We start from the raw sequence: 57,671 nt of genomic DNA, 5'->3' as shown, positions 1-57,671 counted from the left end.
CAATATCAGCGCGCGGCTGGATGACGGCTGGCTGATCACGCCGACCGACGCGTGCCTGGGCATGATGGACCCGGCCACGGTCGCAAAGGTCGCCACCGACGGCACCTGGGTGTCGGGCGACAAGCCGTCCAAGACGCTCACGCTGCATCGCGCGATCTACGACAACAACCCCGGGGCGCATGCCGTGGTGCACTCGCACTCGACGCACCTCGTGGCCCTCACGCTGGCCGGTGCCTGGCAACCGGACGACGTACTGCCGCCGCTCACGCCCTACTACGTGATGAAGGTCGGCCATATCCCGCTGATTCCCTATCACCGGCCCGGCGATCCCGCGGTCGCCGCGCGCGTGGCCACGCTGGCCGCGCAGGTACGCGGCGTGCTGCTGGAGCGCCTCGGGCCGGTGGTATGGGAGTCCAGCGTCTCGCGCGCCGCGTTTGCGCTGGAAGAACTGGAGGAGACCGCCAAGCTATGGATGATGATGAAGGACACGCCGGGCTTCACCGCCCGCGCGGCGCTGCCCGACGGCGCACTGGCTGAGTTGCGCGACGCCTTCCAGGCGCGCTGGTAGCACAGCCACCCGCTTTTTCAGACTGACCACGGCCATACGGATTTCACCGGCGCGGTTGCCTTGCGGCCACCGTGCGGGGCACACGCATGCCTGCGATTCGCGTGGCCTCAAGCTCATTACTAGACCAGACTGACTCTACCCGGAGACCACCGATGCCATCCAACCAACCGGCGGCCAACGTGCCCGCCTTCGACAGCCTGGGCGGCAACGCCCGGCTCGACACTGACACCCAGATCGAGAAACGCGCCTACAGCAAGGTGTTCTGGCGCATCATGCCGTTCCTGATGCTGTGCTACGTGATCGCCTACCTCGATCGCGTCAACGTCGGCTTCGCCAAGCTGCAGATGGGCCAGGACCTGGCCTTTTCCGAGACCGTATTCGGCCTGGGTGCCGGCCTGTTCTTTATCGGCTACTTCCTGTTCGAGGTGCCCAGCAACCTGCTGATGCACAAGATCGGCGCGCGCATCTGGATCGCGCGGATCATGATCACCTGGGGCATCATCTCGGCGCTGTTCCTGTTCGTGAAGACGCCGACGCAGTTCTACGTGATGCGCTTCCTGCTCGGCCTGGCCGAGGCGGGCTTCTACCCCGGCGTGATCCTGTACCTGACCTACTGGTACCCCGCCAACCGCCGCGCCAAGATGATCGCGCTGTTCATGTCCGGCATTCCGGTCGCCGGCATGTTCGGCAACCCGCTGTCGGGCTGGATCATGGATGCCTTCAACGGCACGCATGGCATGAGCGGCTGGCAATGGATGTTCCTGCTGGAAGCCTTGCCCGCACTGGTCATCGGCGTGGTGACGATCTTCGTGCTGCGCGACAGCATCGACAAGGCACCGTGGCTCAGCGCCGATGAAAAGCGCGTGCTTAAGCGCAATGTCGAGGAAGACCAGCAAAAGGCCGGCGCGGCCGCCGGCCAGGCGCATGGCCACTCGCTGCGCGCCGTGTTCAGCGACCGCCGCGTGTGGTGGATGTGCCTGATCTACTTCTGCTTCGTCACCGGCCAGTATGCGCTGACGTTCTGGATGCCCACGCTGGTCAAGGCCAGTGGCGTCACCGGCAACCTGAAGATCGGCCTGCTGTCGGCAATCCCGTTCATCTGCGCCATCGTCGTCATGAACATCCTCGGCCACAGCGCCGATGCGCGCCAGGAACGCCGCTGGCACCTGATCGTGCCGGCGCTGATGGGTGCGGTCGGCTTTGCCATTGCCGCCTCGTTCACCAACAATACGACCGTGTCCATCGCCGCGCTGTCGCTGGCTGCCGCCGGGGTGCTGACCTGCGCGCCGCTGTTCTGGTCGCTGCCCACCGCATTCCTGTCCGGCATTGCCGCCGCTTCCGGCATCGCCGTGGTGAACTCGGTCGGCAACCTGGCCGGTTTCGTGTCGCCGTACATGGTCGGCGCGCTGAAGGACCTGACGCACAGCACGCAGCTGCCGATGTACGTGCTGTCCGCGATCCTGGTGGTCGGCGCCGTGCTGGTGTGGCTGACGCCGGCTAAACTGGTCAACCGCTGAAATCCGGCCGCCCGGTCGCGCTGACTGCGACCGGGCAGGCTTCGTCCTACGCTCTGGAGTTCCCATGCCGCGCTTCGCCGCAAATCTCTCGATGATGTACAACGAGCACGCTTTCCTGGATCGCTTCGCCGCTGCCGCGGCGGACGGCTTCCAGGCGGTGGAGTACCTGTTCCCGTACGAGCATCCCGCCGCCGAGTTGCGGGCACGCCTGGACCAAAACGGTCTCACCCAGGCGCTGTTCAACGCCCCGCCGGGCGACTGGGCAGCGGGCGAGCGTGGCCTGGCATCGCTGCCGGGGCGTGAGGCGGAATTCCGTGACGCCGTCGGCCGCGCGCTGGAATACGCCGGTGTGATTGGCAATGACCGCGTGCATGTGATGGCAGGCCTGGTGCCGGCCGATGCCGACCGCGCGCGCTACCGTGCCACCTACCTGGAAAACGTCGCGTTCGCCGCCAAGGCGGCCGCCGCGCAGGGCGTGACCATCGTGCTGGAGCCGATCAACACACGCGACATGCCGGGCTATTTCCTGAATCGCCAGGACGCCGCGCAGGCGATCTGCAAGGAAGTCGGCGCGGCCAATCTGAAGGTGCAGTTCGACTGCTACCACTGCCAGATCGTCGAAGGCGATATCGCGATGAAGCTCAAGCGCGACATGCCCGGCATCGGCCATATCCAGATCGCCGGCGTGCCCGAGCGCCATGAGCCGGACCTTGGCGAACTGAACTACCCGTACCTGTTCGACCTGATCGATTCGCTTGGCTACCAAGGCTGGATCGGTTGCGAATACCGTCCGCGCGCCGGCACGTCGGAAGGTCTGGGCTGGCTCAAGCCCTACCTCGGCCGCTGATTACAGAACAATCACTGATCTCTCGCCATGAACGTACTGATTACCGGCGGCGCCGGCTTCCTCGGTCTGCAACTCGCCCGCGTGCTGCTGCAACGCGGCACCCTCGACCTCGACGGCCAGGCCGTTGCCTTCGAACGCCTGACGCTGCTCGACGTGGTGGCGCCGCAAGGTGTTGACGATGCGCGCGTGCGCGTGGTGACCGGCGACCTGTCCGATCCCGCGGTACTGCGCCAAGCCATCGACCAGGACACCGCCGCGGTGTTCCACCTCGCCGCCGTGGTCAGTGGCCAGGCCGAGGCGGATTTCGAACTGGGCATGCGCGTCAACCTCGACGCCTCGCGCGCGCTGCTCGAAACCTGCCGCGAACTCGGCCACAAGCCGCGCGTGCTGTTCACCAGCTCGGTCGCAGTCTATGGTGGCGAATTGCCGCCGGTGGTGCAGGACGACACCGCGCTGAACCCGCAGTCGTCGTACGGCGTGCAGAAGGCGATCGGCGAACTGCTACTGTCCGACTACAGCCGCCGCGGCTTCGTCGACGGCCGCGTGCTGCGCCTGCCGACCATCAGCGTGCGTCCGGGCAAGCCCAATGCGGCGGCCTCGTCGTTCGCCAGCGGCATCATCCGGGAGCCGCTGGCGGGCGTGGCGGCCAACTGCCCGGTGGCGCCGGAGACCAGGCTGTGGCTGCTGTCGCCGCGTGCGGCGGTGGCGGCGCTGGTCAATGGCATCGAACTGGCTGGCGAACGGCTGGGCAACCGACGCGTGGTCAACCTGCCGGGGCTGTCGGTAACGGCGGCGGGCATGATCGACGCGCTGCGCCGCGTGGCTGGCGATGCGGTGGCGGATCTTGTGACGTGGGAACGTGAAGAGCGCGTCGAGAAGATCGTCGGCACGTGGCCTGCGGCGTGGAATGCCGAGCGGGCGCTGGAGCTGGGGTTCGAGAGCGATGCCAGCTTTGATGCGGTGATCCGGGCTTATATGGAAGATGCGGGGGTGGGGAAGTAAGCTGGCGCCGCGGCAAGCTAGTTGTACGCAAAGACGCGGGAGCTTGCCATCACCCCTTGCAATCGCTCCCCTCTCCCGCGAAGTGGGAGAGGGGTGGGGGTGAGGGCCGGAGCTTCCACGAAGTCAAGCGCGTCGGTATGCCAGCGCCTGCCCTCACCCCCTGCCCCTCTCCCGCAAGCGGGAGAGGGGAGCAAACAAGCGGGATTTGAAGCCTCGTCGGGGCGGGCTACCCCGCCGGCTTCACCACCTCATACCCCTCGATAATCTCCCGCACCCCCCCCGGGATCGCCGCCGACTTCTGCGTCGCCGGATCGGCGCACACATAGACGATTTCACCGGTAATCAGGTGCTCGTCGCCCCGGTACATCTCCACCCGGAACAACATGCTGGATCGCCCCAGCCGCGCCATGCGCCCGCGCAGTTCCAGCTCATCGTCAAAGCGCGCCGATGCGTGATACTCCAGCGTGGACTTGACCACGAAGATATCAACGCCGTGCGCGTGCAGCACGTCCTCCGGATAGCGGATCCCCAGTGCACGCCAGTACTCGGTCACGCAGATATCGCAATAGGTCAGGTAGTGCGCATTGAAGACGATCGATTGCGGATCGACTTCGGACCAGCGCACGCGCAGCGGGATGGTGTGGCGGAACTCTTCTTTGGCCATTGACGTCGTCTCCTTGGTTGTTTGTCGGCGCAATGCAAAGCATCAGGCCGCCAGCCCGCCGGCACAGGACCGGCAGGCGCGGCGGCCTGGTTGAACGCAATCGGCGTTGGCTTACTGCGGCTTGGCCAGGCCCAGCTTCTCGATGATCGCCTTTTCCTTCTTGACGGTATCGGCGGCGAACTGCGCGTACTGCTGGGTGTTCATGTAGAACGGCTCCATGTCGAACTTGGCCAGCGATTCGCGGTAGTTGGGCATTTCCATCGCCTTCTTGAAGGCGTCATGCAGCTTCTGCACGATCTTCGGGTCCGTGCCCTTGGGTGCGACCAGGCCGAACGGCGAGGTCTGCACGATGCCCATGCCCAGTTCCTTCAGCGTCGGCACGTTGGGGAAGCGCGCCGAGCGCTTCTCGCCCCAGGTCGACAGCAGGCGCAGCTTGCCCTGCTCCACGTACGGCGCCCAGGCCGGCGTATCGGCCACCGACATCACGTGGCCGCCCAGCAGCGCCTGCATCGATTCCGCATTGCCCTTGTACGGGATGTGCGAGAACTGCACGCCCTGCTGCAGCGCCAGCTCTTCCATGGTCAGGTGCAGCGTGGTCATGCTGCCCGGCGAGCCGTAGGTCAGCTTGCCCGGATTGGCCTTGGCATACGCGACGTACTCCTGCATGGTCTTGATCGGCGAATCGGCCGGCACCACCAGGCCGAACGAATAGCCGGCCAGGTTGATGATGTAGCTCAGGTCCTTGACAGGATCCCAGTTGATCTTGGTGGTGTACGGCAGGCGATAGACCGGCATGGCGACCTGCGCCAGGGTGTAGCCGTCGGGCGCCGTGGTCTGCATCATCTGCGCGGGCAGCACGCCGCCGGCGCCGGGCTTGTTCTCGACGATCACCGGCTGGCCGAGGATCTTGGAGGCGTTGTCGGCCAGGACGCGGAACGGGATGTCGGTGGAGCCGCCGGCGGTATAGCCGATCACCAGGCGGATCGGGCGCTGCGGGAACTTGTCGGCCTGTGCCTGGGCAGGCATGGCGGCCAGGCCGATGGCTGCGGTGGCAGCGGCGAGGCCCGCGCGGGCGATAAATTGGCGGCGTTGCATTTGACTAGGTCTCCTTGTGCTGCAAGTCACTGCTGAAAAGGTCGGTGCTGCGTGTTGTCAGGATTGGCCGAAGGCGGTACGCAGCGCGGCGACGGCATCGGCATGCGCCTGCGCCACCGCCGGCACGAACCGGCCCAGCTTGAAGAAATCATGGATCATGCCGGGGTAGTCCGCCAGCGTGGCCGGCACGCCCGCGGCGCGCAGCTTGGCTGCGTAGGCGACGCCTTCGTCATGCAGCGGGTCGTACCCGGCTACTGCGATCCAGGCCGGGCACACATTGCGCACGTCGGCGCCGGTGCCGCCGCCGTCCAGCGGGGCGAAGCGCCAGTCGTCGCGGCTGGCTTCCTGGTCCAGGTACTGCGCGAAAAACCAGCGGATCATTTCGGCGGTCAGCAGGTACCCTTCGGCCAGTGCGCGGTGCGATGGCGTGTCCTGGCGCGCGCAGGTGCCGGGGTACAACAGCATCTGCAGCACGGGGGCGAGCCCCGCGTTGCGCGCCTCCACGGCGCTGGCCGCGGCCAGCGTGCCGCCCGCGCTGTCGCCGCCCAGCGCGATGCGGGCCGGGTCGGCACCCAGCCGCTCGGCTTCGGCAAAGATCCAGTGCAGCGCGTCGAACGCGTCGTTCACCGCGGTCGGAAAGCGCCATTGCGGCCCGAGGCGGTAATCTACCGACAGCACCATGCAATCGGCCTGGCCGCACAGCAGCCGGCACAGCGCATCGTGCGAATTGACGCTGCCGACTGTAAAGCCGCCGCCGTGGAAGTACACCAGCAGCGGCAGCGGCTCGGCCCAGCTGGCCTCACGCGGCGTGTACAGCCGCGCCGGGATGGCATGGCCGTCACGCGCGGGCACCTGGAGGTCTTCGGTCGCGTGCACGGCGGGCGGGCTGATGTCGAGAATTGGCGCGCTCTTCTCGTAAGCGATCTTGGCGTCCTCCGGATCCAGTGCATTGATCGGCGGCCGCTTGGCGCGGGCGATCAGTTCCAGCAGTTGCGACACCTGCGGGTCAAGCGGCGCCAGCGGCAGGCCAGGCGTTGGTTGGTCGGAAGACGGTACGGCGGACATGAAGAAATCAGTGAAATCCGAACCCCGACTATCACGGCCAGCGCGTCGTGGACGCCGCCCGCATCGGTGGAAGTTCGAATAGTGAACGATCGTTCGATTTTAGTATGATGCCAGATGTTTCTGAAACGAGGCAGTACGAGATAACCCCGAAAGCCTCACGCCTGCCTGCCACGCGAGCCAGTTTTTGCGCGATGATCGGCTGGCGCGCGGCGCGGGCCACAACAACCCATTGAAACCGAAGGCGGCGCGCCTGGCCAGTGCCTTACCAGGACCCCGGTTCGCGGCAGATCCCTGCAGGAGACAAGCAAATATGGCGTTTATCTACTATCTGACCCACATCCACCTGGATTTCGGCGCGGTCAACCTGCTCAAGTCGGAATGCGAGCGCATCGGCATCCGCCGCCCGCTGCTGGTCACCGACAAAGGCGTGGTCGCGGCCGGCGTGGCGCAACGGGCCATCGACGCGATGCAGGGGTTGCCGGTCGCGGTTTTCGACGAAACCCCGTCGAACCCGACCGAGGCGATGGTCCGCAAGGCCGCCGAACAATACCGCGATGCCGGCTGTGACGGGCTGGTGGCGGTGGGCGGCGGATCGTCGATCGACCTCGCCAAGGGCATCGCCATCCTCGCCACGCACCCGGGCGAGCTGACCACGTACGCCACGATCGAAGGCGGCAGCACCAGGATTACCGACCAGGCCGCGCCGCTGATCGCCGTGCCGACCACCTCTGGCACCGGCAGCGAAGTGGCGCGCGGCGCGATCATCATTCTCGACGACGGGCGCAAGCTGGGCTTCCACTCGTGGCATCTGCTGCCCAAGTCGGCCATCTGCGATCCGGAGCTGACGCTGGGCCTGCCGGCCGGATTGACCGCGGCCACCGGCATGGACGCGATCGCCCACTGCATCGAGACCTTCCTGGCCCCCGCCTTCAACCCGCCCGCCGACGGCATCGCGCTGGACGGCCTGGAACGCGGCTGGACCCATATCGAGCGCGCCACCCGCGACGGCCAGGACCGCGACGCGCGGCTGAACATGATGAGCGCATCCATGCAGGGCGCGATGGCCTTCCAGAAGGGGCTGGGCTGCGTGCATTCGCTGTCGCACCCGCTGGGCGGGCTGAAGATCGACGGCCGCACCGGCCTGCATCACGGCACGCTCAACGCGGTGGTGATGCCGGCGGTGCTGCGCTTCAACGCCGACGCGCCCACGGTGGTGCGCGACGACCGCTACGCACGGCTGCGCCGCGCCATGCATCTGCCCGACGGCGCCGATATCGCGCAGGCCGTGCACGACATGACGGCACGCCTGGGCCTGCCCACCGGGCTGCGCCAGATGGGCGTCACGGAGGAGATGTTTGACAAGGTGATCGCCGGCGCGCTGGCCGACCATTGCCACAAGACCAACCCGAAAGAAGCCAGCGCGGCGGATTATCGGCGTATGCTTGAGCAATCCATGTAGTGCATAGCAGCAAGGTGGCCCGCCGGCACCGCGGCGGGTGCGCTCTCAAACCAGGAGACCACATGACCGGCGAGCACCTGCAGGTAGTCCATGGCGACATCACCCGGATGGAAGTCGATGCCATCGTCAACGCGGCCAACAGCGGGCTGCTGGGCGGCGGCGGCGTCGACGGCGCCATCCACGGGGCCGGCGGCCCCGCCATCATGGAGGCCTGCCGCGCGATCCGCGATGCGCAGGGCGGCTGCCCCACCGGCGAGGCGGTCATCACCACGGGCGGGCGCCTGCCCGCGCCGTACGTGATCCACGCCGTCGGCCCGGTCTGGCATGGCGGCAGCCAGGGCGAGGACGAACAGCTTGCCGACGCCTACCGCAACAGCATCCGCGTGGCCGCGCAGCACCACCTGCGCACGCTCGCCTTCCCCAACATCAGCACGGGCATCTACGGCTTCCCGCGCGAGCGCGCGGCGGATATCGCCATCGCCGCGGTGCGCGAAGCGCTGGCGGCTGCGCCCGAGATCGAGCAGGTGACCTTCGTCTGCTTCGACGACGAGAACTACCGCCTGTACCGCGAGCGCCTGTCCTGACGCCGGCCGTCGGGGCCTGCGTCTGAACTTGTGGCGCAGGCCCCGGCGCGCGGCACGGTCCGGCTGCCGTCGGCCGGGCGGCAGCACGCCGTTGAACGCGGCAACGGTGGCGCCAGCGCCCCGGTGCGACCTGTCCGAGGAACCGGCAGGGCGCGGCTAGCCCGCTGGCAATGCGCTGCGGATCAACAGGTTGACGTGCTCAGGCTGCTCGTGGATGACCCAGTGGGTGCCGTCCGGGATGCGCTCCAGGCGCAGGTCCGTGACAAAGTCCTCCAGGCCGTTGAGCAGGGATTTCGGCAAGGCGCGGTCGCGTTCGCCCCAGATCACCAGCGTCGGCACGCGGATAACGAACCTGTCCGGATCGAGCTGCGACAGATCCGGCCCCGCCTCGCCGTCGCCCGGCGGCCGCATCGGCGAGGCGCGGTAGAAGTTGACGCCGCCGGTCAGCGGATGCACGCCCTCTTCGCCAGGCTGCGACCACGCGGCGTGGTAGCGCTCGCGTGTCTCCGGCGTGTACCACGCCGCCGGCTTGCCCTCGGCGTCGGCCAGCATGCGGTCCAGCAGCGCAAAGTCGTTGGCGGCCAACGCCTTTTCCGAACCGGACTTGCGCAGCCAGTTCATGTAGGCGGAGGCGGCCTGCTGCTCCGGATCGGTGGCCAGCGCGCGCGCGAACAGGTACGGATGCGGCGAGTTGATAATGACAAGCTGGCGCACGAGTTGCGGAAACTGGATCGCCAGGTTCCAGCAGATCGCGCCGCCCCAGTCGTGCGCCACCACGATTGCCTGGTCATAGCCCAGTGCCCCGATGAACTGCACCAGGTCCTCGACGATATGGCGCGGCCGGTAGGACTCTACGTCGCCCGGTTTGCTCGACAGGTTGTAGCCGCGCAGGTCGGGCGCGACGGCGAAGTGCGTGTGCCCGAACTCTGCCAGCTGCGCTTCCCATTCGTACCAGAACTCGGGGAATCCGTGCACGAACAGCATCAGCGGCTTGCCGCGCTCGCCGGCGCTGGCGTAGTGCAGCCGGGTGCCATTGGACAGGCTGGCGTATTGCAGGTGCCGGATCACGGCGGGGGTGGCCATGGTGGTCTCCATGTGCGTGGCTCCTCGTTGGTGGCGTTGGCGTGTCAGCCGCGCAGCGCGGCCACGAGGCCCGCACGGACTTCGGGCTTGTCGGCAAAGGGATCGCCGGGGTTGCGCGGCCCGACGATGTCCTCGAAGCGCTGGCGCACCGGCGCCAGTGCCTGCGGATGCGAATAAATATAGAAGCTATCGGCGACGATGGCATCGAAGGTCTTCTGCGCCACCTCGGCGGCGGTCAACTTGCCGGAGCCGACGGCCTTGTCCGACAGCGCCTGCGACACCAGCTGCGAACGCGTCGGCGGCACCTGGTTGGCCAGCTCCGCGGGCCGGTTGCGCTGCGACTGGTTGATGCCGGTGGGCACGAAGTACGGACACAGTACCGAGCAACGCACCTGCTCGGTGACCAGGCCCAGGTCCTGGTACAGCGTTTCCGACAGCGACACCACAGCGTGCTTGGATACGTTGTACACGCCCATCGCAGGCGGGTTCAGCAAGCCTGCCATCGACGCGGTGTTGACGATATGGCCCTGGTACGACGGGTCCTTCTCCGCGGCGGCCAGCATCAGCGGCGTGAAGATGCGCACGCCGTGGATCACGCCGTAGAGATTGACGCCGAGCACCCATTCCCAGTCCTGCAGCGAGTTTTCCCAGAGCAGTCCGCCGGCACCCACGCCGGCATTGTTGAACAGCAGGTTGACCTGCCCGAACGCTTCCATCGCGGCGTCGGCCAGCGCCTGCACCTGCTCGGCGCGCGACACGTCGGTGCGCAGCCCGATCACCGGCACGTTGCGCGCCTTGAATTCGGCCACCGTCGCGTCCAGCGCGTCCTCCTGCACGTCGGCCAGCACCAGCTTCATGCCGAGATCGGCGCCGATGCGGGCGAATTCCTTGCCAAACCCCGAAGCACCACCGGTGATGACGGCTACCTTGTTGGAGAAATCCTTCATGTTGTCTGTCCTGTCGCGTGAAATCAGTAGGAGGATGGCCGCGCGCAGCGGCGCAGCGCAGCTGCCGGTTCAGGCAGCGCGCTGCACCTGGTAGCCCTGCCGCGGGAAATGCACGTTGAGCGCGCCGGCGCGCGGGTCCTGCCGGCGCAGCGTGACGCGGTGCGGGCCCAGTGCCAGCAACACGCCGGCCACGGGGTCGCGCGCGTAGTCGGTGGGCGTGACCGTAACCGGGTCGCCCGGCTGCAAGCCATCGGCGTCGCGCACGCCTTCCTCGAGCGCCAACGGGTCCGCGCTGCGCGCCATGCCGATGGCCTGCTCGCCGTCGATCACGTGAGGGCGCCCGTGGCCGAACGTATTCATGCGCGCATACCAGGCCTGCAGCCTGGGATAGGCCTCCAGCATCTGCGCCAGCGCGCCGGCGCGGCGGATAAACCAGAGGTTGTGGTACAGCGAAAAGTCCGCGACGGACAGCAATGGCCCGGAGACATGCTCCACGCCTGCGGCGAACTGCGTTTCGAGCCTGCCGAAGGTTTCGTGCAGCTGCGCGGTGGCCTCTGGCAGCGGCATGCGCAGCGCGTTGGTGTCGCCGCGCATGGCCTTGCGGTCAGCGACAAATGCCTGGATCTGCGCCGGCGACAGATGGCCCAGCATGCTGGCGACACCGGCTGGCTGAAACACGTGGGTCACCGCAGCGGTAAACAGCGCACTATCGAACCAGGCCGCCATCACGCGCGCCGCCGCGGCCTGCGCGGGCGGATACAGCGGCGGTGACGGCGCCAGCGTGTCGACGACTTCGCAGATCAGTGCCGTGTCGCAATAGATATCGGCGCCGACCTGCATCACCGGCGTGCGCCGGTAGCCGCCGGTCAGCGACAGCAGGTCGGGCTTGGGCAAAATGGCGGGGATTTCCACCGCCTGCCACGCCAGGCCCTTGGCGCCCAGCAGCAGCCGTATTTTTTCCGAGAACGGCGACGTTGCGTACTGGTGAAGGATGATGTCTGCCATGCGTGCCACCTCACGGTTGTGGATCGACTGCAGGGATAGCCGCCATGCGGCGGCCGCATTGCAACGCTTTCCGGTAGCCGCTCAGTCCAGCAGGTCGGGCTGTTCCTTGACGATGCGCGCATACAGCGGCTGGAACTGGAACCAGCCCGCCTGCGCGGTGCCGACGATCGAATACGCCTGCCGTGCGGCAGCATCGGCAATCACCTTCAGCGGCGCCTGCGTGCGCGCCGCGGCCGCTTCGGCCAGCAGCTGCACCTGGCAGGAACGCTCCATCGTGATGAACCACCACGCGGCTTCGTCCACGGTCTTGCCGACCGTCAGCAGGCCGTGGTTCTGCAGGATCGCGGCCTTGTTCTGCCCGAGCGCGTTGGCGATGCGCTGGCCCTCGTCCAGCTCCACCACCACGCCGCCAAAGTCGTCATAGACCGCGTGGTCGTTGTAGAAGGCGCACACGTCCTGCGTCAGCGCATCGAGCGGGCGGCCGAGCGTCGACCAGGCGCGGCCATAGGTGCTGTGCGAGTGCGCGGCGGCGACTGCGTCGGGACGGGTCTGATGCACGCGCGAATGGATCGCAAAGGCCGCGGCATTGACCGGGTAGTCGCCCTCCACCACGTCGCCGTGGTGGTCGCAGCGGATCAGGTTCGAGACCTTGACCTGGCTGAAATGCACGCCGAACGGATTGACCCAGAAGGTGTCGGGAAACTCGGGGTCGCGCGCGGTGATATGGCCGGCCACGCCCTCGTCGAAGCCGAATTTCGAGAACAGCCGGAAGGCGGCGGCAAGGCGCTGCTTGCGATGCAGGCGCTCTTCGCCCGCGGTGGCGAACTGTGGCGGCCGCGGCAGGTTGCGGTAGCGCGCCTTGACCTCTTCAGGCAGGCCGGCGCCGATATCATCGCTTGCGGCTTGCTGGACTTGCGGAACTTGCGGGGCGTTCATGGGTGTCTCCTCCTCATTTTTTGCCTGCGTTGTCCTGCGCGGCACGCCCGTGGGGACACGGCGTGCCGGTGCTGCGCTCAGACCAGCTTGACCAGCTGCTTGCCGAAGTTCTTGCCCTTGAGCAGACCCATGAAGGCTTCCGGCGCGCTCGCCAGGCCTTCGGCAATGCTCTCGCGGAACTTCAGCTTGCCCTGCGCGACCGCGGTGCCCAGCTCCTTCAGCGCCTGCGGCCACACCTCCATGTGCTCGGAGACGATGAAGCCCTCGATGGTCAGGCGCGAGACCAGGATCAGCTGCGGGTTCTTCAGCGGCAGCGGCTGGCCGTCATAGCCGGCGATCATGCCGCACATGGCGATGCGGCCGAAGGCGTTCATGCGCGACAGCACCGCGTCGAAGATCTCGCCACCGACGTTCTCGAAATAGCCGTCGATGCCGTCGGGCGTGGCTTCCTTGAGCATGGTGTAGAGCTCTTTCGGGTCTTTCGCCGCCTTGTAGTCGATACAGGCATCGAAGCCCAGCTCATTGACCACGTAGTCGCACTTGTCCTTGCCACCGGCAAAGCCCACCGCGCGGCAGCCCGCCAGCTTGGCCAGCTGGCCCACCACGCTGCCGACCGCGCCCGACGCGGCGCTGACCGCAATGGTCTTGCCCGCCTTCGGCTGGATGATCTTGTTCAGCCCATACCACGCGGTCACGCCCGGCATGCCGACCGAGCCCAGGTACGCCGACAGCGGGATATGCGTGGTATCGACCGGCTGCAGGCCAGTGCCGTCGCTGACGCCCATTTCCTGCCAGCCGAACATGCCGACCACCTTGTCGCCCGGCTTGAACTTGCTGTTCTTGCTTTCCACCACTTCACCGACGGTGCCGCCGATCATCACCTCATTGAGCGGCTGCGGCGCGGCATACGACTTGCTGTCGTTCATGCGTCCGCGCATGTACGGGTCGAGCGACAGGTAGTGGTTGCGCACCAGCACCTGGCCGTCGGCGATCTGCGGCACGGGCACTTCTTCCAGCCGGAAATTTGCCGGCGTCACCGCGCCCTCCGGACGAGAGGCCAGGACGATGCGCTTGAACGTGTTGGACATGGTCGGATTCCTTCCATTGGGAGATGGGAACTGCATGGAAACTGCTAGGAGCTGCTATGTGGGGCACCTGCCGCCCCGCGCTGTCCTGGCGCCGGCGCTCAGCCGTCGGCGCCGGTATCGGTTTCGCCCGGGCGCTGTGGCGGCATGCGCCGGATGTACTTGAACGTGCCCGAGCCGCGCGCCACGGTCTTGCCGTCGGCATCGACGATCTCGGCCTCGCAGAACACCATGGTGGTGGTGCGGTGCACCGTGGTGCCGCGCGCGGTCAGGTGGCCGCGGCCCGGCGCCATGAAGCTGCTCTTCATTTCGATGGTGACCACGCCGCGGCCATCGGCATCGCCGCTGCGGCCGGCCACCGCCATGGCCACGTCGAGCAACGTCATGATCACGCCGCCGTGGGCCATGTCCCAGCTGTTCTGGTGGCGCTTTTCGACCGGCAGCGAGATCTCGCTGCGCCCGCCCTCGGCCAGGCTGCAGGTCACGCCAAGGTCGGAAAGGAACGGGATATGGCTCAGGGAGCCGGTGTACTGGTTCATGGCAATGCGAGTCGAAGTGGGGGTTGGAGAGGCGCCGGCGGCAGCCTGCCGCCGGCGCCGATCCCGCATTATTGCCGCAAACGCCGGCAGTCGCTCACAGCGCGCTCAGACCGCGCTGACGCCGCCGTCGACCGCCAGGATCTGCCCGGTGATGTGCTTGCCGGCATCGCTGGCAAACAGCAGCGCAGCGCCCTTGAGGTCTTCGTCGTCGCCCAGGCGGTGCAGCGGCACGCCGGCGCACATCGCATCGACGCCCATGCGCTCGAGCGAGCCCTTGGTCATCTTCGACGGGAAGAAGCCCGGCGCCAGCGCGTTGACGGTGATGTTGTGCTCGCCCCACTCGCCCGCCAGCGTGCGGGTGAAGTTGACCACCGCGCCCTTCGAGGTGTTGTAGGCGATGGTCTCCATCGACCCCGGCGGATTGCCGGCCAGGCCCGCGATCGACGCCACGTTGATGATGCGGCCGTAGCGGCGCGGGATCATCGACAGCTTGCCGATGCGCTGGCTCAGCAGGAACAGGCCGCGGATATTCAGGTTCATCACCTTGTCCCACGCTTCCACCGGATGGTCCTCGGCCGGCGCGCCCCAGGTGGCGCCGGCGTTGTTGACGAGGATGTCGACGTGGCCAAGCTTTGCGATCGCTTCGTCGGCGAGCCGCGCGATCTCGGACTCCTGCGAGCCGTCGGCGGCGATCCAGTCGGCCTCGATGCCGAGGCCCTTCAAATGTTCCTGCGCCGCGCGCAGTTCGTCGGCCTTGCGGGCCGACAGCACGATTCGCGCGCCCTGCTCGCCCAGTGCCTCGGCGATCTGCAGGCCAAGGCCGCGCGAGCCGCCCGTGATCAGCGCGGTCTTGCCCTTCAGGTCAAACAGTTGCTGGATGGTGCGCATGTGTCTCTTCCTTCCTTGTCTTTGAATCGGTAGTAAGCGGGTCAGAACCAGCGGTCAGAACCAGGCGTCCTGCATGTCCAGCGTGGTGCGATCGAGCGATGCCAGCAGGTCGAGCTGAGGGCCGACCCTGGGCAGTTCGAAGCGGAAGAAGTACGCCGCCGCGGCCAGCTTGCCGCGATAGAAGTCCTGGTCTTCCTTGCCGCTCGCCTGCGGCAACGCGGCTTGCGCCAGCAGTGCCTGCTCCAGCCAGATCCACGCGACCACCACGTGGCCGAAGGCTTCGAGGTAGACCGAGGCGTTGGCGAGCGTCACGTTGGAATCGCCAGCGCTCCACAGCGTTTGGGTCACTTCTGCCAGACGCTTGGTTGCGGCGCCGAGCGCGCGCGCCTGTTGCGCCAGTTCCGCATCGTCCGCGGCCAGCGCGCGGCCGATGGTGCCCTGCACGCGCTCGCCGAGCAGCTTGAACGCGGCGCCATCCTTCATCACCACCTTGCGGCCCAGCAGGTCCAGGCCCTGGATGCCGTGCGTGCCTTCGTGGATCGGGTTCAGGCGGTTGTCGCGGTAGAACTGCTCGACGTTGTATTCGCGGGTATAGCCGTAGCCGCCATGCACCTGGATCGCCAGGTTGTTGGCCTCCAGGCACCATTGCGACGGCCAGCTTTTTGCGATCGGGGTCAGGATGTCGAGCAGCAGCGCCAGGCGCGCGTGCGCTTCCTGGTTACCGGCGGCGGCAGCGGCTTCCTCTTCGTCAACCAGCCGCGCGCAGTACAGGTTCAGCGCCAGGCCACCTTCGACATAGCTCTTCTGTGCCAGAAGCATGCGGCGGATATCGGCGTGCTCGACCAATTTCACCTGCGGGCTGGCAGCGTCCTTGCCGCCGGGGCCAACCGGGCGGCCTTGCGGACGGTTGCGCGCATAGTCCAGCGCATGCAGGTAGCCGGTATAGCCCAGCATCACCGCGCCCAGGCCCACGCCGATGCGCGCCTCGTTCATCATGTGGAACATGCAGGCCAGGCCCTTGTGCGGCTCGCCCACCAGGTAACCGATCGCACCGGCCTTGCCACCCGGCTGGTACTTCATGCCCTCGCCGAAGTTCAGGAGGCAGTTGGTGGTGCCGCGGTAGCCCATCTTGTGGTTCAGGCCGGCAAGCACCACGTCGTTGTGCTCGCCCAGCGAGCCATCCTCGTTGACCAGGTACTTGGGCACGATGAACAGCGAGATGCCCTTCACGCCCGGGATCAGCTTGCCGTCCGGGCCGGGGATCTTGGCCAGCACCAGGTGGACGATGTTGTCCGACAGTTCGTGCTCGCCGGCGGAAATCCACATCTTGTTGCCGCGCAGCCGGTATTGCGCGCCCAGCGGCGATTCGCCTTCATACTCGGCGCGCGTCGTGATATCCGACAGCGACGAGCCCGCCTGCGGCTCCGACAGGCACATGGTGCCGAAGAAGCGCCCTTCCATTTCCGGCTTGACGAAGGTCTCGACCTGCGCCGGCGTGCCGTGCGCGAGCAGCAGGTTGGCGTTGCCGATGGTCAGGAACGGGTAGGAACTGGTGCCAACGTTGGCGCCCTTGAAGTAGGCAAAGCCGGCTTTCTCTACCACCACCGGCAGCTGCATGCCCCCCAGTTCGTAGTCCTGCCCGGCGGCCATCAGGCCGGCCTCGCAGAAGGCCTTCAGCGCGGTGCTGACCTCGGGGATGATGCTGACGGTCTCGCCGTCGAATTCGGGTTCGTGCTGGTCGTTCTTCTTGTTGTGCGGCGCGAACAGGTCGGTGGCGATCTTCTCGCAGGTATCCAGCGCGGCATCGAAGGTCTCGCGCGAGTGGTCGGCGTAGCGCGGAATGCGGGTCAGCTCGTCGACCTTGAGCCATTCGTACAGAATGAAGTTCAGGTCGCGACGGGAAAGGATCATCGACATGGTGTCTCCAGGCGGAGCGCTGCGTGGCGTACCGCGAATTCTTTTTTCTTGCTGGTGCGCCCGAGGCTGAGAGAGAACCCAGTCGAGAGAGCGTGGCCTCGGAGCGATGTTGAGCTTGCAGAAACGGCTGGCTTGGGATGACTACGAGCCTGCTCCCTCTCCCGCTTGCGGGAGAGGGTTGGGGAGAGGGCCAGCATCGCCATGAAGTGATGCACGTCGGTACTGCGAACTCCCGCCCTCTCCCCCGGCCCCTCTCCCGCAAGCGGGAGAGGGGAGCAAACAAGCGGCCAGTCGTTACAGCACCTCGAACAGACCCGCCGCGCCCTGCCCACCACCGATGCACATGGTCACCACCACGTACTTCGCGCCGCGGCGCTTGCCTTCAATCAGCGCATGGCCGACCAGGCGCGCGCCCGACACGCCGTACGGGTGACCCACCGCGATGGCACCGCCGTTGACGTTGAGGCGGTCCATCGGGATGCCCAGTGTGTCGGCGCAGTACAGCACCTGCACCGCGAAGGCTTCGTTCAGCTCCCACAGGCCGATGTCTTCGACCTTCAGGCCGGCCTTCTTCAGCAGCTTGGGCACCGCGAAGACGGGGCCGATGCCCATCTCGTCCGGCTCGCAACCGGCCACGGCAAAGCCGCGGAACACGCCCAGCGGCTGCAGGCCGCGGGCCTCGGCCACGCGCGCGTTCATCACCACGGCCGCCGAGGCGCCGTCCGAGAACTGCGAGGCATTGCCGGCGGTGATCACGCCACCCGGCACCGCGCTGCGGATCTTTGCCACGCCTTCCAGCGTAGTGTCGGCGCGGATGCCTTCGTCGCGGTCGATGGTCACTTCCTTCGTCACCAGCTGGCCGGTGGACTTGTCGGCGACGCCGGCAAGCACCGTCATCGGCACGATCTCATCCTTGAACTTGCCGGCTTCCTGCGCGGCGGCGGCACGCTGCTGGCTGCGCACGCCGTATTCGTCCTGGCGATCCTTCGAGACGTTGTAGCGCTTGGCCACGTTCTCGGCGGTCTGCAGCATGTTCCAGTAGATTTCCGGCTTGTTCTTCACCAGCCAGCTTTCCTGGACCATATGGCGATTCATTTCCTGCTGCACGCAGGAGATGCTTTCCACGCCGCCGGCGACGAAGATGTCGCCCTCATCGGCGATCACCCGCTGTGCGGCCATGGCGATGGTCTGCAGGCCCGACGAGCAGAAGCGGTTGACGGTGGCACCGGGTACAGTGACCGGGCAGCCGGCGCGCAGCGCGATCTGGCGCGCGATGTTGGCACCGGTGGCGCCTTCCGGGTTGGCGCAGCCCATCAGCACGTCTTCCACTTCGCCGGCTTCGATCTTGGCGCGGGCGATGGCGTGCTGGACGGCGTGACCACCCAGCGTGGCGCCGTGGGTCATGTTGAAGGCACCCTTCCAGCTCTTGGCCAGAGCGGTCCGTGCGGTGGATACGATGACTGCTTCGTTCATGTCTTGCTCCTCGGAATCTCTTGTGTCTTTCAGTTCGGTGGTTCGGTTCAGCCCTTGCCTTGCAGGACGTCGGCGGACATGACGCGTACTACGCCGGCGGCGCCGAGGTCCTGCCATGCCTTGGCCAGCGACCCTTGCAGGTCGATGGCGCGGCATGCATCCTCGATCACCGCGGCCTCGAAGCCCGCGGCGCGAGCATCAAGCGCGCTCCATGCCACGCAATAGTCCGTCGCCACCCCGGCGCAGAACACGCGCTTCACGCCATGCTCGCGCAGGTAGCCAGCCAGCCCGGTGCGCGTGGTGCGGTCCGCCTCAAGGAAAGCGGAGTAGCTGTCCACGTCGGCATGGTGGCCCTTGCGGATCACCAGCCGTGCATGCGGCACGTGCAGGCCCGCATGCAGCGCGGCGCCCGGCGTGTCCTGCACGCAGTGCACGGGCCACAGCACCTGCTCGCCATATGGCAGCGTAAGCATCTGGAACGGCTGCGTGCCGGCGTGGTTGGCCGCGAACGAGACGTGCGCGGCCGGATGCCAGTCCTGCGTCACCACCACATGCCCGAACGCGCGCGCCAGCCGGTTGATGACGGGCACCACTTCATCGCCGTTGGGCACCGCAAGCGCGCCGCCCGGCATGAAGTCGTTCTGCACGTCGATCACCAGCAGGCAATCGTCCGGTCCGATGGTGGTGTTCATGGCCGCTCCTGGCTGAACCCTGATGGCGTCTTAGCCGTTAAAACCCTTGCCTTCGTCCGCCAGCTTCTGCAGCAGCGGCGCGACCTGCCAGGCTTCGCCGTGGTAGCCCTTGGCGTAGCGCTTCATCGACAGCGCCACGTTGTACAGGCCGACCTGGTCCGCGTACAGCATCGGGCCGCCGCGGAACAGCGGGAAGCCGTAGCCGGTCAGGTACACCATGTCGATATCCGAGGCCTTGGAAGCAATGCCCTCTTCCAGGATCTTGGCGCCTTCGTTGACCAGCGCGAACACCAGGCGCTCGACGATCTCTTCGTCCGAGATCTTGCGGCGCGTGATGCCCAGGTCCTTGGAGTGCTGCACGATCATGTCGTTGACCTGCTGGTTCGGGTACGGCTTGCGGTCGCCCGCCTTGTAGTCGTACCAGCCCGCCCCGGTCTTCTGGCCGTAACGGCCCATCTCGCACAGCAGGTCGGCGGTCTTGGAGTACTGGATCTCCGGCTTGTCCACCGCGCGGCGCTTGCGGATGGCCCAGCCGATGTCGTTGCCGGCCAGGTCGCCCATGCGGAACGGGCCCATGGCAAAGCCGAACTTCTCGATGGCCTTGTCGACTTGTTCGGGCAGCGCGCCTTCGTCCAGCAGGTAGCCGGCCTGGCGGCTGTACTGCTCGATCATGCGGTTGCCGATAAAGCCGTCGCACACGCCCGACACCACCGCGGTCTTCTTGATCTTCTTGCCGACCTGCATGACCGTGGCCAGCACGTCCTTGCCAGTCTTCTCGCCGCGCACCACTTCCAGCAGCTTCATCACGTTGGCCGGGCTGAAGAAGTGCATGCCGACCACGTCCTGCGGACGCTTGGTGAACGAGGCGATCTTGTTGACGTCCAGCGTGGAGGTGTTCGAAGCCAGGATCGCGCCCTGCTTCATCACTTCATCCAGCTTCTTGAAGACGATTTCCTTGACGCCCATTTCCTCGAACACGGCTTCGATGACCATGTCGGCGTCCTTGATGTCCTCATAGGACAGCGTGGTCGAGAGCAGGCCCATGCGCTGCTCGACCTTCTCCTGGGTCAGCTTGCCCTTCTTGGCGCTGTTCTCGTAGTTCTTGCGGATGATGCCCACGCCGCGGTCCAGCGCTTCCTGCTTGGTTTCCAGGATGATGACCGGGATGCCCGCGTTCAGGAAATTCATGCTGATGCCGCCGCCCATCGTACCGGCGCCGATCACGGCAACCTTCTCGATCTTGCGCACGGGGGTGCCTTCGGGCACGTCGGGGATCTTGCTGGCGGCACGCTCGCCAAAGAAGGCGTGGCGCAGTGCGCGCGATTCCGGCGTGGTCACCAGGAACAGGAAACCCTCGCGCTCTTCCTTCAGGCCTTGCTCGAACGGCTTGAGCGAGCCGGCCACCGCTTCCAGGCACTTCAGCGGCGCCGGGAAGTTCTTGGCCATCGCGGCCACGGTGTTGCGGGCAAAGCCCAGGTAGCCTTCCGGATTCTCGTGGCGCACCTTCAGGTCGCGCACCTTCGGGTGCGGGCCGCTGGCGGCGCCGACGTTCTGCGCGAACTTGACCGCCGCGGGCAGCACGTCGCCCTCGACGATCTCATCGAACAGCTTGGTGCCCGCAAACTTCTCGGACAGCACCGGGGTGCCCGACACGATCATGTTGGCGGCGGCCTCCAGGCCGATCACGCGCGGCAGGCGCTGCGTGCCGCCGGCGCCGGGCAGCAGGCCCAGCTTCACTTCCGGCAGCGCGATCTGCGCGCCCTTGGAGGCCACGCGGTAGTTACAACCCAGCGCCAGTTCCAGGCCGCCACCCATGGCGACCGAGTGCAAAGCGGCGACCACCGGCTTGGACGACGCTTCCAGCACACGGATCACCGAGTGCAGCGTCGGCTCCTGCATGGCCTTGGGGGTATTGAATTCACGGATATCGGCGCCGCCCGAGAATGCCTTGCCGGCGCCGGTGATGACGATGGCCTTGACGGCGGCATCGTCCAGCGCACGGGTCATGCCTTCGACGATGCCAAGACGGGTGCTGTGACCCAGGCCGTTGACAGGGGGATTGTCGAGCGTGATGACGGCTACGCCGTCCTGAACCTGATACTGCGCTGTCATGCTGGTTCCTTTTGCTAAAGGTTGTCTCGGGATTCGAATTCTCGAATTATTGTTTTGCTGCTGGCCGCGGTCCGCGCGGTTCAGGGTAAACCCGCCGCAATCCCGCTTCCCACAAGCCTTCCGGCGCTTGGGCGAAACAAGCATACACAAAATAGCACGGTCGTTCAATTTCTATTTCGCGGGTTTCTGGGTGGCATGCGTGGGGCGAATTTCGGCCTGTACCGTGGTGCATGGAAGGCTGGGGTTGGGCTTGCGGGAGACCGTTACCGATGGCGCATCAGGCACATGGGTGGAATGTACCGAGCGCTGGCTCTGGGTTCAGTATGGGATTTAAATCGGCCTTGATGCGGGGGATTTGCAATGCCTGTGGTGCTGGCCGCTGGTGGGCGGTTCAACCGCCGACAGCGTGTCACCAGCAGTCGACTACAAAAAGGACCTCCACCACACACCAACAAAAACGGCCCGCCGCCCGTCAAACACGAGCAACGGGCCGCAGGCCAAGCGCAAAGACCAGCTTAGAACTTGAAGTTGGCAGTCAGCATCCCAAACCGCCCAGCACCCAGCGCACCGTAGTGGGTATGCGCCTTGGTGTAGTAGGTCTTGTCAAACAGGTTCTGCACATTCAACTGCAACGACAGGTTCTTATTGACGCGGTAAGCGGCCATCAAGTCAAAGCGCCAGTACGACGGCACATACAACGAGTTGGCCGGATTGGCATAGACCTTGTCGACATAGTACGCACCACCGCCAACCGTCAGCGCCGGCAGCACCTGATAGGTGGTCCACAGGCTGAAGCTGTTCTTAGGCGTGTTAGGGAACTGATTCCCGTTGTTGGCCGCGTTAGCAGCCTGCGGGCCGTTATCGATCAGTTCGCTGTTCAAGTACGTATAGCCGCCGAACAGACCCCACTTGTCAGTCAGGTTACCGGCAAAGCCCAACTCGAATCCCTTCACACGCTGCTTGCCGGCATTGACCGTGGTGTTGGCATCGATCGCCACACGAGCATTGTTCTTCTCGATCTGGAAGATCGCACCAGTCAGCGACAGGCGCTTGGCCAGCAGATCCCACTTGGTGCCGATTTCCACCGAACGCGCGGTTTCCGGCTCCAGGTTGCGCTGCGCCGCCGTGATGTTGTCGGCGCCGTCGCCGTTGGTCGAACCCGGCGGCGTCGACGAGGTGCCGTACGACACGTAGATGCTGCCGAACTCGACCGGCTTGTAGACCACGCCAGCCTGGTAGTTAAAGAAGTTCGACTTGTTGCGGATGTCCACCTGCGCTACTGCCGCGCCGGTATTCGGGTTGGTGTAAGCGTTGGTGAAGGCGTGCGTGTCGTAGCTGTCATAGCGAACGCCACCGTTGACCATCCACTGCTTGGTGATCTCGACCGTATCGAACAGGTAGACCGAGCGCGTGCTGGTGGTGGTGTTGGTGGTGTACGGCATCTTGGTGATGCTGCCGCGCCACGGGTCGTTCGGGTTCGGATTGGCCAGCGACGTGCAGTCGAAGCTGGCTACCAGCGATGCATTGCAGGTACCGGCCGCGGCCGCGGGGTTGGCCGAGACGACGTTGTAAGGCGTGTTGTTGGTATCGTCGCGGCTGAACTCGAAGCCGAACAGCACGCTGTGCTTGAGGCTGCCGGTATCGAACTTGGCGGTCAGGTCGGTCTGGTTGGTCAGCGTCTCGGTGGCGGAGTCGCGGCTCTTGAAATTGCGCCAGACAAAGCCGCGCGGCACGTTGCCGCGGCTGTCGTCAGGGTTGGTGACGATGTAGTCGTTGCTGGCCCGGCCCCAGCGCGTGGTGTTGCTGAACACCAGGCCGTTGCGGAAATCATGGCTGACCGTTGCCGTGGCGATATCGCTCTGCGTTTTCTGGAAATCGCGGCCGGTCAGGCCGTAGAAATTGTTGCGGTCGACGTTCGCGGGCTGCGACGGGTTGGCCTTGGACGACTGGCTGGCGGGGCGCGAATACGGAATGCTGTAGTCCGGCATGCCGTTGCCCTGCAGATGGTAGTACGACAGCGTGACCTTCGTATCGGACTTCATGCCGAACGTCACCGACGGCGCAAAGCCCCACGAATTCTGGTCGACTTCGTCGCGGCCCGGCACGTTGGCGGTGTACCCCAGCGCGTTCAGGCGCACGGCGGTATTGTCGTTGATCACGTAGTTGCCATCGGCCGTGGCGCGGAAGTACGAGTCCGTGCCCACGCCGATCGAGCCCTGCGCGAAGTTCTCGGCCTGGGGCAGCTTCGACACGATATTGATCATGCCGCCGGCCGAGCCCTTGCCGCCGAAGGCCGAGCTGGGGCCCTTGATGACCTCGATGTTCTCGATGTTGAAGGTGTCGCGGGTCTGCGAAGCGGTATCGCGCACGCCGTCGACATAGATGCTCGACATCGAGTCAAAACCGCGGATGAAAGGACGGTCGCCGATCGGGTTGCCGCCTTCGCCGGCGCCGAAGGTGATGCCCGGCGTGGTCCGCAGCGCGTCCTGCAGCGAGTTGGAGCCGGATTGCTGGATCACCTCGGCCGGCACCACGGTGACGGACTTGGGCGTATCGAGCAGCGGCGCGGTGAACTTGGGCGACTGCGCTTCTTCCACCTTGTAGCCGTCCTCGCGCTTGCTGGTCACGGTGACCCGTTCCAGCGTCACCGGCGCAGCCTGGCCGGCGGCGGCGGCAGGCTGGCTCTCCTGCGCCGATGCACCCTGCATGGCAAACGCTGCGACGGCACCTGCCAGTGCTGCGGCGAGCGGGGTCAATTCAAACGATTTCTGATTTCCCTTCACGGTCTTGCCTTCTCTGTGTTGTCTTGTAGTTCTTGACGCGAACAAGCGTGGTCATGAAGACAAACCCAAGGAAGCACTACACCGTCGCCCGTGAATCCAGTCATCCATCCCCGGCGGGCGATTATAGGTACACCGAAATCGAAGCACAAATACGAATCATTCCCAATTCGGAATTAAGGCAAATTTACAACAGTGTTACAAAATGACTTGTCAACGGATTGAATTTGAGTACTCAACAGCACAAAGGAGGCGCCACCGCCACAAACGACGAACACGCCACTTCATCAGACGCCTTCTCCTGTTGAACGTGAAAGCACACCGGCGTTACGACCCCCGCAGCGCCGGCGCAAACGCTAGACCTCCAGCCACTCCTTGCGGATTTGCGAATTCGCCTTGAGCTCGCCGGGCGTGCCCTCGAACACGATATGCCCGTGTCCCATGACATAGACCCGCTGCGAGATATCCAGCGCAATCGCCAGCTTCTGCTCGATCAGCAGCACGGAGACGCCCCGCTCCTTCAGCGCCTTCAGGTAGTCCCCCACCAGCGCCACGATCATGGGCGCCAGCCCTTCCGTGGGTTCGTCGATCAGCACCAGGTCGGGATCGCCCATCAGCGTCCGGCACAGCGTCAGCATCTGCTGCTCGCCGCCGGACAACACGCCCGCCGCGGTGTTCTCCCGTTCCCTGAGCCGGGGGAACATGTTGAACATGTCCTCCACCGACCAGCGCGGCTTGGGCTGCCGCGGATTGCGCTTCTCGCCCAGCAGCAGGTTCTGCCGTACCGTCAGGGTCGGGAAGATATCCCGGTTCTCCGGCACGTAGCCGATGCCGAGATGCGCGATCTCGAACGTCCGCCGCCCCAGGATCTCCTCGCCGCGGAACTTCACCGAGCCTTCGGCCTTGACCATGCCGAGGATGGCCTTGGCCATGGTCGAGCGCCCGACGCCATTGCGCCCCAGCAGCGCGACAATCTCGCCTTCGTCGATATGCGCATCGACGCCGTGCAGGATATGGCTCTTGCCGTAGTAGGCATGCAGGCCCGTGACTTCCAGCATCCGCTTGCCCATCAGTGCGCTCCTTCGGTGGCGTCTTCGTCCAGCGTGGTCCCCAGATAGGCTTCCTTGACCTTGCGGTTGTTGCGGATCGCCTGCGGGGTATCGGTGGCAATCACTTCGCCGTAGACCAGCACCGAAATGCGGTCGGCCAGCCCGAACACCACGCTCATGTCGTGCTCCACCATTACCAGTGTCTTGCCGACGGTGACCTTGCGGATCAGCTCGACCGCATGGTCGGACTCGGAGCGGCTCATGCCCGCCGTGGGCTCGTCCAGCAGGATCACTTCGGCGCCGCCGGCGATGGTGATACCGATTTCCAGCGCACGCTGCTCGGCGTAGGTCAGCAAACCCGCCTGCGTATTGCGCCGGTGCTGCATGCCGATCAGCTCCAGCACCTCATCGGCCCGCTCGCGCGCATCGCGCAAACCTGTCAGCCGATGCCAGAACGAGTACTTGTACCCGAGCGACCACAGCACCGCGCAGCGCAGGTTTTCGAACACCGACAGCCGGTGGAAGATGTTGGTGATCTGGAAGCTGCGCGACAGCCCCATGCGGTTGATCACGAACGGCTGCAGCCCGCCGATCTCTTGCCCGTTCAGGCGCACCGTGCCGCTGGTGGGCGCGAAGCGGCCCGAGATCAGGTTGAAGGTGGTGGACTTGCCCGCCCCGTTGGGCCCGATCAGCGCGTGGCGCTCGCCCTTCGGGATGCTCAGGTTCACGCCGCGGATGATCTCCGTCTGGCCGAACTTCTTGCGTACCTCGGTCAGTTCCAGTGCCGCCGTCATGCCGTGCCTCCCGCGATCTCCGCCTGCACTTTGTCCCATTCCGCGCGCGACGCACGCACCGTCAACCGCCATCCGGCCAACCCCACGGCCCACAGCACGGCCGCCACTGCCCATGGCGTCCACGTCGCGGCGTCGAAGCCCACGCCGAACAGCTTCATGGCGGTGCCATTGGCGCTGTCGACCTGCACCTTGTAGACCAGCTCGACCGTCACGATCATCGCCAGCAGCAGCACCACGCCAGCCGCGCCGGCCTTGGCGTACGACGGCAGCATGCGGCGCAGCTTGCCCTTCGCCACCAGCGGCAGCTGCATCAGCAGCAGGCTGGCCAGGCCACCCGGCACGAACATCACCATCAGCACGAAGAACAGGCCCAGGTACAGCAGCCATGCCTTGGTCAGGTCCGACAGCGCCACCGCGAACAGCATGAACACCACCGCGCCGACGATCGGCCCGAAGAACACGCCCGCACCGCCGATGAACACCGCCAGCAACACGCCGCCGGAGCGCACCGCGCTGACGTTCTCGGCCGAGACAATCTCGAAGTTGATCGCCGCGAGCGCACCGGAAATCCCGGCGAAGAACGCCGACAGCACCAGCACCAGGTAGCGCACGCGCTGGGTGTTGTAGCCGATGAACTCGACCCGCTCGGGGTTGTCGCGCACCGCGTTGGCGATACGGCCCAGCGGCGTCTGCGTCCACGCGTACATGGCCACCATCGACACCAGGCACCACATCGCGATCAGGTAGTAGACCTGTCGCCCGGGCCCGAAGGTGAGGCCCAGGAACGGGTCGCCGACCACGCGGTTGGTGGAGATGCCGCCCTCGCCGCCGAAGAACTCAGGAAACATCAGCGAGCTGGCAAACACCATTTCGCCAATACCCATGGTGATCATGGCAAAGGTAGTACCGGCCTTCTTGGTCGTGACATAGCCGAAGATCACGCCGAAGAACGCGCCGGCCAGCCCGCCCACCAGCGGCAGCATCGACACCGGCAGCCAGACCTTGCCGGCGCCGACCATGTTCAGCACGTGCACGGCAATGAAGGCGCCCAGCCCGGAATACACCGCATGGCCGAACGACAGCATGCCGGTCTGCCCGAGCAGCATGTTGTACGACAGCGCAAAGATGATCATGATGCCCATCTGCGACATCAGCGTGATGGCGAAGCCCCCGGTAAACACCAGCGGCAGCACCAGCATGATGAGAATGGTCAGGCTCCAGATCACCCAGCGCGCCAGGTTCAGCGGGCGGTAGCGCAAGGTGCGGCCAGTCACCACCGGCTCGCGCGGTTGTTGCATTGCTTGCTCCATGGCGTCAGCTCTCCCGGGTTCCCATCAGTCCACGCGGGCGGAAGATCAGCATCACCACCAGCAACAGGTACGGCAGCACCGGCGCCACCTGGGCCACCGTGAGCTTCCACAAGGCATAGAACGGCGTGGCTTCGCTGACCGCCATGCCAAGGCTGCGCAACAGCCCCGCGAGCGATGCATCGATCGTGACCGCAAAGGTCTGCAGCACGCCTATCAGGATCGACGCAATGAAGGCCCCCACCAGCGAGCCCATGCCGCCGACCACCGCCACCACGAACACGATCGACCCTACGGCCGCCGCCATCGACGGCTCGGTGACAAAGGCATTGCCGCCGATCACGCCGGCCAGCCCCGCCAGCGCGGCGCCCCCGCCGAACACCATCATGAACACGCGCGGCACGTTGTGGCCCAGCGCCTCGACCATCTCCGGATGGGTCAGCGCGGCCTGGATTACCAGGCCGATGCGGGTGCGCGTCAACACCAGGTAGATGGCCACCAGCATGCCCAGCGACACCAGCATCATGAAGGCGCGGTATTTGGGGAAGGTTGAGGTGAACACGTGGAACAGCGGCCCTTCCAGTTCGGCCGGGATGCGGTATGGCACCGCGGCCAGTCCCCACACCAGCTTGACGCCCTCTTCGATCAGATAGGCCAGGCCGAAGGTGAACAGCAGCTCGGCCACGTGGCCGTACTTGTGCACCGTGCGCAGGCCAAAGCGCTCCACCAGCGCGCCCGCGCCCGCGACCAGCAGCGGCGCAAAGATCAGCGCCGGCCAGAAGCCAACCTTGGTGGCGATGGTGTAGGCGAAATACGCGCCCAGCATATAGAAGCTGGCGTGCGCGAAATTGAGCACGCCCATCATGCTGAAGATCAGGGTCAGGCCCGACGACAGCATGAACAGCAGCAGCCCATAGCTGATGCCGTTGAGCAGGGAGATGACAAAAAATTCCACAGCGTGTCCTTCAAGCTGGTGCCGCCGCAGTGGCCACAGTCACGTTTGGTCGGCATCCGTCCGGCTGGATTGGGGTGAGCGTCCCCCTTGCGCAGGGCGCATGGCGCCCCGGACGCTACCGCGATCGATCCAGAAAGACCGAGAGTATGCAGGATCGGGCCGCCACGCTGTCACGCTGTATCACGCTGCGTGTCATCGTGGCCGGCCCGCCATGGACAGGATCAGCCCGGCCGCTTCATCTGGCAGGACGTCGGCTGCGCGGACACGTACTGGTCCATCTGCGCGTTGGTCTTCCAGCCGTACCCGGTGTTCTCCTGGTCGTACTTGATTTCCTTGCCGTCGATCTTGGTCCAGGTGGCCACCACCAGCGGCTGCTGGGCCTGGTGGTCGGTATTGCGCATCTCGACCAGGCCGTTCATGCTGTCGACCTTGATGCCTTCCAGCGCCTTGGCCACCTTGACCGGGTCGGTCGAGTTGGTGTCCTTGAACGCCTTGGACAGCATGGCGATGCCGGTATAGGACGCCATCACGTAGAAGTCATCGTTGTACTTCTTCTTGAAGCCCTCGATGACGTCGGAGCCCTTGAACCCCTTGTTGTTGGGGTTGTAGTAGCCCACGTACTTGACGTGCTCGGCGCCGGCCGCACCCATGGCGGTCGGCACGCCGGTGGTGCCGGCGTAATAGGTGTAGTAATTGGTCGCCAGGCCGGCGTCCTTGCCCGCCTTGATCAGCAGCGCCAGGTCGCTGCCCCAGTTGCCGGTGATCACGGTATCGGCGCCCGAGGCCTTAATCTTGGCCGCATACGGCGCAAAGTCCTTCACCTGCGCCAGCGGGTGCAGGTCTTCACCCACGATCTGGATGTCCGGGCGCTTGCGCTTGAGGTAGTCCTTGGCCGCCTTGGCCACCTGGTGCCCGAACGAGTAGTTCTGGTTGATCAGGTAGACCTTCTTGACGTTGGGGTCCTTGGCCAGGAAGGTGGTCAGCGCCTCCATCTTCATGTCCGAGTTGGCGTCGAGGCGGAAATGCCAGTAGTTGCACTTGGCATTGGTCATGTCCGGGTCCACCGCAGCGTAGTTCAGGTAGATGATTTCCTTGCCCGGGTTGCGCTCGTTGTGCTTGGCCACCGCATCCTGCAACGCCAGCCCGACCGACGAGCCGTTGCCCTGCACGATATAGCGGATGTTCTGGTCGATCGCCTGCTTCAGGATGGTCAGGCTTTCCTGCGGCGACAGTTTGTTGTCGAAGCCCACCACCTCGAACTTGTGCGCGCCGGCCCAGCCCTTCTGGTTGGCCACGTCGGCCACGTACTGCCAGCTCTTGAGCTGGTTCTGCCCAACGGGGGCCATCAGCCCCGAAAGCGGATCGATGAAGGCGATCTTCACCGTATCCGCGAGTGCCGAACCCGAAACCAGCGCAGAACCCATTGCGGCGAACATGGCCACACCTGCCACCAGCGGACGCATCTTGGTCATACTGTCTCCTTCACTCTTGTCGTTGGCTTGTCGTTGGCTTGTCGTTGATTGCGGCCGGCGGCGTGGCGCCCTCCTGTTCGCGCCATACAGCCGGCCCCGGCAGCGCCATGCCGCAAGCAGGCACGGCGTACCGGATGCTGCCCTGCCGGCCTCAGGCAGCCGGCAGCTTGTAGTCCTTGAACTGTTCGCGCAGCTTGAGCTTCTGCATCTTGCCGGTGGCGGTCAGCGGAATCTCGGTGACAAAGGCGACATCGTCCGGGATCCACCACTTGGCGACCTTGCCCTCGAAGAACTGCAGCAGTTCCTCGCGCGTGACTTCGGCGCCGGGCTTCTTCACCACGACCAGCAGCGGGCGCTCGTCCCACTTGGGGTGGTAGGCCGAGATGCAGGCCGCCATATGCACCGCGGGGTGCGCGGCGGCGACGTTCTCGATGTCGATCGACGAAATCCATTCGCCGCCGGACTTGATCACGTCCTTGCTGCGGTCCGTGATCTGCATGAAGCCGTCTTCATCGATGGTGGCAACGTCGCCGGTCGGGAACCAGCCGTCGACCAGCGGGTTGCTGTCGTTGCGGTAGTACCGGTCGATGATCCACGGCCCGCGCACCATCAGGTCGCCGAAGGCCTTGCCGTCCCATGGCAGTTCCTTCCCTTCGCCGTCGACGATCTTCATGTCGACGCCGTAGATCACGCGCCCCTGCTTCTCCAGGATCTTGTGGCGATCGGCATCGGAGAGTTCGTCATGCTTGGCCAGCAGCTTGCACGAGGTGCCCAGCGGCGACATCTCGGTCATGCCCCAGGCGTGGATGACCTCCACGTCCAGCGCCTCGAGCGCGCGGATCATCGCCGGCGGCGCGGCCGAGCCGCCGATCACGGTGCGATGGAAGGTGGAGAACTTCAGGTTGTTCGACTGCACGTATTGCAGCAGGCCAAGCCACACCGTCGGCACGCCCGCGGAGAAGGTCACCTTCTCCTGCTCGAACAGTTCATACAGCGACGCGCCGTCGAGCTTGGCGCCCGGGAACACCAGCTTGGCGCCGACCAGCGGCACCGAGTACGGCAGGCCCCAGGCGTTGACGTGGAACATCGGCACCACGGGCAGGATCACGTCGCGCGCCGAACAGCCAAGCGCGTCGGGCAGCGCCGATGCGTACGAGTGCAGCACGGTGGAACGGTGCGAATACAGCGCGCCCTTGGGATTGCCGGTGGTGCCCGAGGTGTAGCACAGGCTCGACGCGAGATTCTCGTCGAACTGCGGCCATTCGTAGTTGCCGTCCTGCGCGTCGACCAGTTCCTCGTAGCAGAGCAGGGGCACCTTGGACTCGGCCGGCATGTGGGCGCGATCGGTCATCGCGACCCAGCCTTTCACGTTGGGGCAATGCGGCGCGACGCCCTCTACCAGTGGCAGGAAGGTCAGGTCGAAGAAGACATAGCCGTCTTCGGCGTGGTTGACGATATAGGCGATCTGCTCGGGGAACAGGCGCGGGTTGATGGTATGGCAGACGGCGCCCATGCCCGACACGCCATAGTAGACCTCCAGGTGGCGGTAGCCATTCCACGCCAGCGTGCCGACGCGCTCGCCCTGTTGCACGCCCAGCGCGCCGAGCGCCTGCGCCACCTTGCGGGCGCGCAGTTCGCAATCGCGGTAGGTATAGCGGTGCAGGTCGCCCTCGGTGCGGCGCGAAACGATTTCCGCAGACCCGTAATAACGGGCGGCGTGCTTGATGATGGAGGAAATGAGCAGCGGCGCGCTCATCATTTGACCCATCAATGCCATGAAACTGCCTCCTGAAGTCTGGTGGATCCGTCTAAAAACGAACAACCGTACTATTTTTTGGCGGTTGTTCGCGTGCCTCGAAACAGCGTCACTGCGATTCTGTTGTGCACTGCCGTACTGCCGGGGTGAAGCCGTGTGGTGAAGCCGTGTAGTGAAGCCTTGGTAATCGGGGCCGCAATTCTGCGAAATCCATGCACCGGATTCATGTGCGCATTGAAGGAGGGAAATAACTGCGCGGTGCCTGGCGGTCTCACCAGATGTGAGCCGTTGAGGACGTACAATACTGCGTGGCATGTTGCACCTCAACATGTCGTTTTCCCTAGCCATCCACGCATTCCCGTGCCCTCGTCATGCGGCGCTGCACCGCCCCGGAAGCGGCCCTGCGCGCCGCGCCCGGACCCGCGGATTGCGCTTGCGCGCCCCCTCTTTTGCGATGCCAGACACGCCCCAGTCCAACGCCCCGCACGTCTCCGATATCGACTCCGAAACCAACGGTGCCGCGGCGCTCGCCGTACCCTTCCCTACCACACCCGGCTTCTCCGAGCTTGGCGAGAAGTTCTTTACGCGCCTGCAGCCAACGCCGCTGCCCTCGCCCTACCTGGTGGGCGTGGCGCCGGCCGCCGCGGCGCTGCTCGGCTGGGATGCCGGCGTCGGTGCTGAGCCAGGCTTTGTCGAGACCTTTGTCGGCAACCAGGTGCCCCACTGGGCCGACCCGATCGCCACGGTCTATTCCGGACACCAGTTCGGCATCTGGGCCGGACAACTCGGCGACGGCCGCGCGATCCGGCTGGCGCAGGCCGATACGGCCGCCGGCCCTTGGGAAATCCAGATCAAGGGCGCCGGGCTGACGCCCTACTCGCGCATGGCCGATGGCCGAGCGGTGCTGCGCTCATCGATTCGCGAGTACCTGTGCTCGGAAGCAATGGCCGCGCTGGGCGTGCCGACCACGCGCGCGCTCAGTATCGTCGGATCGGACGCGCCGGTGCGGCGCGAAACCATCGAGACCTCGGCGGTGGTCACGCGCCTGGCGCCAACCTTTATCCGCTTCGGGCATTTCGAGCATTTCGCCGCGCATGACGACGTGGCCTCGCTGCGCCAGCTGGCGGACTTCGTCATCGACAACTTCATGCCGGCATTGCGCGACGAAGCACAGCCCTACCAGGCCCTGTTGCGCGAAGTCTCGCTGCGCACCGCTGACCTGGTCGCGCACTGGCAGGCCATCGGTTTCTGCCACGGCGTGATGAACACCGACAATATGTCGATCCTGGGCCTGACCATCGACTACGGCCCGTTCGGCTTCCTCGACGCGTTCGACGCCAACCATATCTGCAACCACTCCGATACGCAGGGCCGCTACGCCTACAGTCAGCAGCCGCAAGTCGCGTTCTGGAACCTGCACTGCCTGGCGCAGGCGCTGCTGCCACTGTGGCTGCCGGGAGAGGAAGCCGATAAGGAAGGCGCCCGCGATGCCGCGATCGAGTCCGCGCGCGCAGCGCTCGACCCGTTCCGCGACCGCTATGCCGCGGCCTTCTTCCGCCACTACCGCGCCAAGCTGGGCCTGCGGCCGCCGGCCGGCGGCGATGACAAGACCGACGAGCCCCTGCTGACCAGCCTGTTCCAGCTGCTGCACGGGCAGCGCGTGGACTACACGCTGTTCTGGCGCAAGCTGTGCGGCATCTCGTCGCAGGATGCCTCGCGCGATGCGCCGGTGCGCGACCTGTTCCTGGACCGCGCCGCCTTCGACGCCTGGGCCGCCGACTACCGCGCGCGGCTGCGTGCGGAGCAATCGGACGACGCCGCGCGCAAACTGGAAATGCTGGCGGCGAACCCCAAATACGTGCTGCGCAACCACCTTGCCGAGACCGCGATCCGGCGCGCGCGCGAAAAGGATTTCAGCGAAACCGAGCGCCTGCTGGCGGTGCTGTCGCGCCCATTCGACGAGCAGCCCGAGGCCGAGCACTATGCCGCGCTGCCGCCTGACTGGGCCGCCGGGCTGGAAGTCAGCTGTTCGTCATGACCGGATTGCGCATGCGCCGGAGCCTGCACGCCGGCGCCATACGGTGTAAGGTTCGCGCCAGGGTGCCGACCAACGAAGGTTCCGGAGCCATGGCCCCGGCCAAGATCGCGAGGAAACGACAATGACCACCACCAAGACCGACGCCGAGTGGCGTGAACAACTCTCCGACATCGAATACCGCGTGACGCGCGAAGCCGCGACCGAGCGCCCCTTCGCCGGCCGCTACTGGGACCATTGGGAACGTGGCATCTACAACTGCGTCGGCTGCGGTACGCCGCTGTTCGAGTCCGCCACGAAATTTGACGCCGGCTGCGGCTGGCCCAGCTATTTCCGGCCCATCAACGGCGAGGTCATTGCCGAACACGCCGACCACACCCACGGCATGGTGCGGGTGGAAGTCCGCTGCAAGGAATGCGGCAGCCACCTGGGCCATGTGTTCGAGGACGGACCGGCTCCGACCGGCCTGCGCTATTGCATCAACTCGGCTGCGCTAAAATTCGATGACCGCGACCCGGCGCAGCGTGAGGCGGATCATGCCCACGATGCCGGCAGCGGCAACGAGCCCCGGCGCGACCCGCAGCGCTGACAAGCCCCGGCCATCGCGCCGGCAACAACCTGGTACCGCATGAAATTCCTGTTCGACCTGTTCCCGGTCATCCTGTTTTTCGCCGCCTTTAAGCTGGCCGACATCTACACTGCCACCGCCGTGGCCATTGCCGCCACGGTGGTGCAGATCGGCTGGGTCTGGTTCCGCCACCGCAAGGTCGAGCCGATGCAGTGGGTCAGCCTGCTGATCATCGCCGTGTTCGGCGGCGCCACACTGGTGCTGCACAACGAAACCTTCATCAAGTGGAAACCGACGGTGCTCTACTGGATGTTCGCCGTGGCGCTGCTGGGCTCGGTGATGGTCTGGCGCAAGAACCTGATCCGCGCCATGATGGAAAAGCAGGTCGCCCTGCCCGATCCGGTGTGGACGCGCCTGAATGCGGCCTGGGCCGGCTTCTTCGCGGCCATGGGTGTGCTGAATCTCTACGTGGCCTATCAGTTTTCCACCGATGTCTGGGTCAACTTCAAGCTGTTCGGCAGCATGGGGCTGATGCTGGTGTTCATCGTTGCGCAGAGCGTCTGGCTGTCGCGCCACATGCCTGAAAACAGCCAGGACTGACGCTCCGGCGGCCTTATACCCGAAAAGGAAACTAACCGATGGCAGCCAATCCCGCCACGATCGAGGCGCTGCTGCGTGAAGCGCTCGCCCCCAGCCACCTCGCCGTGCGCGACGACAGCGCATTGCACGCCGGACACGCCGGTGCCGCATCCGGCGGCGGACATTACGACGTGACAATCGTCAGCGAGCGCTTTGCAGGTCACAGCCGGGTTGCGCGACACCGCATGGTGTATGATGCGCTGCGCAGTCTGTTCCCCGCGCAGATCCACGCCTTGGCCGTGACTGCGTACACCGACCAAGAGTACCAATCGCGCGCATAGGCGCGCCTCTTTCAGCAACTCTCAGACCAGATTCCATGAAGACCTCCGTCCTCTCGTTCAGCCTGGCGGCTGTGCTTGCAGCTGGCAGCCTGCCGGCCATCGCCCAGAATGCCGCCGTCGTGAATGGCAAAGCCATTCCGTCGGCAAAGCTGGACAAGTTGATCGCCGGCACCGGCCAGCCCGACAATCCGGAGCTGCGCAAGCGTGGCCGCGACATGCTGATCGATCGCGAACTGCTTGCGCAGGAAGCCAACAAGCGCGGACTGACCCAGCGCGACGACGTGCAGGAGCAACTGGAACAGGCACGCCTGAATGTGCTGGCCGGCGCGGTGTTCGAGGACTACGTCAAGACCCACGGCGCCAGCGACGCCGAGCTGCGCAAGCAGTACGACAAGATCAAGTCGCAATTCGGCAATGGCAAGGAATACCATGCCCGCCATATCCTGGTGGAGAAGGAAGCCGACGCCAAGGCCATCATCGCCAAGATCAAGGGCGGCGCCAAGTTCGAAGACCAGGCCAAGGCCGCCTCGAAGGATCCGGGCTCGGCTGCCAACGGCGGCGACCTGGACTGGGCCAACAGCAGCAGCTACGTGCCGGAGTTCTCGGCGGCCATGACCGGCCTGAAGAAGGGCCAGATGACCGATACGCCGGTCAAGACCCAGTTCGGCTGGCACATCATCGAACTGGTGGACGTGCGCGAAGCCAAGATCCCGTCGTTCGAAGAGGTCAAGCCGCAATTGATGCAGATGCTGATGGGCGACCAGAACTGGCAACGCGAGCAGTTCCAGGCCATGATGAAGTCGCTGAAGGACAAGGCGAAGATCCAGTAATCACGGACCGGTCGCCCCCACCGGTCCTGCAAGGTTGAACGATGCAGCGCGTGGAGACGACCGCCCCCTTGAAGGCCAACTACTGGCAACTGTGGCATCTCTCGTCCCGGGGCATGTGCTATTGCGCCTTGGCCTGGGTGACCCTGGACGGCGCCGCCCCTGGCTGGCGCCAGCTCCACCCCTACCTCCCCCTGCGTGACCGTTACGCGCCCGAGAAGATCCTGCATGCCGTGGTGGCATACAAGGAGGCTCGCGGCGAAATCAAGCCCGCGCCCGGGTTCGAGTCGGGGCGGATGTTGACGTATGCGTATGCGTCTTGGAGTTCTAGGTTGTTGAATTCTGGGGTCTAGGGTGGTGGCGGTTTTTGCTACGGCTTGGCATCTGGTAGCTATTTGATATTCCCGGTTCCGCCCTGAAGGGCGGGTAACTCTTTGTCCGAGCGACAAAGAGTCACCAGAATGCGCGTTGACCGCCCCGGGCGGGCGGCCACTCTTATCGTAGTGTGCGAGTGTTTTCGCACGGGGCTTCGCTTCCTCGCAAAGCCGGGCTGCCTGCCGCCGTGGTGCGCCACGGTGGCCGCGGATTGACGCGGTGATTGAACGAGCCCAGAGCTGTGGGTGGCCCCTGCTGCTGGCGGCAACGTAGGAACGCCTTCGGCTGCGCTGCGCGCCGGCAGTATCGCAGGTCAGTGGCTCTGGCACGGAACGCATCGCTGCGCTCGCTTGGCGCTATCGGCGATGAGCCCCTCGGTGCCCCAGGTGCCCACGTGCCCAGTTTCCACCGCCTGTTCGCTCCCCTCGCCCGCTTGCGGGAGAGGGGTTGGGGGAGAGGGCCAGAGCCTCCACGGAGCGAATCCAGCCAATTCACGAGGCCGGCCGCGGATCTTCGTTAGCGATAGCCATATCGCCACACCCGGCAAACCAACCAGGATCCGCGCGCAGCGCAGCCGTAGGCGTTCCTACCATGACGCCAGCAGCAGGGGCCACCCAACAGCTCTGGGCTCGTTCAAAAACTGCATCAATCCCAAGCCACGGTGGCGCACCAAGGCGTCAGGCAGCCCCGCCCTGCAACGAAGCAAAGCCCCGTACGAAAGCCGCCGCACACTACGATAAGAGTGGCCGCCCGCAGGGCCGTAAACGCGCTTTCTGGTGACTCTTTGTCGCTCGGACAAAGAGTTACCCGCCCTTTAGGGCGGAACCGGGCGTATCAAATAGCTACCATGCCAGCCGCCAGGAAGAGAGGCCAGCTAACCCAGCCCCCCAAGCCAAGCCACGTCATCCCACCCACTTCCTCGCATTCCGGAACATCCGCATCCACGGGCTGGCCCCATCGCCAACCTGCTTCCAAGCATCCGGCGCCCAGCTCATGGTCGCAGCACGGAACACCCGCTCCGGATGCGGCATCAGCACGGTAAAGCGGCCGTCGACGGTAGTCACCGAGGTGATGCCGTCAGGCGAGCCATTCGGGTTCAACGGATAGGTCTGCGTCATCGCGCCGTAATTGTCGACGAAACGCAGCGCAACGTTGGCCTCGCCGATATTCCCCTGCTGCGAGAAGTCCGCAAACCCTTCACCATGCGCAACCACGATGGGGATGCGGCTGCCCTCCATGCCGGCGAAGAAGATCGACGGCGACGACTGCACTTCCACGGTGACGTAACGCGCCTCGTACTGCTCCGACTGGTTGCGCGTGAACTGCGGCCAGGCACCGGCGCCCGGGATGATCGGGGCCAGGTTGCTCATCATCTGGCAGCCATTGCACACGCCCAGCGCAAAGGTGTCCTGGCGGTTAAAAAACGCCGCGAACTGCTCGGCCATCTGCGCATTGAACAGGATGGTCTTGGCCCAGCCCTCGCCGGCGCCCAGCACGTCGCCGTAGCTGAAGCCGCCGCAGGCGACAAAGCCGGTGAAGTCAGCCAGGCTGGCGCGGCCGGCGATCAGGTCGCTCATGTGCACGTCGTGCGTGTCGAAGCCGGCGCGGTCCATGCTGTACGCCATTTCGATCTGCGAGTTGACGCCCTGCTCCCGCAGGATCGCCACGCGCGGACGCGCACCCTTGACGATATACGGCGCGGCGATGTCTTCCGCCGGATCGAACGTCAGCACCGGGCTGATGCCAGGATCGGCGGCGTCCAGCAGGCGGTCATATTCGCTGTCCGCACAGGCCGGGTTGTCGCGCAGGCGTGCGATGCGCCAGCTGACTTCGCTCCAGTTGCGCTGCAGGTCGGTGCGCGAGGCACCGAACACCTTCTTGGCATCGCGGTAGATCTCCACCTGGTCGGTAGTGTTGGGCTTGCCCACCACGTGGCTGCACGCCGACAGGCCGGCCTCGCGCAGCACCGAGAAGACCGCGTCGCGGTCCTGCAGGCGCACCTGCACCACCGCACCCAGTTCTTCCGAGAACAGCGCGCGCAGGGTCTGGTCATTGCGGCGCTCGGCGATCTGCTGCGCCCAGTTCTTGGCGTCGCCGTAGTCCTGCTCCTGCTGCGGATCGAGCGCCAACATGTCGACGTTCAGCGACACGCCACAGTGGCCGGCAAAGGCCATCTCGGCCAGCGTGGCGATGAAGCCGCCATCGGAACGGTCGTGGTAAGCAAGCAGCTTGCCCTCGCGGTTCAGGCGCTGGATCACGTTGAAGAAGTTCTTCAGGTCTTCAGCGTTGTCGACGTCCGGCGCGCTGTCACCCACTTGCTGCGTGACCTGCGCCAGGATGCTGCCGCCCATGCGGTTCTTGCCGCGGCTCAGGTCGACGGCGATCAGCACGGTGTCGCCTGCGTCGGTGCGCAGTTGCGGGGTCAGCGTGCGGTTGACGTCGTCCACTGCGGCAAAAGCCGAGATAATCAGCGATACCGGCGCCACCACTTCCTTGTTGACACCTTCGTCCTGCCACTTGGTGCGCATCGACAGCGAATCCTTGCCGACCGGAATGCTGATGCCCAGTGCCGGGCACAGTTCCATGCCGACCGCGTGCACGGTGTCGTACAGCCTGGCGTCCTCGCCTTCCACGCCGCAGGCCGCCATCCAGTTGGCCGACAGCTTGACCTTGCCCAGGTCCTTGACCGGTGCGGCGGCCAGGTTGGTCAGTGCCTCGCCGATCGCCATGCGACCCGAAGCCGGTGCGTCGATCACGGCCAGCGGCGTGCGCTCGCCCATGGTCATCGCCTCGCCGGCATTGCCCTTGTAGTCCAGCGTGGTCACGGCCACGTCGGCCACCGGCACCTGCCACGGGCCGACCATCTGGTCGCGCGCGTTCATGCCGCCCACGGTGCGGTCGCCGATCGAAATCAGGAACGACTTGTTGGCCACGGTCGGATGGCGCAGCACATCGCGTACGGCCTGCTCCAGGCTGATGCCGGTCACGTCCACGGCCGGCAGCGGCTGCTCGACACGCTTGACGTCGCGGTGCATGCGCGGCGGCTTGCCCAGCAGCACGTCCATCGGCATGTTGACGGCGTAGTGTTCCTTGAGCGCGGCGTCGACGCTGGCGTCGACCAGTTGCAGTTGCTTCTCCTCGGTGGCAATGCCGACCACGGCGAACGGCGAACGCTCGCGCTCGCACATGGCCTGGAACTGCGGGAAGCTGTCCGGCGCGATCGCCAGCACATAGCGTTCCTGCGACTCGTTGCACCAGATTTCCGCCGGCGACAGCCCGGACTCTTCCAGGTGCACCTGGCGCAGGTCGAAGCGCGCGCCGCGGTCGGCGCCGTCCACCAGTTCAGGGAAGGCGTTCGAGATGCCGCCAGCACCGACGTCGTGGATCGACAGGATCGGGTTGGCCTCGCCGAGCTGCCAGCAGGCGTTGATCACTTCCTGCGCGCGGCGCTCCATTTCCGGGTTGCCGCGCTGGACCGAATCGAAGTCCAGGTCGGCGGTGTTGGTGCCGGTCGCCATCGAGCTGGCGGCGCCGCCGCCCATGCCGATGCGCATGCCCGGGCCGCCCAGCTGGATCAGCAGCGTGCCGGCCGGCAGCGGGTTCTTGTGCGTGTGCGAGGCGTCGATATTGCCGATGCCGCCCGCGATCATGATCGGCTTGTGGTAGCCGCGCACGGTGCCGCCGACGTTCTGCTCGTAGACGCGGAAGTAACCGCCCAGGTTGGCGCGGCCGAATTCATTGTTGAACGCGGCGCCGCCGAGCGGGCCATCAATCATGATCTGCAGCGGCGAGGCGATGCGGTCGGGCTTACCGGTCACGCCGGGCTTGTCATCGGGGTTGCGGTGCGCCACCGGCTGGGCGGCGTCACGGTCGTTTTCCCAGGACTCCACCGCCTCGGGCAGCATCAGGTTGGACACCGTGAAGCCGGTCAGGCCGGCCTTGGGCTTGGCGCCGCGGCCGGTCGCGCCTTCGTCGCGGATTTCACCGCCGGCGCCGGTGGAAGCACCCGGGAACGGCGAGATCGCGGTCGGGTGGTTGTGCGTCTCCACCTTCATCAGCGTGTGCGTCAGCGCTTCGTGGCGACCGTACTTGTGGTCGCCGCCGCGCGGGAACCAGCGCTCGGCCACGTCGCCTTCCATCACCGCCGAGTTATCCGAGTAGGCCACGATCGAGCCCTGCGGATTGAGCTGGTGTGTATTGCGGATCATCGCGAACAGCGACTTGTCCTGCTGCACGCCGTCGATGGTCCAGGTGGCGTTGAAGATCTTGTGGCGGCAGTGCTCGCTGTTGGCCTGCGCGAACATCATCAGCTCGACGTCGGTCGGGTTGCGCTCCAGCCTGGCGTAGGCGTCGACCAGGTAGTCGATCTCGTCCTCGGACAGCGCCAGGCCCATCTCGACGTTGGCCGCGGCCAGCGCGCTGCGGCCGGCGGAGATGTCGATAAAGCGCAGCGGCTTGGCCGGCAGTTCCTGGAACAGGCCGGCGGCATCGTCACGCGAGGCGACCACGGCCTCGGTCATGCGGTCGAACAGGTGCGCGGCAACGGCGGCGCGGGTATCCGCGTCCAGCGATTTGCGGCCGCGCAGCAGGCCCTTCTTGCAGACCACGGTGATCTCGATGCCGCGCTCGATGCGGTGGATATGCGTCAGGCCGCAGTTATGGGCAATGTCGGTCGCCTTGCTGGCCCACGGCGAGATCGTGCCGAAGCGCGGGATCACCACGAAGCGGTCGCCCTCGGACTGCTCGGCGAACGGTGCGCCATAGGTCAGCAGCGCCGCCACGCGCGACTGGTCGTCGGCCGACAGCGGCGTCTGCGCGTCAACAAAATGCAGGAACTGGCCGTGCACCGATTCAATATCGGCATCGATTTGCCGCAGGGCGGTGAGCAGGCGTTGCTGACGGAAGGCGGAAAGCGCCAAAGCGCCGGGGAAGCACGAGAAATGCGCCATGATCGTAGCGGTCAGGGAGGCGTGGAGTAAGGCCTGGGGGCCTGAGTAAAGGCTCAAAGGCCTGGGTAATGGCTGCTGCTTGGCCGGCACCGCTGCATGGGGCGTCCGGCTGGCGGGAAACCGATATTGTACCTTGCCAGGCGTGGGATTTTGCATTGCTCCATCATGGCAGCGCCGTGTTACATGGATTCGTGATAATGCTTATGCATCACTTTGCGCAATTTATCGCCCGTGTGGCGTTCTCGACTGCCATGCGGGTCGTCCCCCCGCAGTGCACTCCCGTCAACGCTTGTGCGCGCCATTCGGCATATTTAGCTTGACACTTGATTCACGAATTATGAGCATGGTCACCACCCCCGGTACCGCACCACCGCGCCCCATGCCATCCATGCTTCCCGATCTCGATGCCCTGAACACCCGCCTGCGCGAGGGCGCCACCAGCCGCGCAGCGATCCTTGAGCAGGCCGCCGCCGCGGCAGCCGGCCCCGCCGCGGACGCCGTGTTCCTGCACAGCACCTTCGAGGCCGCCGCGCAGGTTGCGCGCGCCGCCGATGCCGCCAGCGGCGCCGGCAAGATGCTGCCCCCACTTGCCGGCCTGCCGGTGTCGGTGAAAGACCTCTATGACGTCGCGGGAGACGTCACGCGCGCGGCCTCGATCGTGCGCCAGGATGCCGCCCCGGCGACAGCGGACGCGACCGTCGTGGCGCGCCTGCGCCAGGCGGGCGCCGCTATCGTAGGCCGTACCAATATGACGGAGTTCGCCTTCTCCGGAGTCGGCATCAACCCACACTACGGAACGCCGGTCAACCCGGCCAGCGAGCCCGGCACGCCGCGCATTCCCGGCGGCTCATCGTCCGGCGCGGCAGTGTCGGTGGCGCTCGGGCTGGCGGTCGCCGCGCTTGGCAGCGATACCGGCGGCTCGATCCGCATCCCGGCCGCGCTGTGCGGCATCACAGGCTTCAAACCGACTGCCCGGCGCGTGCCGCTGACCGGTGCCTTCCCGTTGTCGTACACGCTTGACACCGCGTGCGCCATGGCGCGCACGGTCGGCGACTGTGTCGCGGTCGATGCCGTGATCGCCGACCAGGCGGTGCTGCCGCGCGTCACCAGCCCGTCGGCGACGCGGCTGGCAATTCCCCGCCAGTACCTGCTGGACGATCTCGATCCAGTCGTCGCGCGCGCCTTCGACCGGGCACTCGGCCGGCTGTCGGCCGCCGGCGTACAACTTGAACATGTCGACCTGCCTGAGCTTGGTGAACTCGCCACCCTGAACGCGCAGGGCGGCTTCAGCGCTCCCGAGGCCTACGCCATCCATCGCCATGTGCTGGCGGGCAAGCGCGACCTGTACGACCCGCGTGTGGCGTCGCGCATCGACCGTGGCGCTGCGATCAGCGCCGCCGACTATATCGACCTTGGCCGGGCCCGCCTCGACTGGATCGCCCGCATGGAAGCGCGCCTGGCCCGCTTCGACGCCGTCGTGTGCCCGACCGTGCCGATGGTTGCCCCCGAGATCGCGCCGCTGCGCACCGATGACGCGCAGTTTTTCCGCGTCAATGCCCTGCTGCTGCGCAACACCTCGGCCTTTAACTTCTTCGACGGCTGCTCGATCTCGCTGCCCTGCCACGCGCCGGACGAGTTGCCGGTCGGGCTGATGCTGTCGCACGGCCCGATGCGCGATGCTGAACTGCTGGGCACGGCCCTTGCGTTGGAACGGATCGTGCAACCGTCTTCGCGCGACGACTGAGACCGCCGCCGCGCTGTTGATCTTGCGCTGACCGCGGCCCACGCCGCGGAAGGCACCAGGTAGTACGCAGACAAGCTGTACAACCGCGCCCCGCGCGCACACCAGGAGAGATCGAGATGCGAGTCAAGGCAATCGTTGCGGCCGGCCTGGCGCTGGCCGCCATGACGGTACAGGCGGATACCAAGTGGGACCTGCCCACCGGCTACCCGGCGGGCAACCTGCATACGGAAAACCTGCAGCAGATGGCCAACGACGTCGACAAGGCGACCGGCGGCAAGCTCAAGATCGTGCTGCATCCCAATGGCTCGCTGCTCAAGGCCAACGAGATCAAGCGTGGCGTGCAGACCGGCCAGGTGCAGATGGGCGAGATCCTGATGTCGCTGCTGGCCAACGAGAACCCGGTGTTCGGCGTCGATGCGGTGCCCTTCCTGGCCACCAGCTATACCGATGCCTACAAGCTGTGGCAGGCCTCGCGCCCGGTCACTGAAAAGGTGCTCGACAAGCAGGGCATGAAGCTGCTCTATGCGGTGGCATGGCCGCCTCAGGGCATCTACGCCAACAAGCCGATCAACTCGGCCGCCGATATGAAGGGACTGAAGTGGCGGGCGTACAACCCGGCCACCTCGCGCATCGCCGAACTGGTCAGCGCGCAGCCTGTGACGATCCAGGCTGCGGACCTGGCGCAGGCGCTGGCCACCGGCACGGTCAATTCGTTCATGTCGTCGGGGGCGACCGGGGTCGACACCAAGGTGTGGGAAAGCGTGAAGTACTTCTACACCGTGGACGCGTGGCTGCCCAAGAACATGCTGGTAGTCAGCAAAAAGGCCTTCGCGGCGCTGGACAAGCCCACGCAGGACGCACTGCTCAAGGCCGTCGCCGACGCCGAGAAGCGCGGCTGGCAGGTCTCCGAGCAGAAGACCAAGGAATACCTGGCCACCTTGTCGAAGAACGGCATGACGGTGCAGCCGCCCTCGCCGCAGCTCAAGGCCGACATGCAGAAGGTCGGCCAGACCATGGTGGACGACTGGGCCAAGACCGCGGGCGATGACGGCAAGACCATCCTGAACGCCTATCGCAAGTAGGCAACCAAGCCAGCACCGCAGCCTCCCGCCAGGCCGTGCAGGCTGGACTGGCGGGTTTTTCCTCCTTCCTGACGCTGCCATCATGCCGACTGCCCCACTCCCCAAGCGCTGGCTCGACCGCCTGCTCGACCTGTTCGCCGCGCTCGGCGCGCTCTGCATCCTCGCCGTCTGCGTGATCATGATCCTGATGTCGCTGTCGCGCGAGACCGCGGTGATCCTCAAGGGCGGCGACGATATCGTCGCCTGGCTGTGCGCGGCCTCCGCCTTTCTCGTCCTCGGCCAGACCTTCCAGCACGGCGGCATCGTGCGCGTGGAAATGCTGCTCGAAGCCGTCGGCCCACGCCGGCGCCGGGTGCTGGAGGTGGCCTCGCTGACCGTCTGCCTGGCTTTTGCTGCCTACGCGACCTGGGCGCTCGGCACCTTCGCCTGGCAAAGCTGGGACATCGGCGATGTCTCGCAGGGACAGATCGTGATCCCGCTGTGGATTCCGCAGAGCTTCGCCGTGCTGGGCATCATCGGCTTCCTGCTGGCGGTGGCCGATGAATGGCTGCGCGTGCTGCGCCGGCAGAAGCCGCGCTACCAACTCGCGCAGGAAGCCAAACTCGCCGCCGGCGATTTCGGGGAGACGGTCTGATGAGCACGGTCCTGGTTGCATTGATCCTGCTGCTGGTGATGATCGTCTTCCTGGCGATCGGCGCGTGGATCCCGGTGGCGATCGCGGTCACGTCGTGGATCGGGCTGGTGGTGTTCTCCGACCGCGAGGCGCTGGTGAGCCTGGCCAATGCGTGGTGGTCGTCTAGCGCGTCATACACGCTGGCCTCGCTGCCGCTCTTTGTCTGGATGGGCGAGATCCTGTTCCGGACCAAGCTGTCCGAGCAGATGTTCAACGGGCTCTCGCCGTGGCTGAACTGGCTGCCGGGCCGGCTGATGCACGTCAACATCCTGGGCTGCGGCATCTTCGGCTCGGTATCGGGGTCGTCCGCGGCGACCTGCGCCACCATCGCCAAGTCCGCATTGCCGGAACTGACGCGGCGTGGCTATGACGAGCGCACCACGCTCGGCTCGCTGTCGTGCGCGGGCACGCTGGGCATCCTGATCCCGCCGTCGATCACGATGGTGGTGTATGCGGTGTCGGCGGATGTGTCGATCATCCGCGTGTTCCTGGCCGGCTTTATCCCCGGGCTGATGCTGATGCTGCTGTTCTCCGGCTATATCGTTGTCTGGGCCCTGGCCAACCCGGGCAAGACCCCGGCGCCCGACCGCTTCGACTGGCATGCGCGGCTGGCGTCGATCCGGCAACTGCTGCCGTGCATCGTGCTGATCGCCTTTATCGCGTGGGTCATGGTCACCGGCTATGCCACCGCGACCGAGGCCGCGGCCTATGGCGTGGTGGCGTCGCTGGGGCTGGCGTGGGCCGGCGGCTCGCTGACGCGCGCAGCGTTCTGGGACAGCCTGATGTCGGCGACGCGCCTGACCGCGATGATCATGTTCGTGCTCGGCGCCACGTCGTTCCTGTCGGTGACGATGAGCTTTACCGGCATCCCGCGCGCGCTGGCCGAGTGGGTGGCCGCGCTGCAACTGTCGCCGTGGGCGCTGATCGCGGTGCTGACGGTGATCTACATCGTGCTTGGCACCGCGCTGGACGGCATTTCGATGATCGCGCTGACCACCGCCACGGTGCTGCCGATGGTGCAGGCGGCCGGGTTCGACCTGGTCTGGTTCGGCATCTTCATCGTGCTGCTGGTGGAAATTGCCGAGGTGACACCGCCGGTCGGCTTCAACCTGTTCGTGCTGCAGAGCATGACCGGCAAGGACAGCAACTATATCGCCCGGGTCTCGCTGCCGTTCTTCATGATGATGGTGGTCGCCATCGCCATCATCACGATCTGGCCGCAGGTGGTGACGTGGCTGCCTGACCTGGTCATGCAGCAGGAGGTCAGATAGCATGGGCCACATGGGCCAGCCGCTCTTGTGCCGATGCGCCGCGCGGAGGCTGCGAATCGCATGCATGTGATTGTCATCGGCGCCGGCGTGATCGGCGTCTGTTCCGCGTGGTACCTGCGCCAGGCCGGTTTCGACGTGACCGTGCTGGAGAGGCGCGCCGCGCCAGCGCAGGAGACCAGCTTCGGCAATGCCGGCATGATCGCGCCGGGCTATGTCACGCCGTGGGCGGCGCCGGGCATGCCGGGCAAGGTGCTGCGCACGCTGTTCGCGCGCGAGGCGCCAGTGGTGTTCCGCCCGTCGGCGGACCCGGCGATGTGGCGCTGGATCGTGCGGTGGCTGCGCGAGTGCAATCTGGAACGCTACCGCGCCAACAAGCTGCGCATGCAGCGGCTGGCCTTCTACAGCCGCGCCTGCCTGCACCGGCTGCGCAGCGAGCTGGAGATCGACTACGAGCAGTCGCAGGGCTACCTGCAGCTGTTCCGCACCGCGCGCGACCTGGACCTGGCAGGCCCCGCGGTGGCGCTGCTGCGCGAGAACAACGTGCCGCACCAGCTGGTCAGCGCGCAGGAATGCCGGCGCATCGAACCCGGCCTGGCGGCCGATACGCCATTGGCCGGCGGCCTGCACCTGCCCGAGGATGAGTCCGGCAACTGCCCGATGTTCGTGCGCGCGCTGCACCGGCATGCCGAGGCGGCGGGGGTCGCATTCCGCTTCGAAACTCAGGTGGCGCGCATCCGGCCGGACCAGGGTGGCAAGCTGCAGGTCGAACTCGCGCACGGTCAGAATGGGAGAGCGCCGGTGCTGGCTGCCGACCGCGTGCTGGTCGCCGCCGGCGTCGACAGTGCCCCGCTGCTGCTGCCGCTGGGCCTGCGCGTGCCACTGTATCCGGTCAAGGGGTACTCGGTCACGCTGCTGGTGCGCGACGAACTGCAGGCGCCGCTGGGCGCGCTGATGGACGAGTCGTACAAGATCGCGATCACGCGGCTGGGCAATCGCATGCGCGTCGCCGGCACGGCCGAGCTGGGTTCGCGCCGGCTCGACCTGCGCCCCGCCGCGCTGCGCACGCTGGTCAAGGTGGCGCGCGACTGGTTCCCGGTGGCGGGCAACTACCAAGAAGCCACGCAATGGGCCGGCGCGCGCCCGATGCTGCCGGACGGACCGCCACTGATCGGCCCCACTGCCGTGCCCGGCCTGTTCCTTAACCTCGGCCACGGCTCGACGGGCTGGGCGATGAGCTGCGGATCAGGCAAGATTGCGGCTGACCAGATCGCCGCCAGCGCAGGCGCGGCAAGCGGGCCCGACATCGACATGGAGGGCCTGCTGCCGGGCCGCCATGGGCTTGGCCCCGCCAGATAGCCACACATGAGCCGCCACCCTGCCGCTTCCACCGCCGCGCCGCAACACCAGGGCGACGGCTGGTTTGAGCTCGACGCCGCTTCGCCATTGCCTGTCCCGCTGTACGACGCTGCCGCCATTCGCCGCATCGAGAACGCCGCATTCGCACGACTGCCTTCGTTCACGCTGATGTCGCGCGCCGGCGCCGCCGCCGCGGACTGGCTGGCGCGGCATGCGCCAGCGGGCCCTTTGTTGTTCCTTGCCGGCGCAGGCAACAACGGTGGCGACGCACTGGTGGCGGCGACGCGGCTGCACGGCGCGGGCCGCACGGTGCAGGTATGGATTGCGGCGGACCCGGTCCGGCTGCCGGCCGATGCGGCAAGCGCATGGCAGCAGGCGCAGGCAGCAGGCGTACCGATCCGCGAAGTCGGGGCGATGCCGGCATCCGCGGCAGATCCCGCACCGGACTGGCCGCCACAGGCCGCCGCCATCGTCGACGGCCTGCTCGGCATCGGGCTGAACCGCGCGGCCAGCGGCGCCATGGCGTGGTGGATCGATCAGGTCAACCGCAGCGGGCTGCCGGTATTCGCGCTCGACATTCCGAGCGGGCTGTTCGCCGACACCGGTGCGGGCGCACCGGCGATCCGCGCCCGCCGCACGCTGACCTTCATCGCCGCCAAGCCCGGCCTGCTGACGCTGGATGGCCGCGATTGCGCTGGCGCCGTCGACATCGCGCCGATCGGCCTCGACTACCCTCCCGCGGAACCGCCTCATGCCCTGGCCAATGGCCCGGCGCTGTTCGGCGCAGCGCTGCCGCGACGGCACCATGCCAGCAACAAGGGCACGCATGGCTCGCTGGCCGTGATCGGCGGCAACCACGGCATGACGGGCGCGCCCTTGCTCGGTGCCCGCGCCGCGCAGTTTCTGGGCGCGGGCAAGGTCCATATCGGCTTTCTCGCGCAGCCGGCGCCGCTGCTCGATCCTTTGCATCCGGAACTGATGCTGCATGCGCTGGATGGCCTCGCGCCAGGGGCGATGTCGGCACTGGTGATCGGCCCCGGCCTTGGCACCGACGCCACGGCGCAGCGGCACTTCACGCGGCTGCTGCAGGCACTTGCCGCGGCGCCGGTGCCAACGGTGCTCGACGCGGATGCGCTCAACCTGCTCGCTGCCGACCCCGCCCATGCAGGCGCGTTGGCCGCCGCCCGCGCACCCTGCGTGATGACGCCGCACCCGCTTGAAGCGGCGCGCCTGATGGGCACCTCGGTGGCAGACGTGCAGCGCGACCGCATCGCGGCGGCCACCGCGCTGGCCCGGCAATGGCAGGCGGTGGTCGTACTGAAGGGCTCGGGATCGGTGATCGCGGCGCCGGACGGCAGCCCCGCCACACTGAACCCGACTGGCAACGCGGCGCTGGCCAGCGCCGGCACCGGCGACGTGCTGGCCGGCATGATCGGCGCATTGCTGGCGCAAGGCATGCCGCCGCTGCCGGCCGCGCAGGCGGCGGTATGGATCCACGGCCAGGCGGCGGACGACCTGGTCGCGCACGGCACCGGACCGGCCGGCGTGACCGCCAGCGAGTTGTATCTGCCCGCACGCGCCGTGTTCAACCGCTTGCTTGCGGGGAACGGCGCATGACGGCTGGCGCGACATTGCTGCGCGACCCGTCCGACCGCCGCCAGTTGCTGACCGGCATCGCCCTGCTGGTGATCGGCCAATGGGTGCTGAGCCTGCTTGACGCCACCAGCAAGACGCTGACACAGCAAGGCCTGCCGCTGGTCGCGGTGGCCTGGGTGCGCTATGTCGGCCATGTGGTAGCGATCTTCCTGCTGCTGGGGCCGGCCGGCTGGCGGCGCCAGTGGCGCCCGGCAAAGCCCGGCCTGCAGTGGCTGCGCGGCGGCCTGATGCTGGTGTCGACGCTGGTGTTCTTCAGCGTGCTGATGCTGATGCCGCTGGCGCAGGCCACGGCGCTGAATTTCTGCGCGCCGCTGTTCGTGGTGGCGCTGTCGCCGTGGCTGCTGGGCGAGCGCCCCGGGCGACACGCACGCTGGATGCGATGGACCGGCGTCATCGTCGGTTTTGCCGGCATGCTGGTGGTGGTGCGCCCAGGCGGGCAGCTCAGTCCGCTCGGCGTTGGCCTGGGGCTGCTGTCGGCGCTGGTGTTCGCTCTGCTGCAAATGCTGACGCGCCGCATTGCCGCGCACGACGCGCCCATGACCACGCTGATCCAGAGCGGCGTGACCGGCGCGTGCCTGACCACGCTGATCGTGCCCTTCTTCTGGTTCACCTATTGGCCTGCACCGATGCAATGTGCGCTGCTGCTGTCGGCGGGCATCACGGGATCGCTGGGCCACTATTTCGTCATCCGTGCCTTCCAGCACGCCGATGCCTCGTTCCTGAGTCCCTTCCTGTACCTGCAGATCATCTCGGCCACCGTGATCGGCTACCTGGCGTTCGGGCAGTTGCCTGACTGGACCACGGCGGCAGGGATCGGCGTCATCTGCCTGGGCGGACTTTGCGTCGCCGGTGGCGAGCCGGTCCTGCGTGCGGTGGCGGCGCGGCTGCGCGCGCGGCCGGTCCCGACGGGGTCGTCAGACAATGTCCTATAGCTGGCTGGCACGCTGGCTGCTATGTTGCAAGTGGTAACGATATGCCATGGCAACCTGCCCGGAAGGCCATAATGCTGACGCTATACTTCCGGACTGCGACGCGGCTCGCCCCCTGCAACCTGATTTGTCCTGCATGCCCACAGACCTTCACGCCTGGAACGCCCTGCTTCGGCACCATGACACGATTCGCGATGCTCAAATGCTGGAGTGGTTCGATGCCGAAGGCACGCAGCGCGTCTCGCAGTTCTCACTAGACGCCGCCGGCCTCTATCTCGACTATTCGAAGAACCGCATTACGCCCGAGACCATGCGGCTGCTGGTGCAACTGGCGGCCGAATCCGGTGTGCCGCAGCGGCGCGACGCGATGTTTGCCGGCGAGCACATCAACACTACCGAAGACCGCGCGGCGCTCCATGTCGCGCTGCGCGCGACGGCCGGCGATGGCTACAAGGTCGACGGCGAAAGCGTCATGCCGGCGATCCAGAAGGTGCTGGTGCGCATGCGCAACTTCTCCGAGCGCGTGCGGGGCGGCGCGTGGAAGGGTGCTTCGGGCGAGCGCATCACCGACGTCATCAACATCGGCATCGGCGGTTCCGACCTGGGGCCGCGCATGGTGTGCCGCGCGCTGTCGCACCTGTCCGACGCCGACAGCCAGTCCGGCCCACGCATGCATTTCGTCTCCAATGTCGATGGCACCGACCTCGCCGAGACGCTGGTGCGCCTGGACCCGCAGCGCACGCTGGTAATCGTCTGTTCCAAGACCTTCACCACGCTGGAAACCATGGCCAACGCGCGCAGCGCGCGCGCCTGGTTCATCGCCAACGGGGTGGCCGAAAGCGACCTGGCCAAGCATTTCGTCGCAGTCTCGACCAACACCGACGCGGTGCGCGAGTTCGGCATCGATCCCGCCAACATGTTCGAGTTCTGGGACTGGATCGGCGGGCGCTTCTCGCTGTGGTCATCGGTCGGCCTCTCGATCACGCTGGCCGTGGGCTTCAACGCTTTCGCCGACCTGCTCGCCGGCGGCCGCGCCATGGACGAACACTTCCGTACCGCGCCGCTGGAACGCAACATGCCGGTGATCCTCGGCATGCTGGGCATCTGGTACCGCAATTTCTGGCACCTGCCGACCAGCTGCATGGCGCCCTACTCGACCTCGCTCGAACTGTTCCCCGCGTTCCTGCAGCAGCTTGAGATGGAGAGCAACGGCAAGTCGGTGCAGCTCGACGGGCAGCGCGTGCGCACGCATACCTCGCCTGTGGTGTGGGGCACGGCCGGCACCAACGGCCAGCATGCCTACTTCCAGCAGATTCACCAGGGCTCGCAAGTCGTGCCAGTGGATTTCGTGGCGCCGCTGGTACCGCCGCGCCGTCTGCCGGGCCATCATGCCAAGCTGCTCGCCAACTGCTTTGCGCAGGCCGAGGCGCTGATGCGCGGCCGCAGCGCCGACGAACTGCGCGCCGCCGGCCTGACCGACGAAGTGCGCATCGCGCATATGGTGTTCGAGGGCAACCGCCCCAGCAATGCCTTGCTGATGGAGGATCTGACGCCGCACGTGCTGGGCGCGCTGATTGCGCTCTATGAGCACCGAACCTTCGTGCAGGGCGTGGTGTGGAAGATCAATTCGTTCGACCAGTGGGGCGTGGAGCTGGGCAAGATCCTGGCCCGGCCGATCGAAGCCGAGCTCACCGGCGCCGGCACTGGCCAGCACGATGCCTCGACCTCGGCGCTGATCGAGCGCGCCCGCGCGGTCTTGAAGGCAGGCGCTGCCAGCTAAGGCTTCAGACCTCGGCGCCCATCCATTCGTCGCTGGCCACGCGCCCGGCGTCGATGGTCAGGATGCGCCCGCAGCGTGCCGCCACCGAGCGGTCATGCGTCACCAGTACCAGCGTCGAGCCGGCGTCGCGATTGAGCGCGAACATCAGCGCGATCACCGCCTCGCCGGTGGCCGTGTCGAGGCTGCCGGTCGGCTCGTCGGCAAACAGGATGTCGGGACGCGCGACGAATGCGCGTGCCAGCGCCACGCGCTGCTGCTCGCCGCCCGACAACGTGCGCGGGTAGTGGCTCAGGCGCGCACCCAGACCCACACGCTGCAGCATGTCCACCGCGCGCTCGCGCACCTGCGACGTTTCACCGCGCAACTCCAGCGGCAGCATTACGTTTTCCAGCGCGGTCAGGTGCCCCACCAGCTGGAATGACTGGAACACAAAGCCGACATGCCGGCCCCGCAGCGCTGCGCGCTGGTCCTCGTCCAGGGCATACAGATCCTGCCCGTGCAGGCGCACCGTGCCCGCGCTGGGCAGGTCCAGCCCGGCCAGCAGCCCCAGCAGCGTCGACTTGCCCGAGCCGGATGCACCCACGATGGCCAGCGTTTCGCCCGGCGTGACGGAAAACGACACCTCGTGCAAAATCGTCAGCGAACCTGTCGTGTCGGCTACGGTCTTTCCAAGGGACTCGACGGCAAGAATGGAAGAGGACATGGATAAAGTGATCCGAGTGATCCCAGTGATCCGGGGCAAAAGGCGCAGACTGCTGCTGGCAGCCGCGGTGACGCTGACGATGTTGGGCGGGCTGCGGCCAGCGCAGGCCGCAGCGCCTGCGCTGCTGGTGCTGGGCGACAGCCTGTCCGCCGAATACGGCATCACGCGCGGCACCGGCTGGGTCACGCTGCTGCAAGACCGGCTCAAGCAAGAGCGCTTCGATTATAACGTCGTCAATGCCAGCATCAGCGGCGAGACCACCATCGGCGGCAAGACCCGCTTGCCGGACCTCCTGTCGCGGCACAAGCCGGCCATCGTGGTGGTGGAACTGGGTGCCAACGACGCCCTGCGCGGCCTGCCGCTGCAGACCACGGAGTCCAACCTGCGCCAGATAGTCAGCAGCGCGCAGAAGGCTGGCGCCGGCGTGCTGCTGGTCGGCATGCGAATCCCGCCCAACTATGGCCAGGATTACACCGAAAAGTTCTTCTCGCTGTATCCGAAGCTGGCCAGCGAATACAAGGTTCGGCTGGTGCCATTCTTCCTCGACAAGGTGATGGCCAGGCAGGATTGGTTCCAGCCGGATCGCATCCACCCTACTGCCGAGGCGCAACCGGCGCTGCTGGAGACGGTGTGGCCGCAACTCAAGCCGATGCTCAAGCGCACCGCTGACAGGTAGACGTCTGCGGCGTAGCTTCCAAAAAGCAAAAAACCCCTGCCGCCATGGCAGGGGTAGGATTGCTGACAAAGGGAAAATGCCAGGTTGTTTGCTCCCCTCTCCCGCTTGCGGGAGAGGGGCTGGGGGAGAGGGCCGGCGCATGGCAAGCACCGTGGCGCCTCACTTCGTGGCAACTCCTGCCCTCTCCCCCGCCCCTCTCCCATAAATGGGAGAGGGGAGACAACATTCGCTGCCTTTGCGGCGTGGCGCGTGGCAGCCTTACTCCGCGCCCTGCGCCTGCGTGCCCGCCGGCGCCACCAGCTTGACCTTGGAGCGCGCCTTCAGGCTTTCATAGAAGGCCTGCAGGTCGGCCTGGCCGGCGAGCTGCGACAGTTGCTGCGCTTCAGCCTGGCGTTGCGCCGGGTTGGCTTGCGCCGGCTGGCTGACCTTGGAGATGCGATAGACGGCATAGCCATCAGCGCCCAGGTCGACACCCACCATCGCGGGCAGCTTGGTGGCATCGGCCCGCATCACTGCTTCGACAGCCTTCGGCGGCACGCCATCGGTCTTGGCGCGCGACACGGTCTGCACCGCACCGAAGCCATCGGCGCTGTCGGCCTTCTTCAGTGCCTCTAGGCGAGCCTCGCCAGCCTTGCGGGCCAGCTCCGCAGCCTGCTGGGCGATATAGCCCTCGCGCACCTTGGCTTCCACTTCCTCGAACTTGCGCACGGTGGCCGGGCGATAGTCGACGATGCGGGCCGCGACCAGCGTATTCGGTGCGACCTGGACGGCTTCAGTATTGCGCTTCTTCTGGATCGATTCCTCGCTGAACAGTGCCTTCAGCACCTTCTCGTTGTTGAGCGGGTTCTGCGCGCCCAGGGCCGGGTTCGGCTGGCGGGTCACGTTGTCGGCGGTCTGGATCGTCAGCTTGAACTTGTCGGCGGCCGGCTTCAGGCTGTCAGCCTGTTCGTAGACCATGTTGCCGAAGGCGTCGGCCTGCTCGGCGAACTTCTTGTCGGCAAACTGCTTGCGCAGCTCGGCTTCCAGTTCGGTGCGCACGGCCTCAAGCGGCTTGGTTTCCGACGCCTTGATGCCGGTCAGCTTGATGATGTGGTATCCGTAGTCGGTCTCGACCACGTCGCTGATCTGGCCATCCTTGAGCGCGTACATCGCGTCCTCGAACGGCTTGACCAGCGCGCCCCGGCCCATGAAGCCGAGGTCGCCGCCTTTTTCGGCCGAGCCCGGATCCTGCGACTGCTTCTTCGCCACGTCGGCAAAGGTCTCGGGGTGCTTGCGCAGTTCGTCCAGCAGCTTGGCAGCCTTGTCCTTGGCAGCCTGACGTTCGGTAGCCGGCGCATCCTTTGGCGCGGCGATCAGGATATGGCTGGCGCGGCGCTGCTCATCGGTACGGAAACGCGCGATATTGCTTTCGTAGTAGGACTTCAGCTCTTCCGGCGTGACCGTCTGCGCGGCGGCAAGCGCTTCGCCCGACAGCACCAGGTATTCGACCTTGGCCTGCTCCGGCACCGAGAACGCCGAATGGTGGCTGTCATAGTAAGCCTTCAGCGCGGCGGCATCGGGCTGCACCTTGGCAGTGTAGCTGGCCGGCTTGAACACCAGCGCCTGCACATCGCGCTGCTGGTCGCGCACGGCGATCAGGCGGTCGAGCAGCGACTTGGGCATGAACGCCGTTGCGGCCACCGAAGCGCCCAGTTGCTGTGTCGCCAGCTCGAAGCGCATGCGGGCATCGAACTGCTCGGGCGTCATGCCCTGCGACTGCAACAGCTGCAGGTACGCCTTGTCGTCGATCTTGCCGTCTTTCGTGCGCGGCAGCTGGGCGATCGCCGGCAGGCTGCTGATTTCCTCGAGCAGTTTGGCATCCGACACGGTCAGGTGCTCGCGCGCCACGGTATTGGCCATCACGCGCTGCAGGATCAACTGGTCAAGTACCGCCTTGCGGGCATCCGGGCCCTCGAACTGGCGGGGATCATAGTTGTTGCCCAGGATCTGGCGCGCACGCTCGCTCTGGTCACGCACGACGTTATCGACTTCCTGCACGCTGATGGCCCGGCCATCGACCTTGGCCGCATCGTGCGAGCTGTCCATGAAGCGCGAGTAGCTCTCCACGCCGAAAAACACGAACGACGGGAAAACAAGCACCAGCAGCAGCAAGAGCATCAGGCGCCGGTTGTTGCGTACGAAATCAAGCATGCGGATTCGGGTAGTGGATTGGCACGAAAGACAAACTCTGCGATTCTAGCAGGAGCCGGTGGGGGCTGACCTTTGTGCAGGGTGCCGAACATGTCGTACCAATGAAATACGCCCGCTGAAGCGGGCGTATTTCATATAACTTGGCGGAGTGGACGGGACTCGCCCACATCCCGCGGGCCGCGGCTGCGCTTGCAAGCGCAGCCCTTCGAGTCCCGCCGGAAGCCGCGCAGGCGGCTTCCTCCACTCCGCTCAAATGAAAAACGCCCGCTGAAGCGGGCGTTTCGTAAAACTGGCGGAGTGGACGGGACTCGAACCCGCGACCCCCGGCGTGACAGGCCGGTATTCTAACCGACTGAACTACCACTCCTGTGTCGGTTGCTTCCTGCCGCATGTTTGCCGCGCTTGCGATGGGGAACGTGGTGGGTGCTGAGGGGCTCGAACCCCCGACCTACGCCTTGTAAGGGCGCCGCTCTACCAACTGAGCTAAGCACCCGTTCGACCATCGCAGGCAGGCTGCCTGCAGGTTGCTTTCGCTTCGCACCTCGCGGCAATTGCCGTGGTTTGCGTTGCGAGGGCGCAAGTGTAATACAGGAGATTTCAATTTGCCAAGGCCGTGCGCATAAAAAAACGCCGCGGGGCAGCGATGCCCGGCGGCGTTCATTTCACGCTGCCTGAATCAGTGGTGCAAACGCTCCACCTTGGCCGCGGCCTTGTCCGCCACGTCAGCGGGCTTGGCATCTTCTTCCGACAACGGCTCGGGCTTGCGCTCGAGCGCCAGTTCCAGCACCTTGTCGATCCAGCGCACCGGCACGATCTCGATGGCGTTCTTGACGTTGTCAGGGATCTCGGCCAGATCCTTGACGTTATCTTCGGGGATCAGCACCAGCTTGATGCCGCCCCGGTGGGCCGCCAGCAGCTTCTCCTTCAAGCCGCCGATCGGGAGCACCTCGCCGCGCAGCGTGATCTCGCCGGTCATGGCCACATCCGCCCGCACCGGGATGCCGGTCAGTACCGACACCAGCGCCGTGGTCATGGCGCCACCTGCCGACGGGCCGTCCTTGGGCGTGGCGCCTTCGGGCACGTGGATGTGGATGTCGCGCTTCTCGAACATCTCATCCGTGATGCCCAGGCGGCGTGCCCGCGAGCGCACCACCGAACGCGCAGCCTCTACCGACTCCTTCATCACATCGCCCAGCGAACCGGTACGGGTGATGTTGCCCTTGCCCGGCATGATCGCGGCTTCGATGGTCAGCAGGTCGCCGCCCACCTCGGTCCACGCCAGCCCGGTCACCTGGCCCACCTGGTTTTCCTTGCCGGCCAGGCCGAAGTCGTACTTGCGTACGCCGAGGAATTTGTCCAGGTTCTCGGAATCGACCTTGATCGTGCCCGACTCCTTCTTCAGCAGCAGCAGCTTGACCACCTTGCGGGCGACCTTGGACACCTCGCGTTCCAGCGAGCGAACCCCCGCCTCACGCGTGTAGTAGCGGATGATGTCGCGAAGCGCACCTTCTGCCACCTCGATCTCGCCAACCTTCAGACCATTGTTCTTGATCTGCTTGGGCAGCAGGTAACGCTGGGCGATGTTGACCTTCTCGTCCTCGGTGTAACCCGACAGGCGGATCACTTCCATGCGGTCGAGCAGCGGCGGCGGGATGTTCAGCGAGTTCGAGGTCGCCACGAACATCACATCGGACAAGTCGAAGTCCACTTCGATGTAGTGGTCCTGGAACGTGTGGTTCTGCTCCGGGTCCAGCACCTCGAGCAGCGCCGACGACGGATCGCCGCGGAAGTCCGCGCCCATCTTGTCGATCTCGTCAAGCAGGAAGAGCGGATTGCGCACGCCGACCTTGGACAGGCTCTGCAGGATCTTGCCCGGCATCGAGCCGATGTAGGTACGGCGGTGGCCGCGGATCTCGGCCTCGTCGCGCACACCACCCAGCGCCATGCGCACGAACTTGCGGTTCGTCGCGCGCGCCACCGACTGGCCGAGCGAGGTCTTGCCCACGCCGGGGGGGCCGACCAGGCACAGGATCGGCGCCTTCAACTTGTCTACGCGCTGCTGCACTGCAAGGTATTCCAGGATACGTTCCTTGACCTTCTCAAGACCATAGTGGTCTGCTTCCAGCACGCGCTCGGCATTGGCCAGGTCATTATTGACCTTGCTCTTCTTGCGCCATGGCAGGTTCACCAGCGTGTCAATGTAGTTGCGCACGACGGTGGCCTCGGCCGACATCGGCGACATCAGCTTGAGTTTCTTGAATTCGGCGTCGGCCTTCTTCTTGGCTTCCTTCGGCATGCGCGCAGCCTTGATGCGCTTGTCGAGTTCTTCCAGGTCGGCGCCTTCTT

45 protein-coding genes and 2 tRNA genes (1 of these 47 cut by a window edge) are annotated in these 57,671 nt (G+C 65.9%); 20 read left to right on the top strand and 27 right to left on the bottom strand.

What is annotated here, in order from left to right:
• The 4 genes from ACIP1U_RS19965 to denD all read left to right on the top strand — a co-directional run.
• Window positions 1–568, top strand: partial view of an aldolase gene (locus ACIP1U_RS19965; RefSeq protein WP_400318269.1) — the 3' portion only. Its footprint begins 86 nt before the window's first position; the window shows 568 of its 654 coding nt (coding positions 87–654); the start codon falls outside the window, past its left edge; the stop codon is at window positions 566–568.
• A 152-nt stretch (window positions 569–720) separates the two neighbouring features.
• A complete protein-coding gene (locus tag ACIP1U_RS19960) occupies window positions 721–2,085 on the top strand; it encodes an MFS transporter (protein ID WP_400318267.1) in 1,365 nt (454 codons plus the stop codon).
• 64 nt (window positions 2,086–2,149) lie between these two features.
• Entirely contained in the window at window positions 2,150–2,932 is a 783-nt protein-coding gene (gene otnI / locus ACIP1U_RS19955) for a 2-oxo-tetronate isomerase (protein ID WP_400318264.1), read from the top strand.
• Window positions 2,933–2,959: 27 nt separating this feature from the next.
• A complete protein-coding gene (gene denD / locus ACIP1U_RS19950; RefSeq protein ID WP_400318262.1) occupies window positions 2,960–3,934 on the top strand; it encodes a D-erythronate dehydrogenase in 975 nt (324 codons plus the stop codon).
• A gap of 226 nt (window positions 3,935–4,160) precedes the next feature.
• Here denD and ACIP1U_RS19945 read toward each other — a convergent pair whose 3' ends face one another.
• The 3 genes from ACIP1U_RS19945 to ACIP1U_RS19935 all read right to left on the bottom strand — a co-directional run bounded on the left by ACIP1U_RS19945 (window position 4,161) and on the right by ACIP1U_RS19935 (window position 6,758).
• The gene (locus ACIP1U_RS19945) at window positions 4,161–4,598 is read right to left on the bottom strand and encodes a YbgC/FadM family acyl-CoA thioesterase (RefSeq protein WP_400318260.1); all 438 of its coding nucleotides are present in this window, start codon (window positions 4,596–4,598) and stop codon (window positions 4,161–4,163) included.
• Between the two features lie 111 nt (window positions 4,599–4,709).
• Window positions 4,710–5,693 (bottom strand): tripartite tricarboxylate transporter substrate binding protein, encoded by a 984-nt coding sequence (locus tag ACIP1U_RS19940; RefSeq protein ID WP_400318258.1) that lies wholly within the window; start codon window positions 5,691–5,693, stop codon window positions 4,710–4,712.
• A 57-nt stretch (window positions 5,694–5,750) separates the two neighbouring features.
• A complete protein-coding gene (locus ACIP1U_RS19935; protein ID WP_400318255.1) occupies window positions 5,751–6,758 on the bottom strand; it encodes an alpha/beta hydrolase in 1,008 nt (335 codons plus the stop codon).
• A gap of 310 nt (window positions 6,759–7,068) precedes the next feature.
• Here ACIP1U_RS19935 and ACIP1U_RS19930 point away from each other — a divergent pair, with 310 nt between their 5' ends.
• Together ACIP1U_RS19930 and ACIP1U_RS19925 are read left to right on the top strand one after the other, a co-directional pair.
• Window positions 7,069–8,217 (top strand): iron-containing alcohol dehydrogenase, encoded by a 1,149-nt coding sequence (locus ACIP1U_RS19930; protein WP_400318252.1) that lies wholly within the window; start codon window positions 7,069–7,071, stop codon window positions 8,215–8,217.
• 62 nt (window positions 8,218–8,279) lie between these two features.
• Complete coding sequence (locus ACIP1U_RS19925) at window positions 8,280–8,801, top strand: O-acetyl-ADP-ribose deacetylase (protein ID WP_400318249.1); 522 nt, start codon at window positions 8,280–8,282, stop codon at window positions 8,799–8,801.
• Window positions 8,802–8,957: 156 nt separating this feature from the next.
• On the opposite strand, the gene ACIP1U_RS19920 is transcribed toward ACIP1U_RS19925, so the two are convergent.
• From ACIP1U_RS19920 to ACIP1U_RS19835, 18 genes are all read right to left on the bottom strand, one after another.
• Window positions 8,958–9,884, bottom strand: coding sequence for an alpha/beta fold hydrolase (locus ACIP1U_RS19920; protein WP_400318247.1), 927 nt, complete (start codon window positions 9,882–9,884; stop codon window positions 8,958–8,960).
• 44 nt (window positions 9,885–9,928) lie between these two features.
• Window positions 9,929–10,831 (bottom strand): SDR family oxidoreductase, encoded by a 903-nt coding sequence (locus ACIP1U_RS19915; RefSeq protein ID WP_400318244.1) that lies wholly within the window; start codon window positions 10,829–10,831, stop codon window positions 9,929–9,931.
• A 69-nt stretch (window positions 10,832–10,900) separates the two neighbouring features.
• Window positions 10,901–11,836, bottom strand: coding sequence for a glutathione S-transferase family protein (locus ACIP1U_RS19910; protein WP_400318242.1), 936 nt, complete (start codon window positions 11,834–11,836; stop codon window positions 10,901–10,903).
• An 81-nt stretch (window positions 11,837–11,917) separates the two neighbouring features.
• Entirely contained in the window at window positions 11,918–12,772 is an 855-nt protein-coding gene (locus ACIP1U_RS19905) for a class II aldolase/adducin family protein (protein WP_400318239.1), read from the bottom strand.
• A gap of 77 nt (window positions 12,773–12,849) precedes the next feature.
• On the bottom strand, window positions 12,850–13,860 hold the full coding sequence (locus ACIP1U_RS19900; RefSeq protein WP_116378597.1) for an NADP-dependent oxidoreductase: 1,011 nt from the start codon (window positions 13,858–13,860) through the stop codon (window positions 12,850–12,852).
• A 98-nt stretch (window positions 13,861–13,958) separates the two neighbouring features.
• Entirely contained in the window at window positions 13,959–14,396 is a 438-nt protein-coding gene (locus tag ACIP1U_RS19895; protein WP_400318236.1) for a PaaI family thioesterase, read from the bottom strand.
• A gap of 105 nt (window positions 14,397–14,501) precedes the next feature.
• On the bottom strand, window positions 14,502–15,284 hold the full coding sequence (locus ACIP1U_RS19890) for an SDR family oxidoreductase (RefSeq protein ID WP_029048195.1): 783 nt from the start codon (window positions 15,282–15,284) through the stop codon (window positions 14,502–14,504).
• A 54-nt stretch (window positions 15,285–15,338) separates the two neighbouring features.
• On the bottom strand, window positions 15,339–17,201 hold the full coding sequence (locus tag ACIP1U_RS19885; RefSeq protein WP_400318233.1) for an acyl-CoA dehydrogenase: 1,863 nt from the start codon (window positions 17,199–17,201) through the stop codon (window positions 15,339–15,341).
• Window positions 17,202–17,495: 294 nt separating this feature from the next.
• A complete protein-coding gene (locus ACIP1U_RS19880; RefSeq protein ID WP_400318230.1) occupies window positions 17,496–18,674 on the bottom strand; it encodes an acetyl-CoA C-acyltransferase in 1,179 nt (392 codons plus the stop codon).
• Between the two features lie 47 nt (window positions 18,675–18,721).
• Window positions 18,722–19,366 carry a bifunctional nicotinamidase/pyrazinamidase gene (gene pncA / locus ACIP1U_RS19875; RefSeq protein ID WP_400318227.1) on the bottom strand — a complete coding sequence of 215 codons (645 nt, stop codon included), beginning with the start codon at window positions 19,364–19,366 and terminating at the stop codon, window positions 18,722–18,724.
• 30 nt (window positions 19,367–19,396) lie between these two features.
• On the bottom strand, window positions 19,397–21,478 hold the full coding sequence (locus ACIP1U_RS19870; RefSeq protein ID WP_400318225.1) for a 3-hydroxyacyl-CoA dehydrogenase NAD-binding domain-containing protein: 2,082 nt from the start codon (window positions 21,476–21,478) through the stop codon (window positions 19,397–19,399).
• A gap of 515 nt (window positions 21,479–21,993) precedes the next feature.
• Window positions 21,994–24,186 carry a TonB-dependent receptor gene (locus ACIP1U_RS19865; protein ID WP_400318463.1) on the bottom strand — a complete coding sequence of 731 codons (2,193 nt, stop codon included), beginning with the start codon at window positions 24,184–24,186 and terminating at the stop codon, window positions 21,994–21,996.
• A gap of 428 nt (window positions 24,187–24,614) precedes the next feature.
• Window positions 24,615–25,328, bottom strand: a complete 714-nt coding sequence (locus ACIP1U_RS19860; RefSeq protein ID WP_400318222.1) for an ABC transporter ATP-binding protein — start codon at window positions 25,326–25,328, stop codon at window positions 24,615–24,617.
• Window positions 25,328–26,101: an ABC transporter ATP-binding protein gene (locus ACIP1U_RS19855; protein ID WP_029048188.1), complete on the bottom strand. Its 774-nt coding sequence runs from the start codon at window positions 26,099–26,101 to the stop codon at window positions 25,328–25,330. The genes ACIP1U_RS19860 and ACIP1U_RS19855 overlap by 1 nt, the downstream gene beginning before the upstream one ends.
• Complete coding sequence (locus tag ACIP1U_RS19850; RefSeq protein WP_400318219.1) at window positions 26,098–27,411, bottom strand: branched-chain amino acid ABC transporter permease; 1,314 nt, start codon at window positions 27,409–27,411, stop codon at window positions 26,098–26,100. Before ACIP1U_RS19850 ends, ACIP1U_RS19855 begins: the two co-directional genes overlap by 4 nt.
• A gap of 4 nt (window positions 27,412–27,415) precedes the next feature.
• Window positions 27,416–28,363: a branched-chain amino acid ABC transporter permease gene (locus ACIP1U_RS19845; RefSeq protein ID WP_400318217.1), complete on the bottom strand. Its 948-nt coding sequence runs from the start codon at window positions 28,361–28,363 to the stop codon at window positions 27,416–27,418.
• Window positions 28,364–28,584: 221 nt separating this feature from the next.
• Window positions 28,585–29,835, bottom strand: coding sequence for a branched-chain amino acid ABC transporter substrate-binding protein (locus ACIP1U_RS19840; RefSeq protein ID WP_400318214.1), 1,251 nt, complete (start codon window positions 29,833–29,835; stop codon window positions 28,585–28,587).
• A gap of 151 nt (window positions 29,836–29,986) precedes the next feature.
• Window positions 29,987–31,612, bottom strand: a complete 1,626-nt coding sequence (locus tag ACIP1U_RS19835; RefSeq protein WP_400318212.1) for a 3-(methylthio)propionyl-CoA ligase — start codon at window positions 31,610–31,612, stop codon at window positions 29,987–29,989.
• 433 nt (window positions 31,613–32,045) lie between these two features.
• Here ACIP1U_RS19835 and ACIP1U_RS19830 point away from each other — a divergent pair, with 433 nt between their 5' ends.
• The 5 genes from ACIP1U_RS19830 to ACIP1U_RS19810 all read left to right on the top strand — a co-directional run bounded on the left by ACIP1U_RS19830 (window position 32,046) and on the right by ACIP1U_RS19810 (window position 35,944).
• Window positions 32,046–33,629, top strand: coding sequence for a YdiU family protein (locus tag ACIP1U_RS19830; RefSeq protein ID WP_400318460.1), 1,584 nt, complete (start codon window positions 32,046–32,048; stop codon window positions 33,627–33,629).
• A gap of 121 nt (window positions 33,630–33,750) precedes the next feature.
• The gene (gene msrB, locus ACIP1U_RS19825; protein ID WP_400318210.1) at window positions 33,751–34,215 is read left to right on the top strand and encodes a peptide-methionine (R)-S-oxide reductase MsrB; all 465 of its coding nucleotides are present in this window, start codon (window positions 33,751–33,753) and stop codon (window positions 34,213–34,215) included.
• 39 nt (window positions 34,216–34,254) lie between these two features.
• Window positions 34,255–34,794 carry a septation protein A gene (locus ACIP1U_RS19820; RefSeq protein WP_400318207.1) on the top strand — a complete coding sequence of 180 codons (540 nt, stop codon included), beginning with the start codon at window positions 34,255–34,257 and terminating at the stop codon, window positions 34,792–34,794.
• A gap of 38 nt (window positions 34,795–34,832) precedes the next feature.
• On the top strand, window positions 34,833–35,114 hold the full coding sequence (locus tag ACIP1U_RS19815) for a BolA family transcriptional regulator (protein ID WP_133098355.1): 282 nt from the start codon (window positions 34,833–34,835) through the stop codon (window positions 35,112–35,114).
• A gap of 35 nt (window positions 35,115–35,149) precedes the next feature.
• Window positions 35,150–35,944 carry a peptidylprolyl isomerase gene (locus ACIP1U_RS19810; protein WP_400318204.1) on the top strand — a complete coding sequence of 265 codons (795 nt, stop codon included), beginning with the start codon at window positions 35,150–35,152 and terminating at the stop codon, window positions 35,942–35,944.
• 1,274 nt (window positions 35,945–37,218) lie between these two features.
• On the opposite strand, the gene purL is transcribed toward ACIP1U_RS19810, so the two are convergent.
• Window positions 37,219–41,265 (bottom strand): phosphoribosylformylglycinamidine synthase, encoded by a 4,047-nt coding sequence (purL, locus tag ACIP1U_RS19805; protein WP_400318201.1) that lies wholly within the window; start codon window positions 41,263–41,265, stop codon window positions 37,219–37,221.
• A 379-nt stretch (window positions 41,266–41,644) separates the two neighbouring features.
• On the opposite strand from purL, the gene ACIP1U_RS19800 reads away from it, so the two are divergent.
• The 8 genes from ACIP1U_RS19800 to pgi all read left to right on the top strand — a co-directional run bounded on the left by ACIP1U_RS19800 (window position 41,645) and on the right by pgi (window position 51,756).
• The gene (locus ACIP1U_RS19800; protein WP_400318198.1) at window positions 41,645–43,009 is read left to right on the top strand and encodes an amidase; all 1,365 of its coding nucleotides are present in this window, start codon (window positions 41,645–41,647) and stop codon (window positions 43,007–43,009) included.
• A 116-nt stretch (window positions 43,010–43,125) separates the two neighbouring features.
• The gene (locus ACIP1U_RS19795) at window positions 43,126–44,091 is read left to right on the top strand and encodes a TRAP transporter substrate-binding protein (protein ID WP_400318195.1); all 966 of its coding nucleotides are present in this window, start codon (window positions 43,126–43,128) and stop codon (window positions 44,089–44,091) included.
• Between the two features lie 82 nt (window positions 44,092–44,173).
• A complete protein-coding gene (locus ACIP1U_RS19790) occupies window positions 44,174–44,725 on the top strand; it encodes a TRAP transporter small permease subunit (protein WP_400318193.1) in 552 nt (183 codons plus the stop codon).
• The gene (locus ACIP1U_RS19785; protein ID WP_400318190.1) at window positions 44,725–46,035 is read left to right on the top strand and encodes a TRAP transporter large permease; all 1,311 of its coding nucleotides are present in this window, start codon (window positions 44,725–44,727) and stop codon (window positions 46,033–46,035) included. The genes ACIP1U_RS19790 and ACIP1U_RS19785 overlap by 1 nt, the downstream gene beginning before the upstream one ends.
• Window positions 46,036–46,095: 60 nt before the next feature.
• Window positions 46,096–47,391: a D-amino acid dehydrogenase gene (locus ACIP1U_RS19780; RefSeq protein WP_400318187.1), complete on the top strand. Its 1,296-nt coding sequence runs from the start codon at window positions 46,096–46,098 to the stop codon at window positions 47,389–47,391.
• A 6-nt stretch (window positions 47,392–47,397) separates the two neighbouring features.
• Window positions 47,398–49,008: an NAD(P)H-hydrate dehydratase gene (locus tag ACIP1U_RS19775; RefSeq protein WP_400318184.1), complete on the top strand. Its 1,611-nt coding sequence runs from the start codon at window positions 47,398–47,400 to the stop codon at window positions 49,006–49,008.
• The gene (locus tag ACIP1U_RS19770; protein ID WP_400318182.1) at window positions 49,005–49,979 is read left to right on the top strand and encodes a DMT family transporter; all 975 of its coding nucleotides are present in this window, start codon (window positions 49,005–49,007) and stop codon (window positions 49,977–49,979) included. Before ACIP1U_RS19775 ends, ACIP1U_RS19770 begins: the two co-directional genes overlap by 4 nt.
• A 133-nt stretch (window positions 49,980–50,112) precedes the next feature.
• Entirely contained in the window at window positions 50,113–51,756 is a 1,644-nt protein-coding gene (gene pgi, locus ACIP1U_RS19765) for a glucose-6-phosphate isomerase (protein WP_400318179.1), read from the top strand.
• A 4-nt stretch (window positions 51,757–51,760) separates the two neighbouring features.
• Here the strand turns inward: pgi and ACIP1U_RS19760 are convergent, their stop codons facing one another.
• The gene (locus ACIP1U_RS19760; RefSeq protein WP_133096871.1) at window positions 51,761–52,459 is read right to left on the bottom strand and encodes an ABC transporter ATP-binding protein; all 699 of its coding nucleotides are present in this window, start codon (window positions 52,457–52,459) and stop codon (window positions 51,761–51,763) included.
• Here ACIP1U_RS19760 and ACIP1U_RS19755 point away from each other — a divergent pair.
• Window positions 52,458–53,135: an arylesterase gene (locus ACIP1U_RS19755; RefSeq protein WP_400318174.1), complete on the top strand. Its 678-nt coding sequence runs from the start codon at window positions 52,458–52,460 to the stop codon at window positions 53,133–53,135. The genes ACIP1U_RS19760 and ACIP1U_RS19755 overlap by 2 nt on opposite strands.
• Before the next feature lie 258 nt (window positions 53,136–53,393).
• On the opposite strand, the gene ACIP1U_RS19750 is transcribed toward ACIP1U_RS19755, so the two are convergent.
• The 4 genes from ACIP1U_RS19750 to lon all read right to left on the bottom strand — a co-directional run.
• Complete coding sequence (locus ACIP1U_RS19750) at window positions 53,394–55,325, bottom strand: SurA N-terminal domain-containing protein (RefSeq protein WP_400318171.1); 1,932 nt, start codon at window positions 55,323–55,325, stop codon at window positions 53,394–53,396.
• A 290-nt stretch (window positions 55,326–55,615) separates the two neighbouring features.
• A tRNA-Asp gene (locus tag ACIP1U_RS19745) sits at window positions 55,616–55,692 on the bottom strand.
• 50 nt (window positions 55,693–55,742) lie between these two features.
• Window positions 55,743–55,818: transfer RNA gene (locus tag ACIP1U_RS19740), tRNA-Val, on the bottom strand.
• A 183-nt stretch (window positions 55,819–56,001) separates the two neighbouring features.
• Window positions 56,002–57,671 (bottom strand): endopeptidase La (lon, locus tag ACIP1U_RS19735; protein ID WP_400318168.1); only part of this gene is annotated, 1,670 nt, incomplete at its 5' end.

Source organism: Cupriavidus sp. NPDC089707 (assembly GCF_044748965.1).
Lineage (GTDB): Bacteria > Pseudomonadota > Gammaproteobacteria > Burkholderiales > Burkholderiaceae > Cupriavidus.
This window is presented reverse-complemented; position numbering and strand designations above follow the sequence as displayed.

Bases quoted from the DNA above. Each gene is read 5' to 3' on its own strand.
- ACIP1U_RS19960 (WP_400318267.1), top strand. From the start codon at position 721: ATGCCATCCAACCAACCGGCGGCCAACGTGCCCGCCTTCGACAGCCTG.
- otnI (WP_400318264.1), top strand. From the start codon at position 2,150: ATGCCGCGCTTCGCCGCAAATCTCTCGATGATGTACAACGAGCACGCT.
- denD (WP_400318262.1), top strand. From the start codon at position 2,960: ATGAACGTACTGATTACCGGCGGCGCCGGCTTCCTCGGTCTGCAACTC.
- ACIP1U_RS19945 (WP_400318260.1), bottom strand. From the start codon at position 4,598: ATGGCCAAAGAAGAGTTCCGCCACACCATCCCGCTGCGCGTGCGCTGG.
- ACIP1U_RS19940 (WP_400318258.1), bottom strand. From the start codon at position 5,693: ATGCAACGCCGCCAATTTATCGCCCGCGCGGGCCTCGCCGCTGCCACC.
- ACIP1U_RS19935 (WP_400318255.1), bottom strand. From the start codon at position 6,758: ATGTCCGCCGTACCGTCTTCCGACCAACCAACGCCTGGCCTGCCGCTG.
- ACIP1U_RS19930 (WP_400318252.1), top strand. From the start codon at position 7,069: ATGGCGTTTATCTACTATCTGACCCACATCCACCTGGATTTCGGCGCG.
- ACIP1U_RS19925 (WP_400318249.1), top strand. From the start codon at position 8,280: ATGACCGGCGAGCACCTGCAGGTAGTCCATGGCGACATCACCCGGATG.
- ACIP1U_RS19920 (WP_400318247.1), bottom strand. From the start codon at position 9,884: ATGGCCACCCCCGCCGTGATCCGGCACCTGCAATACGCCAGCCTGTCC.
- ACIP1U_RS19915 (WP_400318244.1), bottom strand. From the start codon at position 10,831: ATGAAGGATTTCTCCAACAAGGTAGCCGTCATCACCGGTGGTGCTTCG.
- ACIP1U_RS19910 (WP_400318242.1), bottom strand. From the start codon at position 11,836: ATGGCAGACATCATCCTTCACCAGTACGCAACGTCGCCGTTCTCGGAA.
- ACIP1U_RS19905 (WP_400318239.1), bottom strand. From the start codon at position 12,772: ATGAACGCCCCGCAAGTTCCGCAAGTCCAGCAAGCCGCAAGCGATGAT.
- ACIP1U_RS19900 (WP_116378597.1), bottom strand. From the start codon at position 13,860: ATGTCCAACACGTTCAAGCGCATCGTCCTGGCCTCTCGTCCGGAGGGC.
- ACIP1U_RS19895 (WP_400318236.1), bottom strand. From the start codon at position 14,396: ATGAACCAGTACACCGGCTCCCTGAGCCATATCCCGTTCCTTTCCGAC.
- ACIP1U_RS19890 (WP_029048195.1), bottom strand. From the start codon at position 15,284: ATGCGCACCATCCAGCAACTGTTTGACCTGAAGGGCAAGACCGCGCTG.
- ACIP1U_RS19885 (WP_400318233.1), bottom strand. From the start codon at position 17,201: ATGTCGATGATCCTTTCCCGTCGCGACCTGAACTTCATTCTGTACGAA.
- ACIP1U_RS19880 (WP_400318230.1), bottom strand. From the start codon at position 18,674: ATGAACGAAGCAGTCATCGTATCCACCGCACGGACCGCTCTGGCCAAG.
- pncA (WP_400318227.1), bottom strand. From the start codon at position 19,366: ATGAACACCACCATCGGACCGGACGATTGCCTGCTGGTGATCGACGTG.
- ACIP1U_RS19870 (WP_400318225.1), bottom strand. From the start codon at position 21,478: ATGACAGCGCAGTATCAGGTTCAGGACGGCGTAGCCGTCATCACGCTC.
- ACIP1U_RS19865 (WP_400318463.1), bottom strand. From the start codon at position 24,186: ATGCAGGGTGCATCGGCGCAGGAGAGCCAGCCTGCCGCCGCCGCCGGC.
- ACIP1U_RS19860 (WP_400318222.1), bottom strand. From the start codon at position 25,328: ATGGGCAAGCGGATGCTGGAAGTCACGGGCCTGCATGCCTACTACGGC.
- ACIP1U_RS19855 (WP_029048188.1), bottom strand. From the start codon at position 26,101: ATGACGGCGGCACTGGAACTGACCGAGGTACGCAAGAAGTTCGGCCAG.
- ACIP1U_RS19850 (WP_400318219.1), bottom strand. From the start codon at position 27,411: ATGGAGCAAGCAATGCAACAACCGCGCGAGCCGGTGGTGACTGGCCGC.
- ACIP1U_RS19840 (WP_400318214.1), bottom strand. From the start codon at position 29,835: ATGACCAAGATGCGTCCGCTGGTGGCAGGTGTGGCCATGTTCGCCGCA.
- ACIP1U_RS19835 (WP_400318212.1), bottom strand. From the start codon at position 31,612: ATGGCATTGATGGGTCAAATGATGAGCGCGCCGCTGCTCATTTCCTCC.
- ACIP1U_RS19830 (WP_400318460.1), top strand. From the start codon at position 32,046: ATGCCAGACACGCCCCAGTCCAACGCCCCGCACGTCTCCGATATCGAC.
- msrB (WP_400318210.1), top strand. From the start codon at position 33,751: ATGACCACCACCAAGACCGACGCCGAGTGGCGTGAACAACTCTCCGAC.
- ACIP1U_RS19820 (WP_400318207.1), top strand. From the start codon at position 34,255: ATGAAATTCCTGTTCGACCTGTTCCCGGTCATCCTGTTTTTCGCCGCC.
- ACIP1U_RS19815 (WP_133098355.1), top strand. From the start codon at position 34,833: ATGGCAGCCAATCCCGCCACGATCGAGGCGCTGCTGCGTGAAGCGCTC.
- ACIP1U_RS19810 (WP_400318204.1), top strand. From the start codon at position 35,150: ATGAAGACCTCCGTCCTCTCGTTCAGCCTGGCGGCTGTGCTTGCAGCT.
- purL (WP_400318201.1), bottom strand. From the start codon at position 41,265: ATGGCGCATTTCTCGTGCTTCCCCGGCGCTTTGGCGCTTTCCGCCTTC.
- ACIP1U_RS19800 (WP_400318198.1), top strand. From the start codon at position 41,645: ATGCCATCCATGCTTCCCGATCTCGATGCCCTGAACACCCGCCTGCGC.
- ACIP1U_RS19795 (WP_400318195.1), top strand. From the start codon at position 43,126: ATGCGAGTCAAGGCAATCGTTGCGGCCGGCCTGGCGCTGGCCGCCATG.
- ACIP1U_RS19790 (WP_400318193.1), top strand. From the start codon at position 44,174: ATGCCGACTGCCCCACTCCCCAAGCGCTGGCTCGACCGCCTGCTCGAC.
- ACIP1U_RS19785 (WP_400318190.1), top strand. From the start codon at position 44,725: ATGAGCACGGTCCTGGTTGCATTGATCCTGCTGCTGGTGATGATCGTC.
- ACIP1U_RS19780 (WP_400318187.1), top strand. From the start codon at position 46,096: ATGCATGTGATTGTCATCGGCGCCGGCGTGATCGGCGTCTGTTCCGCG.
- ACIP1U_RS19775 (WP_400318184.1), top strand. From the start codon at position 47,398: ATGAGCCGCCACCCTGCCGCTTCCACCGCCGCGCCGCAACACCAGGGC.
- ACIP1U_RS19770 (WP_400318182.1), top strand. From the start codon at position 49,005: ATGACGGCTGGCGCGACATTGCTGCGCGACCCGTCCGACCGCCGCCAG.
- pgi (WP_400318179.1), top strand. From the start codon at position 50,113: ATGCCCACAGACCTTCACGCCTGGAACGCCCTGCTTCGGCACCATGAC.
- ACIP1U_RS19755 (WP_400318174.1), top strand. From the start codon at position 52,458: ATGGATAAAGTGATCCGAGTGATCCCAGTGATCCGGGGCAAAAGGCGC.
- ACIP1U_RS19760 (WP_133096871.1), bottom strand. From the start codon at position 52,459: ATGTCCTCTTCCATTCTTGCCGTCGAGTCCCTTGGAAAGACCGTAGCC.
- ACIP1U_RS19750 (WP_400318171.1), bottom strand. From the start codon at position 55,325: ATGCTTGATTTCGTACGCAACAACCGGCGCCTGATGCTCTTGCTGCTG.